Origin of the sequence: Agarivorans sp. JK6 (genome assembly GCF_045277145.1) — a bacterium.
GTDB lineage: Bacteria > Pseudomonadota > Gammaproteobacteria > Enterobacterales > Celerinatantimonadaceae > Agarivorans > Agarivorans albus.
This window is the reverse complement of record NZ_CP113525.1, coordinates 1298434-1355807: the sequence shown is the minus strand read 5'-3', so window position 1 is coordinate 1355807 and position 57374 is coordinate 1298434. Positions and strand designations below refer to the sequence as shown.

General features: G+C 45.0%; 58 protein-coding genes (2 of these 58 only partly in view). 25 read left to right on the top strand and 33 right to left on the bottom strand.

Annotated features, from left to right (window positions below; translation table 11 throughout):
- The 7 genes from OV592_RS06410 to OV592_RS06380 all read right to left on the bottom strand — a co-directional run.
- On the bottom strand, nt 1–307 hold the 5' portion of the coding sequence (locus tag OV592_RS06410) for a hypothetical protein (protein WP_406610818.1). The gene continues 761 nt to the left of window position 1, outside the view; the window shows 307 of its 1068 coding nt (coding positions 1–307); the start codon lies at nt 305–307; its stop codon lies beyond the left edge, outside the window.
- Nucleotides 308–431: 124 nt separating this feature from the next.
- A complete protein-coding gene (locus OV592_RS06405) occupies nt 432–848 on the bottom strand; it encodes a DUF3995 domain-containing protein (protein WP_406610817.1) in 417 nt (138 codons plus the stop codon).
- Between the two features lie 113 nt (nt 849–961).
- Entirely contained in the window at nt 962–1429 is a 468-nt protein-coding gene (locus tag OV592_RS06400) for a hypothetical protein (protein WP_406610816.1), read from the bottom strand.
- 123 nt (nt 1430–1552) lie between these two features.
- Nucleotides 1553–2038: a hypothetical protein gene (locus tag OV592_RS06395; RefSeq protein ID WP_406610815.1), complete on the bottom strand. Its 486-nt coding sequence runs from the start codon at nt 2036–2038 to the stop codon at nt 1553–1555.
- Between the two features lie 79 nt (nt 2039–2117).
- A complete protein-coding gene (locus OV592_RS06390; protein WP_406610814.1) occupies nt 2118–2666 on the bottom strand; it encodes a hypothetical protein in 549 nt (182 codons plus the stop codon).
- A 77-nt stretch (nt 2667–2743) separates the two neighbouring features.
- Nucleotides 2744–3577 (bottom strand): hypothetical protein, encoded by an 834-nt coding sequence (locus OV592_RS06385; protein WP_406610813.1) that lies wholly within the window; start codon nt 3575–3577, stop codon nt 2744–2746.
- Between the two features lie 357 nt (nt 3578–3934).
- Nucleotides 3935–4678, bottom strand: a complete 744-nt coding sequence (locus OV592_RS06380) for an abortive infection family protein (protein WP_406610812.1) — start codon at nt 4676–4678, stop codon at nt 3935–3937.
- A 248-nt stretch (nt 4679–4926) separates the two neighbouring features.
- Here OV592_RS06380 and OV592_RS06375 point away from each other — a divergent pair, with 248 nt between their 5' ends.
- Nucleotides 4927–5889, top strand: a complete 963-nt coding sequence (locus OV592_RS06375) for an integron integrase (protein ID WP_406610811.1) — start codon at nt 4927–4929, stop codon at nt 5887–5889.
- 2 nt (nt 5890–5891) lie between these two features.
- On the opposite strand, the gene OV592_RS06370 is transcribed toward OV592_RS06375, so the two are convergent.
- The 3 genes from OV592_RS06370 to OV592_RS06360 all read right to left on the bottom strand — a co-directional run bounded on the left by OV592_RS06370 (nt 5892) and on the right by OV592_RS06360 (nt 8153).
- Nucleotides 5892–6839 carry a pyridoxamine 5'-phosphate oxidase family protein gene (locus OV592_RS06370; protein WP_406610810.1) on the bottom strand — a complete coding sequence of 316 codons (948 nt, stop codon included), beginning with the start codon at nt 6837–6839 and terminating at the stop codon, nt 5892–5894.
- A 121-nt stretch (nt 6840–6960) separates the two neighbouring features.
- Nucleotides 6961–7434, bottom strand: coding sequence for a DUF1348 family protein (locus OV592_RS06365; protein ID WP_406610809.1), 474 nt, complete (start codon nt 7432–7434; stop codon nt 6961–6963).
- Nucleotides 7435–7541: 107 nt separating this feature from the next.
- Nucleotides 7542–8153 (bottom strand): glutathione S-transferase family protein, encoded by a 612-nt coding sequence (locus OV592_RS06360; protein WP_152781729.1) that lies wholly within the window; start codon nt 8151–8153, stop codon nt 7542–7544.
- A gap of 273 nt (nt 8154–8426) precedes the next feature.
- Here OV592_RS06360 and OV592_RS06355 point away from each other — a divergent pair, with 273 nt between their 5' ends.
- Nucleotides 8427–9011 (top strand): TetR/AcrR family transcriptional regulator, encoded by a 585-nt coding sequence (locus OV592_RS06355; protein ID WP_406610808.1) that lies wholly within the window; start codon nt 8427–8429, stop codon nt 9009–9011.
- On the opposite strand, the gene OV592_RS06350 is transcribed toward OV592_RS06355, so the two are convergent.
- Nucleotides 9012–10172, bottom strand: coding sequence for a PQQ-dependent sugar dehydrogenase (locus OV592_RS06350; protein ID WP_406610807.1), 1161 nt, complete (start codon nt 10170–10172; stop codon nt 9012–9014).
- A 114-nt stretch (nt 10173–10286) separates the two neighbouring features.
- Between OV592_RS06350 and OV592_RS06345 the strand changes: the two genes are divergently transcribed.
- On the top strand, nt 10287–10676 hold the full coding sequence (locus OV592_RS06345; protein ID WP_406610806.1) for a nuclear transport factor 2 family protein: 390 nt from the start codon (nt 10287–10289) through the stop codon (nt 10674–10676).
- Between the two features lie 52 nt (nt 10677–10728).
- Here the strand turns inward: OV592_RS06345 and OV592_RS06340 are convergent, their stop codons facing one another.
- Complete coding sequence (locus tag OV592_RS06340; protein ID WP_406610805.1) at nt 10729–12216, bottom strand: L-fucose/L-arabinose isomerase family protein; 1488 nt, start codon at nt 12214–12216, stop codon at nt 10729–10731.
- Nucleotides 12217–12562: 346 nt separating this feature from the next.
- On the opposite strand from OV592_RS06340, the gene OV592_RS06335 reads away from it, so the two are divergent.
- Nucleotides 12563–12994 carry a GNAT family N-acetyltransferase gene (locus tag OV592_RS06335; protein WP_406610804.1) on the top strand — a complete coding sequence of 144 codons (432 nt, stop codon included), beginning with the start codon at nt 12563–12565 and terminating at the stop codon, nt 12992–12994.
- A 123-nt stretch (nt 12995–13117) separates the two neighbouring features.
- Here OV592_RS06335 and OV592_RS06330 read toward each other — a convergent pair whose 3' ends face one another.
- The 4 genes from OV592_RS06330 to OV592_RS06315 all read right to left on the bottom strand — a co-directional run bounded on the left by OV592_RS06330 (nt 13118) and on the right by OV592_RS06315 (nt 16885).
- Complete coding sequence (locus OV592_RS06330; RefSeq protein WP_406610803.1) at nt 13118–14161, bottom strand: alcohol dehydrogenase family protein; 1044 nt, start codon at nt 14159–14161, stop codon at nt 13118–13120.
- Entirely contained in the window at nt 14161–14676 is a 516-nt protein-coding gene (locus tag OV592_RS06325; protein ID WP_406610802.1) for a TetR/AcrR family transcriptional regulator, read from the bottom strand. The genes OV592_RS06330 and OV592_RS06325 overlap by 1 nt, the downstream gene beginning before the upstream one ends.
- Before the next feature lie 301 nt (nt 14677–14977).
- The gene (locus tag OV592_RS06320; RefSeq protein ID WP_016402731.1) at nt 14978–15226 is read right to left on the bottom strand and encodes a DUF3297 family protein; all 249 of its coding nucleotides are present in this window, start codon (nt 15224–15226) and stop codon (nt 14978–14980) included.
- Between the two features lie 177 nt (nt 15227–15403).
- Nucleotides 15404–16885, bottom strand: a complete 1482-nt coding sequence (locus OV592_RS06315; RefSeq protein ID WP_406610801.1) for a ricin-type beta-trefoil lectin domain protein — start codon at nt 16883–16885, stop codon at nt 15404–15406.
- 332 nt (nt 16886–17217) lie between these two features.
- Here OV592_RS06315 and OV592_RS06310 point away from each other — a divergent pair, with 332 nt between their 5' ends.
- From OV592_RS06310 to OV592_RS06280, 7 genes are read left to right on the top strand one after another with little or no spacing between them, the layout of a single operon-like run.
- A complete protein-coding gene (locus OV592_RS06310; protein ID WP_406610800.1) occupies nt 17218–18444 on the top strand; it encodes an extracellular solute-binding protein in 1227 nt (408 codons plus the stop codon).
- A 54-nt stretch (nt 18445–18498) separates the two neighbouring features.
- Complete coding sequence (locus OV592_RS06305) at nt 18499–19368, top strand: carbohydrate ABC transporter permease (RefSeq protein WP_406610799.1); 870 nt, start codon at nt 18499–18501, stop codon at nt 19366–19368.
- The gene (locus OV592_RS06300; protein ID WP_406610798.1) at nt 19365–20177 is read left to right on the top strand and encodes a carbohydrate ABC transporter permease; all 813 of its coding nucleotides are present in this window, start codon (nt 19365–19367) and stop codon (nt 20175–20177) included. The genes OV592_RS06305 and OV592_RS06300 overlap by 4 nt, the downstream gene beginning before the upstream one ends.
- 11 nt (nt 20178–20188) lie before the next feature.
- Complete coding sequence (locus tag OV592_RS06295; RefSeq protein WP_406610797.1) at nt 20189–21229, top strand: ABC transporter ATP-binding protein; 1041 nt, start codon at nt 20189–20191, stop codon at nt 21227–21229.
- Entirely contained in the window at nt 21219–21992 is a 774-nt protein-coding gene (locus OV592_RS06290; protein WP_406610796.1) for an MBL fold metallo-hydrolase, read from the top strand. The genes OV592_RS06295 and OV592_RS06290 overlap by 11 nt, the downstream gene beginning before the upstream one ends.
- A complete protein-coding gene (locus OV592_RS06285; RefSeq protein ID WP_406610795.1) occupies nt 21982–22794 on the top strand; it encodes an inositol monophosphatase family protein in 813 nt (270 codons plus the stop codon). The genes OV592_RS06290 and OV592_RS06285 overlap by 11 nt, the downstream gene beginning before the upstream one ends.
- A 4-nt stretch (nt 22795–22798) precedes the next feature.
- Nucleotides 22799–23791 (top strand): substrate-binding domain-containing protein, encoded by a 993-nt coding sequence (locus OV592_RS06280; RefSeq protein ID WP_406610794.1) that lies wholly within the window; start codon nt 22799–22801, stop codon nt 23789–23791.
- A gap of 25 nt (nt 23792–23816) precedes the next feature.
- Here the strand turns inward: OV592_RS06280 and OV592_RS06275 are convergent, their stop codons facing one another.
- From OV592_RS06275 to OV592_RS06255, 5 genes are all read right to left on the bottom strand, one after another.
- Nucleotides 23817–23987: a hypothetical protein gene (locus OV592_RS06275; protein WP_406610793.1), complete on the bottom strand. Its 171-nt coding sequence runs from the start codon at nt 23985–23987 to the stop codon at nt 23817–23819.
- Between the two features lie 80 nt (nt 23988–24067).
- Nucleotides 24068–24382 (bottom strand): hypothetical protein, encoded by a 315-nt coding sequence (locus tag OV592_RS06270; protein ID WP_016402729.1) that lies wholly within the window; start codon nt 24380–24382, stop codon nt 24068–24070.
- Nucleotides 24383–24578: 196 nt separating this feature from the next.
- Nucleotides 24579–26078: a methyl-accepting chemotaxis protein gene (locus OV592_RS06265; RefSeq protein WP_406610792.1), complete on the bottom strand. Its 1500-nt coding sequence runs from the start codon at nt 26076–26078 to the stop codon at nt 24579–24581.
- On the bottom strand, nt 26075–26656 hold the full coding sequence (locus tag OV592_RS06260) for an SCO family protein (RefSeq protein WP_406610791.1): 582 nt from the start codon (nt 26654–26656) through the stop codon (nt 26075–26077). Before OV592_RS06260 ends, OV592_RS06265 begins: the two co-directional genes overlap by 4 nt.
- 165 nt (nt 26657–26821) lie before the next feature.
- The gene (locus OV592_RS06255; RefSeq protein ID WP_406610790.1) at nt 26822–27643 is read right to left on the bottom strand and encodes an NAD(P)H-binding protein; all 822 of its coding nucleotides are present in this window, start codon (nt 27641–27643) and stop codon (nt 26822–26824) included.
- 134 nt (nt 27644–27777) lie between these two features.
- Between OV592_RS06255 and OV592_RS06250 the strand changes: the two genes are divergently transcribed.
- The 7 genes from OV592_RS06250 to OV592_RS06220 all read left to right on the top strand — a co-directional run bounded on the left by OV592_RS06250 (nt 27778) and on the right by OV592_RS06220 (nt 34888).
- A complete protein-coding gene (locus OV592_RS06250) occupies nt 27778–28722 on the top strand; it encodes an AraC family transcriptional regulator (protein ID WP_406610789.1) in 945 nt (314 codons plus the stop codon).
- A 123-nt stretch (nt 28723–28845) separates the two neighbouring features.
- Nucleotides 28846–30087: a cytochrome-c peroxidase gene (locus tag OV592_RS06245; protein ID WP_406610788.1), complete on the top strand. Its 1242-nt coding sequence runs from the start codon at nt 28846–28848 to the stop codon at nt 30085–30087.
- 148 nt (nt 30088–30235) lie between these two features.
- Nucleotides 30236–30793, top strand: coding sequence for a VC2662 family protein (locus OV592_RS06240; RefSeq protein ID WP_406610787.1), 558 nt, complete (start codon nt 30236–30238; stop codon nt 30791–30793).
- A gap of 201 nt (nt 30794–30994) precedes the next feature.
- Nucleotides 30995–31522, top strand: a complete 528-nt coding sequence (locus tag OV592_RS06235) for a hypothetical protein (protein WP_406610786.1) — start codon at nt 30995–30997, stop codon at nt 31520–31522.
- A gap of 195 nt (nt 31523–31717) precedes the next feature.
- The gene (locus OV592_RS06230) at nt 31718–33529 is read left to right on the top strand and encodes an ABC transporter transmembrane domain-containing protein (protein WP_406610785.1); all 1812 of its coding nucleotides are present in this window, start codon (nt 31718–31720) and stop codon (nt 33527–33529) included.
- A 155-nt stretch (nt 33530–33684) separates the two neighbouring features.
- A complete protein-coding gene (locus tag OV592_RS06225) occupies nt 33685–34446 on the top strand; it encodes a hypothetical protein (RefSeq protein WP_406610784.1) in 762 nt (253 codons plus the stop codon).
- A gap of 121 nt (nt 34447–34567) precedes the next feature.
- Complete coding sequence (locus OV592_RS06220) at nt 34568–34888, top strand: hypothetical protein (protein ID WP_406610783.1); 321 nt, start codon at nt 34568–34570, stop codon at nt 34886–34888.
- Nucleotides 34889–34938: 50 nt separating this feature from the next.
- Here the strand turns inward: OV592_RS06220 and OV592_RS06215 are convergent, their stop codons facing one another.
- Genes OV592_RS06215 through OV592_RS06200 form a run of 4 tightly spaced genes read right to left on the bottom strand, consistent with a single transcriptional unit; the run spans nt 34939 to nt 40729 of the window.
- Complete coding sequence (locus OV592_RS06215; RefSeq protein ID WP_406610782.1) at nt 34939–37767, bottom strand: FAD-binding and (Fe-S)-binding domain-containing protein; 2829 nt, start codon at nt 37765–37767, stop codon at nt 34939–34941.
- Between the two features lie 54 nt (nt 37768–37821).
- Nucleotides 37822–38487, bottom strand: coding sequence for a lactate utilization protein C (locus tag OV592_RS06210; protein WP_406610781.1), 666 nt, complete (start codon nt 38485–38487; stop codon nt 37822–37824).
- Complete coding sequence (locus tag OV592_RS06205; protein WP_406610780.1) at nt 38487–39950, bottom strand: LutB/LldF family L-lactate oxidation iron-sulfur protein; 1464 nt, start codon at nt 39948–39950, stop codon at nt 38487–38489. Before OV592_RS06205 ends, OV592_RS06210 begins: the two co-directional genes overlap by 1 nt.
- Nucleotides 39947–40729, bottom strand: a complete 783-nt coding sequence (locus tag OV592_RS06200) for a (Fe-S)-binding protein (protein ID WP_406610779.1) — start codon at nt 40727–40729, stop codon at nt 39947–39949. The genes OV592_RS06205 and OV592_RS06200 overlap by 4 nt, the downstream gene beginning before the upstream one ends.
- A gap of 219 nt (nt 40730–40948) precedes the next feature.
- Between OV592_RS06200 and OV592_RS06195 the strand changes: the two genes are divergently transcribed.
- The 3 genes from OV592_RS06195 to OV592_RS06185 all read left to right on the top strand — a co-directional run bounded on the left by OV592_RS06195 (nt 40949) and on the right by OV592_RS06185 (nt 43570).
- Nucleotides 40949–41851, top strand: a complete 903-nt coding sequence (locus tag OV592_RS06195) for a LysR family transcriptional regulator (protein ID WP_406610778.1) — start codon at nt 40949–40951, stop codon at nt 41849–41851.
- An 88-nt stretch (nt 41852–41939) separates the two neighbouring features.
- Complete coding sequence (locus tag OV592_RS06190) at nt 41940–42632, top strand: hypothetical protein (protein WP_406610777.1); 693 nt, start codon at nt 41940–41942, stop codon at nt 42630–42632.
- A 125-nt stretch (nt 42633–42757) separates the two neighbouring features.
- Nucleotides 42758–43570: a M14 family metallocarboxypeptidase gene (locus OV592_RS06185; protein WP_406610776.1), complete on the top strand. Its 813-nt coding sequence runs from the start codon at nt 42758–42760 to the stop codon at nt 43568–43570.
- Nucleotides 43571–43581: 11 nt separating this feature from the next.
- On the opposite strand, the gene OV592_RS06180 is transcribed toward OV592_RS06185, so the two are convergent.
- Nucleotides 43582–46290 (bottom strand): bifunctional acetate--CoA ligase family protein/GNAT family N-acetyltransferase, encoded by a 2709-nt coding sequence (locus OV592_RS06180; protein WP_406610775.1) that lies wholly within the window; start codon nt 46288–46290, stop codon nt 43582–43584.
- A 322-nt stretch (nt 46291–46612) separates the two neighbouring features.
- On the opposite strand from OV592_RS06180, the gene OV592_RS06175 reads away from it, so the two are divergent.
- Nucleotides 46613–47017, top strand: a complete 405-nt coding sequence (locus OV592_RS06175; RefSeq protein ID WP_016402709.1) for a CBS domain-containing protein — start codon at nt 46613–46615, stop codon at nt 47015–47017.
- 70 nt (nt 47018–47087) lie between these two features.
- Here the strand turns inward: OV592_RS06175 and OV592_RS06170 are convergent, their stop codons facing one another.
- From OV592_RS06170 to pomA, 4 genes are all read right to left on the bottom strand, one after another.
- On the bottom strand, nt 47088–47591 hold the full coding sequence (locus tag OV592_RS06170) for a glycine cleavage system protein R (RefSeq protein WP_406610774.1): 504 nt from the start codon (nt 47589–47591) through the stop codon (nt 47088–47090).
- A gap of 198 nt (nt 47592–47789) precedes the next feature.
- Nucleotides 47790–49253: a tRNA uracil 4-sulfurtransferase ThiI gene (gene thiI / locus OV592_RS06165; RefSeq protein WP_406610773.1), complete on the bottom strand. Its 1464-nt coding sequence runs from the start codon at nt 49251–49253 to the stop codon at nt 47790–47792.
- 158 nt (nt 49254–49411) lie between these two features.
- A complete protein-coding gene (locus tag OV592_RS06160; protein ID WP_040307387.1) occupies nt 49412–50329 on the bottom strand; it encodes a flagellar motor protein MotB in 918 nt (305 codons plus the stop codon).
- A 10-nt stretch (nt 50330–50339) separates the two neighbouring features.
- Nucleotides 50340–51104, bottom strand: coding sequence for a flagellar motor protein PomA (pomA, locus tag OV592_RS06155; protein ID WP_221074381.1), 765 nt, complete (start codon nt 51102–51104; stop codon nt 50340–50342).
- A 223-nt stretch (nt 51105–51327) separates the two neighbouring features.
- Here pomA and OV592_RS06150 point away from each other — a divergent pair, with 223 nt between their 5' ends.
- The 3 genes from OV592_RS06150 to dxs are packed head-to-tail and all read left to right on the top strand — an operon-like array spanning nt 51328 to nt 54360.
- Nucleotides 51328–51573, top strand: a complete 246-nt coding sequence (locus tag OV592_RS06150; RefSeq protein WP_406610772.1) for an exodeoxyribonuclease VII small subunit — start codon at nt 51328–51330, stop codon at nt 51571–51573.
- The gene (ispA, locus tag OV592_RS06145) at nt 51570–52457 is read left to right on the top strand and encodes a (2E,6E)-farnesyl diphosphate synthase (RefSeq protein WP_406610771.1); all 888 of its coding nucleotides are present in this window, start codon (nt 51570–51572) and stop codon (nt 52455–52457) included. The genes OV592_RS06150 and ispA overlap by 4 nt, the downstream gene beginning before the upstream one ends.
- 34 nt (nt 52458–52491) lie before the next feature.
- The gene (gene dxs, locus OV592_RS06140) at nt 52492–54360 is read left to right on the top strand and encodes a 1-deoxy-D-xylulose-5-phosphate synthase (RefSeq protein WP_406610770.1); all 1869 of its coding nucleotides are present in this window, start codon (nt 52492–52494) and stop codon (nt 54358–54360) included.
- Between the two features lie 4 nt (nt 54361–54364).
- On the opposite strand, the gene OV592_RS06135 is transcribed toward dxs, so the two are convergent.
- The 3 genes from OV592_RS06135 to dppD form a co-directional block, all read right to left on the bottom strand.
- A complete protein-coding gene (locus OV592_RS06135) occupies nt 54365–55894 on the bottom strand; it encodes an ABC transporter substrate-binding protein (RefSeq protein ID WP_406610769.1) in 1530 nt (509 codons plus the stop codon).
- A gap of 98 nt (nt 55895–55992) precedes the next feature.
- Nucleotides 55993–57012, bottom strand: coding sequence for a peptide ABC transporter ATP-binding protein (locus tag OV592_RS06130; RefSeq protein ID WP_406611415.1), 1020 nt, complete (start codon nt 57010–57012; stop codon nt 55993–55995).
- Nucleotides 57013–57023: 11 nt separating this feature from the next.
- Nucleotides 57024–57374: the final stretch of a dipeptide ABC transporter ATP-binding protein gene (gene dppD / locus OV592_RS06125; RefSeq protein ID WP_016402699.1), read on the bottom strand. 630 nt of this gene lie beyond the right edge of the window; 351 of the gene's 981 nt are visible here — the last part of the coding sequence; its start codon lies off the right edge, out of view; it ends in the stop codon at nt 57024–57026.

The following is a 57374-nucleotide window of genomic DNA, read 5'->3' as shown; positions in this document are numbered from 1 at the left end:
ATTCTTCAATTGTCTTAGTAAGAATCTTATTTTCCGCTAGATTGGTATTAACGTATTTTTCCAATAACTTTCTGGAATCATTAAATTCGATAGCACTTATTTCTAATATTTCAGTCGCTTCGACAACCGCTTTATTGTGGCTATTTACATAAAGCTTAACAGCTGGCCAAGTGCCTGCCAGTATAGGAACAAAAACAAGCATGAAGTAAGTAGCTTTAGTTAATATTTGAAGTTCAGCAACACCCCGAACAAGCCTCCAGTTCAGTGTTCTTTTAAGAAATATTGAAAAGTTGAATAGTAAATCCATTTAATTGGAACTCTTTAGGTTAGATGAAAGTTATAACGCCCCGCTAAGGGGAAATTTATAGTTGGCTAAAATGTTGAACAGAGTGAAAACAGCCAACTGTAAATTTTCCCTCTTGAGCGACTTGTTATGTACCGTATACAGCCAATACTGCATATGATACCCCTAAAAACAAAATTAGCGGCGAAAAGTACTTTGTGTCTAGTTTTGCAAATGAACTGTTATAAACCTTTTTAAAAAAGCCTACATATTTAAAGTCGCCAATAGCTCTAACTACGAAGACAAATGCAATAAAATAGCCAAAGTATTTAACATTATCTTCGAATATCTCTAGTGGATTAATCAATTGTATAGCTAAAGCTGAAAGCCCAAGTAATAAGCAAGCAACCATAAAAATAATGTAACCACTTGGAACAAAGTCTTCTTTATTTTCTAAGCGTGGGCCAGCAGACTTTAGCCCATACTTCCCACCAAAAGCCCAATAAAAATGGAGAATAGAAACGAAAAGCATAATTAAACTGACAAGTATAGATAATGTAACCATAACTTCCCTCAGGTACATAACGCCGGCAGCAGCGGCCGCAGAACCTAGCGCGTAATTGCATAGCAATTTAAGTGACAGGTTTTGCGGTCCGTTGCCTGCCCTTGTTATGTGCATTAATTTAATTTTTCCAGATTTACAGGAAATGTATGGATATTTTCGCAATTTAAACAAATGAATATATGCTCTCCATTAAAATCACTCTCAATTCCTTTAAATCTGGCAAGCATTGATCCTTTGGCAGTATATTTAGGATCGTTACTTTCGTATTTAACTAAAACTGAACGATCTAAACCAACCGTTCCACTTAACGGAAACCGATGTTTTAAATCATCATTATCATAAATTTCTAAACTCCCCCGGATAGACTTTCCATATTGTTTTAAATCCATTATCTGTTTCTCACCTGGGTACCAAGGTTGAACATAATTAGAAGGAACATTCTCTCTTATCCTATAACGTCCTCCAATTTGCGGATAATTTTTTGATAGCAATAAATGCCACCAATTTGCCCACGTGTTTCTAGTCACATATACAATTAAAGTCGCAAATATCGACGCCCCAGCGCCTTGTAAAAATTCCATCAAATATTTCCATTCTCATTTATTTACACGATATAAAGCACATAACGCCACAATTACCGGCGAGCGCTGCAACGCAGCGTGAGTCCCTGCTGGCGTAGCCAGCAGCTTGGGTAGATTGTTTTGTTATGGCTTTTTATGTAAGCCGTAGGATGTATGTACATAATTCGGTTCTCCACGGCTCTGAATTAATTGAGTACCCACATGGTATTTTACATATTTATAAGGGTGCTCATCATTTGGATTACTAAAAATTGCGTAATACCAACGATTTTCTTTATATTTTTCGGGTTTGCCACAACTGGTTTCTGGGCGAATATATTTGATATATTTTTTCTTAGCGCTCCCCCAGCCATACGCCACCTCAAGTTCAGTGTGCGCATCGAAGGGATAACTAGACCGATGATAATCTATATAGAGATTTACTAGAGCCACATCCTTCGTATTAAATTCTTCGGCAAGCTTCTCTTCGTCGGTTTTTGGATAAATATACCTAAACTCCCCCTTTGCATTGGCTGGAGGAACAACAATTACTTCATCCTCATATTGAGGCGAGCAAGCCCACGCAGAAAAGGAGCAAAACATAGCTAATGTTAAAAATAGCTTCTTCATCTCGATTTAGCCATAACGCCTCAATAACCGGCGCAGCTTTTCTGCGTCCGGCGCCGTAGGCGCGTAGTTAATTGACTTGTTAGAGTGCAAATGCACGAGTAATCACGTTTTCATATTCTGTAGCGCTAAATTTAAAAGGGCCTATCCCGTGAATAGGTTCCGGTTCTTCGTACCCATTCTCGTATGCAAAGTCAATCCAGATATACTCATTGTCAGTTTTAGTGATTTTGCACCCGTAAGCACCACAACCTATATCAGCGCACTCTGGGCAAACATAAATTAGGTTTCGACCCGATTCAGTTTCAGGTGGTGCTTGTAGTAAAAGTTGTTTTAAGCTGTGATCATTCAAATTATCCCAGCCTCTTGCAAAACAGCCAAGGAAATCACCTCGCCCGCCCGCGTTTCTTACTATATCAGCTAAAAGTGATTGTCCATTTATCATGAAGTCAGAAGAATAACTTTCACGAGTATTATCACTTCCCTTTCTATGGAGGATATTCAAATCTAATTTCTTAGGGCTTATGTCAATTTCAATAGTTTCACCACACGCAGGGCATACGAAATACTCAATTTCATCAATAGTTGATGATTCTTTAATGAATTCGCAGCAACTTCTACACTTCATCATTGCACTCTAACGCCGCGCTCTGCGGAAATTTAGGAGCGCTAGCGAGTAAATTTTCCGCAGCAGCGCCTTGTTAAGTTTTATTCGTACCATGATGACGTATCAACATCCAACTCTTCTGCTTCAATTTTAAAGTCATCGGGGTTTCCAACATGTGATTTCATTTCAAGTGAGAATGGATAACTTTCATTCATAGTGCATAAGTCATCTTTTGGCCCGTATTCTTGGGTTACGTGCACTGTGCCTCTCGCTGTAACATAAATATATTCATGATCGATTTTTGTACATTCTATTTCTTCGACTTCTGAATAATCAACGAATACATGATTGGCAATAATAGATAGACTATCGGGTATAGCACCAACAGCAGTGGTTACCACGGAATCATGAACTTTCTCTTCGAGCGCATCAATAACTATACGCTCTAAATCAACTAGCTGACTTAACGAGTCACTTGCAATTTTTATAACTTGTCTAGCATCCTCAAAGAACTTTTTTGGGCATGCCGCAAAATACTTCTCTGTGATATGAGTATATTTATTGAAAAAGTGAAACTCGTCCAAGAACTCAGAGATACACTCATTCAAGTGCTCTAGTATATCCTCTCCGAGATACTCATCTGATATGTTTGTTTGACCGCAATATTTTAACTGCTGGCGCCTAGTAACTTCGTGCTTATCGCTTTCACGTACATACCAAGAGACTTTCTTTATTTTTTTTACGGGAGCCTTTCTCTTAAGTACATGAAGCACAAGCTCGCGCATTGAGAACGCAAAATTGTGAAATCTTAGAGGATTACCATGAGATGCATAGTTCCTTAGACTTGCAATGAAAAGCTTATGCTCAAATTCAGTCTCCAAAAGAGATTGAAATTCTTGCATAAAATCTAGGTTTTGTAGTTTCTTTAGCTTCATGACTTCCTGTTGAGCTTAAATTCGCGCAATCGCCCGTTAAGTTTGAACGCAAAGGACTTAGGGCAGGACCCTGGATACAGCCAGAATGATTAGTTTTCCCAAAGGGTCCGTAACTACATAAATGCCGATAGCAAAAGCTATCCATCCTACTATTATCAGGGCGGTCTCCAATGTGCAGAAACCTCGTAATTGCGTTGCTGTATTTTTCACTGTTTTTTGAATTTTATTTCTCATGATTCTTACCTCTCTTCTTCGCGCTAGGCGTGGTTGATTGGCTCGTATCCAGTGACCCTGCTCCGCGGACTATGCGTCCAGCCCTAAATCCTCTATGCTCAAAACATTAAATCCTCAGGTTCTTTACTGTCGGCTTTGCCATGTGCTGACCAAAAAAATTGCCATAGAGCCAGCAAGATTCACAGCAAGTTCTGCATGCCTCGGGGATGGCTTGGCGCTAACCTTCCCCTGCCCATGAGCATCACCAAGTCGATTCCTTAGCGTACCTAGCCCACTAACTATTGCCGAACAGCCTCCAAGTATTTGCTTAAAAACAGCTTCATTATGCTGATCAGGTGACAAGTTCAACTCTTTTGCTACCAACTTATATAGTTCGTGAATCTCGATTTTCTTGGAGTTATACGCAACTTTTTGAAGATCAAGAATATGCTTACATACAGTTTCTAGTAGAGTTCTAGCCGCTGTAATTGCACCATCTGGATCATCAACTCTACGATCTAAGGCTTTTTCCCAAGCGGCATGTACTCCTGCCTCATCAAAAGACTTCAAGGCTTCAGAAATTGAGGTATCTGCTGGTGCTTGATTCTTCCCTTCTAGCATATCTAGCAACGGTTGAAATTCGCTATAAATATAATCTCGACGCTGCTGATACTTTTCAAATTCATATTTGATGAATTGCCAAAACTGGTTAAGATCACGGTTAGTTCGGACAAACGAAGGCATAAGCTGTTTGAGCGCTGCCTTTTCCATGAGAATCTGGCGGAGTAATTGATAATCACCTGTGCTTGGCGTCTCTCCGGTAGCCCTCGCTATGAGAATATTCTGTAAACAGACCGCTCGCTCATAATCTGTTTCAAGTTCTTGCATTACATCCATAGTTGAATATTTCTCGATTTAGAAACTTAACAGTTTATTAATAGGAAAATTTCCTTGTTTAAACACGGAATTTTTCCTCTTATCATACATTTGATAAAAACAAGGTTATCACCTTTCCTAAGCTACATCAGCCACCTAGCTCGAAAAATAACAAAAACATCAGCATGAAAGTATGCAATCACTTGTAGAAAGTAGGAATCGCACCAATACTGTATAAAAAAACAGCACAAGGGATTGCTATGAGCTCGCCTTACCTCAGCTACATAGAAGAAAAAATGCGAACCAAACGTTTTAGGGAGTCCACTATTCGCAGCTACCGACAGTGGATAAAACGCTTTATTTTATTTAATCACAAAAAACACCCTAGCGACTTACACAATCATGAAGTTGAGCAATTCCTCAGCCACTTAGCCAATCAACGAAACTTGGCTCCGCAAAGCCAAGCAGTGGCACTAAACGCTTTAGTTTTTCTTTATAACGAGGTTGTTAATAAGCCTTTATCACTGCAGTTAGACTTTCGCCACAGCAAGCGCCAAGCCAAACTGCCTGTTGTACTTACTCGTCAAGAGGTTACCGCATTAATAGATGCGCTCTCCCCACCACATGAATTAATGGCACAGCTAATGTACGGTAGCGGCCTGCGAAAAACCGAAATGTTACGTTTACGCATTAAAGATATTGATTTTGACTATTTCGGTATTGAAGTATGGGACGCCAAAGGGGGGAAGCACAGGCGTGTGACACTGGCAAAGTCACTGGTTACGGCAATACAAAAGCAAATTACTGTTGCCTATCAGTACTATCAGAGTGACAAGCTAAAAAATGAATATGCCGGCGTATATTTACCTTATGCTCTTGCTAAGAAGTACCCAGCTGCCCCACACGACTTTGCTTGGCATTATTTGTTTCCTTCGCACTCGTTAAGTAAAGATCCCAACGATGGCTGCATTCGCCGCCATCATCTAGATCCAAGCGGTATTCAAAAAGCCCTTAAGGCTGCCAGAACAAAAACGCATATTGGTAAACCCATCACTTGCCATACCTTGCGCCACTCTTTTGCTACGCATTTATTGCAACGAGGTACAGATATTCGCACCATTCAAGCGCAGTTAGGTCACAGTGATATTAGAACCACTCAGATTTATACCCATGTACTTAATATGGGTGCCGATGGCGTGGCTAGCCCACTAGACATGGTTTAAGGCTAATTATGCAAAGCCGGTGAAAACTCTACATCTGAATGTTGTACTAAGGTAGGCGTGCTTAAACTTAAGCATTGCTCAATGCTGACTTGCACAAAACGTTGAGCGCCCGGATAAGGTTTTACCTGCGACAGATCCCAAATGATAGATGCCTTACCTTTAATCCAGAAACTACAGCCGGTTTCAAAGTCTGGTATGTACAAACCCACTCTTGGGTCGGCCACTATGTTGCCTAGGGTGTTGAATAAATTGTTACCCGAAAAATCGGGGAACACCAAGCTTGGCATTTTACTGGTTTTGCCCTTAAGCACATCAATAAAACCCGGCTTACCGCCGCGGTGAGAGATATCGACTCCATCGCTGTCTTCACTATTTAGCGCGGCAGCTCTAGAGGCAATAAAAAAGGTATCGCAATGCCTTAATACCTGCTCAAGCACTACATCATTTGCTGCCAGCTCGAGAACGTCTGCCGCCTTGGGTACAAAAGCATGGTTAAACACACTTGGCTTTAACTCGCGCTTTTGAATGTACTTGGGACAATTGCCAAAGCTTTGCTGTACCTCAAAACGCAGCGCTTGCTCATTTGAGTATGCAAGCAAACCATTTACGCGGTTACGCCTACGGGTAGTAAACTCCAAGCCCAACAAGCCTATGCTGTCGCCCACCGACAACTGAGCAACTTGTGCGTATTCGATTAGCGCTCTGGCCTCGATAGACAAGGTGGTTGCATTGGGCGAGCTAACAAAACCTTGCTCGCCCAAAATAGGCGTAGCCCAGGGGTGCCCTTGATTGTCTAGCACGCCGGCATACAATAAAGCTTGTTGGCTAAAAAACTCACGGTGCTGCTCGGGCATATAGTTTCGAATGGCTTTATCACCAATGGTTTTAGCGATATCGGCCACTCCAACCTGTTGCTGTACGCTTAACTCACCTTTGTGAAAAACAGCCATAAACTCTCCCTCTCAAGCTTTGGGCTTTAGCTACCACAGCCAAAGCCCCCTTTGCAACACCACCAACTCACCCGATAACCAACATCATTACACCGGAGCAATACACTTCGCCCCTGCTTTGTTATAAACCCAAGTCACTCAAGCTTGGGTGGTCGTCTGGCCTGCGCCCTTGCGGCCAATGAAACAGCCGTTCTTCTTCGCTTATTGCTAGGTCATTAATGCTGGCATGACGACTTTGCATTAAGCCATTTTCATCAAACTCCCAGTTTTCGTTGCCGTAAGCGCGATACCATTGGCCAGCTTTGTCTTGCCATTCGTAGGCAAATCGCACCGCAATACGATTACCGCTATAGGCCCATAATTCTTTAATCAAACGGTAAGCTTGTTCTTTTTCCCACTTTTCGCTTAAAAACTGTTGAATTTTCTCGCGGCCCTTAATAAAGCTATCGCGGTTTCGCCACTGGCTATCTTTGGTATAGGCTAAAGCCACTTTTTCTGGATTGCGTGAATTCCAACCATCTTCAGCCATGCGCACTTTTAGTGCAGCTGTGTCGGCATTAAACGGCGGTAATGGAATGCGTTGCTCTATGGTCATACTGTTTTCCTGTGTTTGAGTCGTAATTCATTGAATGCGTTCTGTTTAAGCAATTTTTAGGCTAGCTCGGCGTTTGCATCGCTAAACGCCGAGCTATTTGCGTTAACTTAAACGGCTTCTTTTAAGGGTGTTTTTTGCATTGCAACAAATCCATCAAGCGCTTCTACATTCGCTAACCAGCGCAAAATATTTGGGTATGCATCTAACTCAACCTTGCCTTCTGGTGCATGAGCGATGTAGGAGTAACATGCTACGTCGGCAATACTGGCTCGCTCTCCCACCATCCACGCTTTGCCTTCAAGCAAATCATCAATAATCGACAGCATTTGGTGGCTGGCTTCAATTACTGCCTCTTGATCAAACTTGGCGCCAAACACAGTAATTAAACGAGCGCGAGCTGGCCCTTCGGCGAGGTTGCGCGCAGCTAGCGCTAACCATTGTTGAATTTGCGCTTGTTGTTCGCTGTTTTTCGGGTTCCAGCTCGGCGCATAGGTGTTGGCAAGATGAATGATAATGGCGATGGAATCTCGAATCACCAGGCCATCATCGTCCAGCACCGGTACTTGAGTAAAAGGGTTAATCGAGCGGAAAGCGTCTTGTTTGTGCTCTCCTTGCGCTAAGTTAACTGGAATTTTTTGATACTGCAGTTTTAGCAAAGCCAGCATCAATCTCACTCGATGGGCGTGACCAGATAACTCGAAATCGTAAAGCTTTAACATAACCTTATCCTTAGTTGATTGAACATTCTTGGCTCAAAACCTGATGACTTTGCCTTTGCAAAGTAAACAAGTCTGTCTACTTGCCATTTAAATTAGGAGACAGGTCTGTCTATGTCAATAAAAATATCACCCCAAGAGCAGCTAAAAACTTGGATAGCCAGCTAATAATTTGTTTTAAAAAGAGAATTTAAATTTGAAAAATTTGTGAGCCAGAGAGTTTGCCGAATCAGGAGACAGAGCGGTATACTTAACACGAAGCAATCAGGAAACATTATGGCCAGTACTAAACGCGATTTACTTATCGACACCGCCCAAGGGCTGTTTTACCAACACGGTTTTAGAGCTACGGGTATTGATACCATTTTGGCCGAATCTGGCGTGGCAAAAAAAACCTTGTATAACCATTTTAAGTCGAAAGAAGATCTTATCGTTGCTTGCCTATATCGGCGTGATCAGCAGCTGTTAGCGCTTTTAGAAAACAGCATTGAACAGCTTGCTCCCCAGCAACAGTGCCAACCACAGTTTGCCCGCATCATGGCCTTTTTTGATGCCCTTGATAGTTGGATTAACTCAGATAACTTTTTTGGCTGCATGTTTATTAATGCCTCTGCCGAATACCACCAAGCGGATAATCCGGTACATATTGCCTGCACCGAACACAAAAATTTGGTGATTAAACTTATCGAAAAGCAGTTATGTGAGTTAGCACTTACCCAACCTTTAGAGACTGCCAAACAGCTCGCTATTTTAGCCGACGGCGCGATAGTAGGCGCTCACACCACTAACGATTCGGCATCAGCAAAACACGCTAAAGCAGTGGCTGAAGTACTGTTAAACAGCTATGCCGAAGCGGCATAGCTATAGCGCAGGGCTAAGCTTGTAGATATTGCCGCTATCACCACTAAAATAGATGTTTCCTTGGCTATCGCTAAGTAGTGCGCGCACTCGTTCATTCAAGTCTTCAAGTAAACGCTCTTCGCCAACGGGCATACCGTTTTCATCCATAATGATGCGGTTAATATGCTGTAGCTTTAATGCACCGCTTAGTAAGTCACCTTGCCAAGCCGGAAAAGCAGCACCGGAGTAAAGCATTAATGAGCCAGGCGCAATAGAAGGAACGTACACTTTTAAGGGTGAATTTATGCCTTCTTTTATTTCTGCTTCGCCTACCTTTAGCGGCCCCCAATATTCTTTGCCATGAGAGGTAATCGGCCAACCATAGTTAGCGGCTGCTTCAATTAGATTAAGCTCATCACCACCACGCGGGCCGTGCTCTATAGCCCATAGGCGCTGGTGCTTTGTATCATAAGCGAGACCTTGAGGATTACGGTGACCGTAACTATATATAGCGTCGGCTACTTTATTATTAGCTACAAAAGGGTTGTTGCTTGGCAGACTACCATCAAGGTTTAGTCGAATAATGCTGGCCGCATGGTTAGCAGTATTCTGGCCATTGTCACGCTCTCCCCTATCACCAACAGAGAAATACAGATAAGAGTCATCGAACGCAATTCGACTGCCGTAATGGCGATTAGTAGAACCCGCAGAGTCGGTAACGAGTACATCTTGCCAGTTACTCATCATCACTTGGCCAAATTCATTTTGCTTAATTTGCGCTTTAGCTAGGGTTGTTACGCCGCTGCCATTAAGTGGCTTACTGTAGGTAAAATAGAAGCTTCCATCGGGTCCACGTACAACATCTAATAATCCACCTTGACCCTGCGCCCAAATTGCCGGTAAACCTGCAATGCTCTTCCAGGCTTTCTTCCCTTGTTTAGCTTGAGTAAGGTTAACACTTACTAACTCACCATGGCGCAAAGTAACAACCAATGTATCGGCATTAAGCCAAGCCATGCCCCAAGGCACTCCTGGCAGTTGAGTGAGAGCCTCTATGTGTAAGTTGTAATCTTGGCTTGGATGCAGAGTAGGCTTGCTGTAAGCAAATGAAGAAATGGTAAGACCGAACATTAAACAAGCTAAGCCAATTGAACGATAAACAACAGTAACTAATTTACACATTTACTTCCCCTTTCCACTTTAGCAATTCTCGCAGAGTAACTTGACTATAAGTAAGTTTGAAGAGATAAGGTAGTTAAGTTATTAACAGGTTTAATTTTAATACCAAGGATGACAATGCTTAACCCCGTTTGGCTCAAACAAATATTCGCGACATTAGAAAGCGACCACCCTCAGCAGTTTTTTGAACATGTGAGTGATTCAGTCATCTGGGAAGTAACCGGCTCCCATCCACTTGCTGGCATCTATCATTCGAAACAGGCGTTTATCAACGGGACAATCGCTAAGTTAAATGAGGTACTTAATGCTCCTTTAAAGCTTAAATACTTATCGAGTATTTGTGGTGAAAATAGCGCGGCGGTGGAACTAATTGCTAGTTCAACCACCAAGGCAGGCGAGCCGTTTAACAACCGCTATTGCTGGGTATGCGAGTTTGAAGATAAGCAAATCGTTAAAGTTCGAGCCTATTTAGATTCAGCATTAGTGGCTAATACCATCAAGCAATAAAAAACCGACTTTAGTCGGTTTTTTATTGCTACATTATTCGCGCTTCATGCGTTTACAAAAACACACTTGGGATTTCGTTTGGATAGCGCTCTTGAGCTGGCTGGTTGTAATCGATGTCAGACACGCCCAATAAGTTAAGCACTTGGTACAGCGTTTTAGCTACATGACCAAAAGCGATACCAGCGTGGTGCGGATAGCGTTTCTCAACCAATACATGGCGATAAAAACGCTGCATTTCAGGAATGCCAAAGGCGGCGATTGCACCAAACGATTGCGGATCGATATCTAAGATATCACCTTGAGCCACATAAGCACGAAGCTTGGTATCGGCGGTGGATTGCAAACGAAATAGGGTTACTTCACCCGGTTTAATTTGCCCTTCCAAGGTGCCACGAGTGATATCAGGTTCTTTGCCCGGCTCCATTAAGCTATGCATAATTTTTTGAAAACGAAGTTGCGAATTTTTCATGCAGCTGGGTGCGGTGTTACCACAGTGAAAGCCCATGAATAAATCTTTAGCAGTGTAGTTACCCATTACCGCAGCGTTAGCCTCAACCATGTCTTGTGGCACAGTGTTGTTAATGTCTAACAAAGTGGCTGGGTGGTTAGTGGCACAGGTGATCATGTACTCAGACAAGGCACCATAAATATCCACTTCACAAGCAACCGGAATACCGCGCTGTGCTAAACGTGCATTTACGTAACATGGCACAAAACCAAAGAACTTCTCAAACGACGGCCAGCACTTATTGGCAAACACCCCAAAAGTAGACGCGCCCATATTAGCCGCATGAAAATCTAGCAAGGCAGCTTCATACTGAGCAAGCTTTGGTAACAAATCTGGGTATGGGTTGTTATCACCAAGTTCTGCTTCCATTTCGGCAACAATTTTAGGAATGTCGGCATGGCCTTCGGCAGCTTGATAGATATCCAGTAAATCAAGCTCACTGTTTTCCATGATCTCTACGCCAAGATCAAACAAGGCTTTAATAGGCGCATTACAAGCCACAAAATCTTGTGGACGCGGGCCAAACGAGAAAATCTTTAGCCCTTGCAAACCCAAAATTGTGCGAGAAACCGGTACAAAATCGCCAATCATTTTGGCTACTTCACATGGCGTGCCAACTGGGTATTCTGGAATATGCACAGCCAAGTTACGCAAACCAGCACTGTAAGAGGCATTTAATACGCCGCAGTATGCATCGCCGCGTGCATCTTTAAGCCCCGCAGTGGCTTCTTCGGCGGCAGCTACAAACATGGTTGGGCCAGCAAATCGCTGCGCCATAATGCTTAGTGGTCCTTCTGGGCCAAAGTTGCCTAAGTAAATAACCAGTGAATTAATGCCTGTTTGCTCGGCTTCAGCTAAGGCGTTCACTACGTCGTTTTCATTTTCGATAATGGTTTGTAGCTCAACTACTTCAATGTCTTTTTCAGTGCACGCTGCAGCCACTGCTTTGCGGCGCTGTTCAGACAATGAAAGTGGGAAACAATCGCGGCTAACCGCAACAATACCTAATTTTACTTGTGGGATATTTATCATCACTCGCTCCACGGGTGTTTGGTCTTTGACCTTGGTTTTAGCTTTTGTTTTATAGTTGCCCTAGTGTGAATGAGAGCGGTGCAGTAGATGAATTGATACGGATCAACAAAGGTTTCGCTTGCGAAATAACGAAATACTCATATTAAAAAGCGTTAGTGAGGAAAGTGGTTTACGACATACCAGCAACAAATTTGTTAAGGCCAATTACGACGCCTAGCCACCTAAAAAATAAGCCTAACCCAAAGACGATACTTATCTCTAATAGCAGTTTATTTGCTAATATTGGCGGGTAAAAAGTACGGTTATTTTAGCCGTCCAAATTGATTCAAGTACTCTGAGAAAAATAATGATTGTAGAAAATGTGCGTGCTGAAGATTACCCAGAAATGCTTAGTCTTTGGGAAGACTCGGTGAGAGTAACTCACGACTTTATTACAGAAGATGATATTGAGTTCTTTAAACCTATCATCCTTGAGCAGGCTTTTCCTGCTGTAGCCCTGCGCTGCGTTAAAAATGCCAACGGTGCTATTATTGGCTTTATTGGCGCGAACGATGAAAAAATAGAAATGCTGTTTATTGCCAACTCTGCACGTGAGCAAGGCATTGGTAAACTGTTGCTGCAATATGCTATCGACACCTTAAACTGCACTAAAGTAGATGTGAATGAGCAAAACCCAGCTGCGGTAGGTTTCTATCAACACATGGGATTTAAGCTTGTATCTCGCTCTCCGCTTGATGACATGGGAAAGCCTTTCCCCATTTTGCACTTAAGCCTTTAACTCATTAACTCAGAAGCTAGTAACGCTCTGCAGATCCGAAAAGCCCCGAAGCAACTTTCCTTCAGGGCTTTTTAATTAAGCGCTTTGTTTAATAGAAAAACAAGATGTGTAGCGCGTAGCTTGCTACATCGTTAGCACAATTTTACCTAAGAATTTTTTCTCTAAGAAGGTGGTTTGCGCAGCCACTATCTCTTTTAATGGATAGGTATGCGCAACTAGCGGCGCGATATCTTCCCGCTCGATGTGAGTAATTAAATTACCAAAAACCTCCGGCTCTATCACCGTACAACCAAAGAAACTTAAGTCTTTTAAGTACAAGGTGCGAACGTCTAATTCCACCATGGCTCCGCCAATCGCGCCCGATACTGCGTAGCGGCCTTTTGGCCTTAGAACCTCAAGCAACTGAGGAAATAAACTACCGGCAACTAGGTCAATGACTACGTCGACACTGTTCGCGGACATCACATCGCTAAGCTTGTCACTGCGCAGTACCACTTCATCAACGCCAAGTTCTTCAATCATTTGCTGCTTGCTTGGGCTAGTGAGCGCAAGCACATACGCGCCACGAGCTTTAGCCAATTGAATGGCCGCCGAGCCAACACCGCCGGAAGCTCCAGTAATTAATACCTTGTCACCCTGTTTAACCTTAGCGCGGGTCAGTAAGTTTTCTGCGGTAGAGTAAGAGCAAGGAAAAGACGCGAGCTCTGCATCACTATATTTACTGGTTATTTTGTAGGCATGGCTAGCCGCCACTTTAGTGTATTCGGCAAAGCCGCCATCACACTCCGAGCCAAAGTACCATGCTTGCTCTAGCGCTTTGCCATTCACCTCCGTTAAACAAGGCTCAATAAGTACCCGCTCTCCTACTCTACTCGGATCAACCTGCTCACCTACCGCCACAATGTAGCCACAAACATCGGCACCTTGAATACGCGGAAACTGCAAAGCCTCACTCGACCAAGAGGCGTCATCGGCCTTGTCACTTTTAGAATACCAACCAATGCGGGTATTAATATCGGTGTTGTTTACCCCGGCGGCCGCTACTTTAATTAATACATCACGCCCGCCAATAACCGGCATTGCTACATCGCTGCGATAGCTCAGTTTATCGGTATCTCCGTGACCGGTCATATGCACGGCACACATTACTTTTGGAAGAGTTGTCATTACGAATTACCTAAAAGTTGTTCTAAAGTGAGTTGAGCAGCTTCAAAGCTGGGAGCACCAATTACCGGCCAAGCAGCGCTTACGCCCTCGTGCAGCAAAAAGATCTGCATGGCTAGCGCTTCATCGCCACAGCGCGTTTCAAACAGGGCTAACAAATCTTGCTTATGTTGCTTTACCGCCTCGCTAATCAAGCTGTTATCGGGGTATGCTGCCAATGCGCTCATCGACATGCACCCGCTGGGTGCTTGAGATTGCATCCACTGTTCTAGTTGCCTAAATATTGCTAACAGATTGTCTTTTCGCGAGTGTGTTTGCTCAGCTGAAAGCAGCTCAATATAACGAGCATGTCTATGCTGCAAAGCGCCAATTACCATCGATTCTTTAGAAGGGTAATAACGGTATAAGGTTCGCAAGCTTACCCCAGAGGCTTTTTGCAACTTAGCCACACTAGGCTCAGTAAACCCATAGTCACTAAATGCCCGCTCAAGTTGTTCGGCAATTTGTTGTTCAAGCATTGATGCTCTCAAGTAGAGTGTTCATTCTACCAGCAATGGTAGAATAAACACTCTACCTAGGTCAACTGATCGTTCGCAAAGCAATGACAAAAGAGCAATTAAAGCGTAACAATCACGGTTCTAAACATTAAAAAATCACATAAAAACAAGTAATTGAGAAGAAACACGGAAGTGAAATAAAGCACTAAAAAGCTTAAAAATGAGCTGCAACTTAGGGTTTGATTTTAAGAAGGTAAATGCTGGTTAAGTAGGAAATATAAGCCACAGTGCTAGTTACGCTGTGGCTTGAGGCAACAAAGGCTTATTTATAAAACGCTTCCACTTCGCCTTTAAGTTTAATGAGCATTGGCTGGCCAAAACGGTCTTTAGCTTTAGGTGAAGGGATTTTTACCCAACCTTCGCTAATGCAGTATTCTTCAACATCGGTGCGCTCTTTGCCATTAAGTTTAATGCCAATATCGTGCTCAAAACACTCGGCAACATGGAAAGGGCTGCGAGGGTTGCCCGCAAGATGATCTGGCAAAGCAGGTTTAGCGTTATTTTCGCTCATGTTAACTACCTGAAATACGTAAAAAGTGCGTCATTGTAGACAATGCCAGCGCTAGACTCAATAAATGCCACAAGCTAACGCGCAGAGTAGTCACTTACTTAACAACTGCCTATCCTAATTGGCCCTGGCAGCCTTTAATCCAACACGTCTGCCCTTTAACTTGCTAAGCAAATACCACTAGTGAGTTGTTTGCCAACGGCTTACTGGGCGTAACTCAAACCGTGTATTGGCATTGTAGCTATTACACGAATAAAGATGATACTGGGTGAGTAAACCACCGTTGTTGGTATCCATGCAAAAGCCATTACCACCGTTGCCGCCATTGCTACTATGTTTGTTGGTAAAGCTGCCATTTTGTTTAAGTAACCAACGCTCGCTGTCGCCACCATCACAAGTCCACAAGTGTAACTTGGCGCCATTTCTTGCACGTCCGCCGTCAACGTCTACGCAGTAACTGGCATTTCCTTTAGGCCGTAACTGTGACTCGGCCGTATAAACGAACTGCTGGCTAGCGGTGTTACGGCAGGTTTCGTTCACCAAGGCTGCACCTTTGCGATAACTTCCGTCTTTAACCGCTAAACAGCGTTGTGACTGAGCGTTATAAAGCTGAAAAAAACCAGGAATAGATCGTCTAACACCCACTAGAGGAATGCTATTGTTCCAAGTTGTGTGCTGCTGCGGAGTATTTTTCTCTCGATTGATAAACTGAACCCCATGCGCCACTGCGGCGTAGTTGTATTCAAAACTATAGGGTGCGGCTGGCGAGGTGCCCCACAAATGCATCATTTGTTTGTTATTTGCTACCTCGTTAGCTACCTCTTGGTAATGCTTGGTTTGAGCCATGTTGTTACAAATAAAACGTTGCGAATCATCACGAGAAATTCCGCTCAAACTACCACCTACTTTTACATGGTCAACGGTGCTGCCTTCGGGGCACATAAAACTTGCAGGGTAAACGCCGCGATTATTCCACAGCCAATCCCAGCCAGAGCGAAAGTTTTGATTTTTGCTACCAATTTTTCCGCCAGTTAACACCACTACAATTTTGCCACGCATATCTTTAATGAGTGGCCACCCATAGGCTTTGCTTAATGCTCTAACATTTTTGGCAGGCGAATTAGCAAGACTAGAATTAGCTTGCCTAGCCTTAGGCACTAGGTAGTTTTGTAAGTAATTAGAAAAGCGATATTGGTAAGATCCAAGATGGTTAGACATCCATTCATCTAACAATGCTACTTCGTCATGGTTCCAGGCGTTGGCAGGATCCCAGCTCACCTTCATGTCCACTAAAACAACTACCGGAAAGTTAGGGTTATTTCTATCAATCCATTGCTTTATATCGTTAAAACAATCACCTAGGCGGGTATTACTGCCGCCAGAACAATTGCGTTTACCTGGGCTACTAGAGTGAGAAACATAAGGGCCTAGAGCCTCATTTTCCCACTGCCCTCGATCGATGACATCCAGCTCTACCGCACCGAAACCGTAGTTCAACCAATCAGTTAACTGATTGCTGTAGTCTTGAGTATTGTGCTGTTGCATGTAGTAAATATCATTAAAGCGATCTCGATTAGGATCGATTTGCGTCACTGAGGGCGCCGCCGCTAATAACCAAGAGCTGCTCAGCAAAAGCGCTAAACCAGTAATAGATTTAATCATGTGTTCATCCTTGCACTCGCGTTCAAAAAAGGAACACTAAATTACCTCTCAGATCATGACTGTTCGGTGAAGGCTAACCGAAACTTTTTTTACCAATCGATGATGTTTTTCTTACCAAGCATATAAAAACAGCGTGTACCGCCCAGCAAATAAGATATAGCAAGGCTCATAGCCCTCAACATTTCCTCATGCTTTAATCTAGAAAAACCAAGCCAGACCATAAGTTTCACATTGCTGTCATGCAATTGACATTTTCGCTGACTAATTTGGATAGCGAAAAATGAACGCGCGTGCAATCACACTATTTATTTTCAAAGGACGAGGAATACAGCATGTTTCAACGCTTACTTGTGGCTACAGCCCTAGCCAGTGCCACCTTTTGCGGTGCCGCTACAGAATTAGTTATTGCCGGTCGCGATAGTAGTTATGGGCAGGCCATGCAACACATTGTGGATGAATATCAAAAAGCCCACCCTAACACCAATATCAAACTGGTTAAGCGCCCAAGCAAAGGTTTATACGAAAGCATTAGTTTGTCGATGCGCGAAAAAACCGGCAACTACGATGTGATTTTGATGGACGATACCTGGGCTCCAGAGTTCTTATCAAACAATTGGCTTACCGCTTTACCTAAAGAAGTTGAAGATAAAGACTTTATTCAAGCGCCCTTTGATATTGGCCGCTACCCTAACGCAAACAGCGCAGCGTACGCCATGCCTATGGTAGGCAATGTAGCTATGTTTGCCTGGAACAAAGCGGTATTTGATGCCAACAACATTGAGAAACCAAGCTCGTGGTCAGAAGTATTAGCCGCAGCAAAAAAAATAAACGCCAACAGCGCCAAAGATACTAACGGCATTGTATTTAGAGGGGTGAAAGGCAACCCAATTGTAACTGGCTTTTTACCTATTTTATGGGGATACGGCGCTGATGTAGTAGACGCTAACGGCCAAGCCAGCTTGAATACTCCTGAAGCCAAACAAGCTCTAACTGCCTTTTTAGCCATGAAACAATATGCACCACGTGGGGTTGACGTATACAACGCCGATGAGGTGCGCGACTCGCTACAAAAAGGCAGCGCCGCCATGGCAATTGAAGTATGGCCAGCATGGGTGCCTAATTTAGATAACCCAGAAATGTCTAATGTGGTGGGCGATATGGAAATTATGGCCCCACCAGCAGAAGTAGGTGCACCGGCTCCTATGTTAGGAATTTGGCAACTGGCAATCCCAGCTGACGCCGAAAACAAAACCGAAGCGGCAGCGTTCTTAAAATTTGCCACCAGCCCAGCAATTCAAAAAACCTTGGCGCTAGATTATGGCATTCCACCTACACGCGAAAGTATCTACAACGATGCTGAGGTTGTAAGCAAGTACCGTTGGTACCCGCAACAAGCTAAAGCACTAACTACCGGCAAGGCTCGCCCACGTATTCATAACTGGGCAGAAGTAGAAAGCATCCTAGGTGACTTTTTACAAATGACCATGTTAGGCCAAATGACGCCAGAGCAAGCTTTAGAGCAAGCTCAACGCCGCATTAGCCGTGTCATTAAAGTGTAAAACCCATCCATGATGTTTGGCTCTACCTTAGTAGAGCCAAGTTGGAGTGATTGAATGTTATTTGAGAATCGTAAACAGCTGACCGCACTGTTATTGCCATCCCTAACAATACTGGGGCTGTTGGCTGTTTACCCTATTGGCTCGGTAATGATTAACGCCTTTGGCAGCGTAGATTATCTAAGCAAACAATATCAGTTTGTTGGCTTAGCTAACTTTGTAGAATTGTTTGAAGATTTCTTTTTCATCGCCGCCATGAAAAACACCCTAGTTTTTACGCTTGTAGCTTCTTCTGCTCAGGTACTACTTGGTTTATGGCTGGCGCTGCTATTTAACCAAAAGTTCTCTGGCCGCCGCTTTGCTCTGCCCATTATCATTTACCCGATGATGATTTCTACGCTGGTATGTTCATCAATCTGGCGTTCCTGGTATCACTACGATTTTGGTCTTTTAAACAGAGCACTTGTAGCCATTGGCTTGCCAGCCCAAGAGTGGTTATTTAACCCTGATTTAGCGCTGTACGCCATAGCGCTAGTAGACACCTGGCAATGGACCCCCATGGCCTTTTTAATCATATTGGCAGGCTTGCAATCTATCCCCAAAGACATTGGCGAAGCAGCGATGGTAGACGGTGCTAAAGGCTGGCGTGCCTTTACCTTTATCACACTACCGCTGATTCAAAAGCAGCTAATGTTGGCGTTTTTATTGCGCTCTATCGACGCTTTCAAACTCTTCGATAAAGTATATGTCATGACGGGAGGAGGCCCAGGCAACGCCACCGAAACCCTTTCGATGTTTGTTTATAAATATGGTTTTCGTTTCTTTAACTTAGGTATGGCCAGTGCGGCAGCATTAGTCATGCTAGCCATCTCGTTATTAATGACCTTGTTTTACGCCCGCCGAGTAATGAAGGGAGGCAAACAATGAGCCGCTATTTACACCGTTTTTTTGTTTGGTCTGCGGTAGCTCTATTTATTCTGCCCATTGTTTGGATGTTTAGCACTGCCTTTAAATCGCCTGGCGAGATCTTCCATGCTGGAGCTAACTTAATTCCACAGCAAATCAGTCTTGCTTCTTTTCAAGCACTACTAAATGGAGAGCTGCCAATACTGGTGGCCAATACAGTATTCATTGCGCTTTCTGCCACCATGGTGTCGCTGTGCATTGCCTTTTTTGCAGCCTACGCGCTAGTACGTTATCGATTCCCCGCAAAGTTAGACAACCTATTTTTGCTGGCGGTGTTAGTAGTAAAAATGATGCCACCAATTGTAGTTGCAGTGCCGCTTTACTCTTTAATGAATACCCTTGGGCTACTAAATAGTCAGTTAGGTTTGGTATTGGCTTATCAGGTTTATACCCTGCCATTTTGTATTTGGATGTTGCTGAGCTTTATTCGCGACATTCCCCTAGAAATTGAAGAAGCAGCCGCAATGGACGGAGCTCACCTACTCAAACGTTTAGCCTTTGTGGTATTTCCCCTATGCGCACCCGGATTAGTTGCTACGGCTATTTTTGCCATGATTTTAGGCTGGAACGAGTTTCTCTTCTCGTTACTGTTTATTCATACCCCCGACAAATTCACCATCCCTTTGTTTATCTCAAACTTTATGACCGAAGACGGAACCGCTTGGGGAGAACTAATGGCCATAGGCATTGTATCGTCGTTACCCATGCTGGCACTAGCAGGCTACATGCAGCGCTATTTGTTACGCGGTTTTTCCATGGGATTGAAATAGGACATCTACAAATGAAAACTCTAGAAATAAAACAAGTTGCTAAAGCCTATAACGGCCACACGGTTATCCCAGAGATAAACTTAAGCATTAATGATGGTGAATTTGTGGTGTTTGTTGGCCCCTCGGGCTGCGGAAAATCTACCCTGCTGCGCATGATTGCCGGCTTAGAGTCGATCACTAAAGGCAGCATTGCCCTTAATGGCAAAACCCTAAATGGCGTGCATCCATCCGCCAGAGAAGTGGCCATGGTGTTTCAATCCTATGCACTTTATCCACACTTGTCGGTAGAAAAAAACATGGCTTTTCCATTGCGTATGGCAGGCGTAAGCAAAAGTAAAACCAAGCAGTTGGTAAACGAAACTGCCGAAAAACTGCAACTAACGCCGCTGCTAAAACGCTTGCCGGGGGCATTATCTGGTGGGCAACGCCAGCGGGTGGCAATTGGTCGCGCCATTGTGCGTGAGCCAGCTTTGTTTTTGTTTGATGAACCCTTGTCTAACTTAGATGCCAAACTTCGCAGCGAAATGCGGGTTTATTTAAAGCAGCTGCATCAGCAACTAAAAACCACCATGATTTATGTTACTCACGATCAAGTAGAAGCGATGACTCTCGCCGATAAAATAGTGGTGCTTAACCAAGGTGAGATTGCCCAAATTGGCGCACCAGAAACACTCTATAACCAACCGGCGAATAAATTTGTCGCAGCTTTTATTGGCTCACCGGTGATGAACTTTATTCCACAAGATGCGTTTAGCTCGCTGCTTAATCACATTAGCTTGCCTAGTAATACTCAATCGGTAGGTCTAAGGCCAAACCAAGTAACAGTGGATAAACTGCACCCCGATTGCCATATGACAATTTCGGTTGTTGAACCATTAGGCCACGCTCGGCTTTATTACGGCGAGCTAGCAGGTAGCCAGTTTGTAGTGGAAAGCAGCGAACTCTATAACTGTGGCCAACTGCTGCCACTAAAACTAAGCGATTCAACACTGCACTTTTTTGATCACAATGAGCAACGTATTAACGCACTAGAGGTATCGAATGCCGCATAAGTTTAGTGCCGAAGTGATTGGCTGTGGAGACGCTTACGACGGCCAGCATACCAATGCTAGTTTGTTACTCAAACAAGACTGTTTTAGTTTGCTAATAGACTGTGGACCGTCGGTACCCAAAGCGCTATTTGCCAAGCAGATAACGCCTGAACTAATTGACGCAGTGTATATAACCCATAGTCACCCAGATCACTGCTTGGGCTTAACCAGTTTAATAAATTGGATGGATGCTCAAGGCCGCAAAAAGCCCATTTACATCATTGCCCAGCAAGCCCAATGGGCAGTGCTAAAACCTTTAATTGAATTTGCTTATTGGCCGCAAACGCAGTTGGGTTTTCAAGTTATTTGGCAAGACAGCGCAACCACATCAACCATTGGTCATTGGAGCATAAAAACTGCCGCGACTCGCCACGCAGTCAGCAATTTGAGTTTGCAACTAAGTAATACCGACCAACACCGCTTGTTTTATTCTGGCGATGGCCTGTTATCTGAGCAAGGCGAACAACTAGCGGCTCAATCAGACTGGGTGTTTTTGGAATGTGAAACCTTAGAACACCACTCTAGCCATGGCTCTTGGCAAGATATTAAAGGTTTATCTCGTAAAGCAAATAGCCTGTGGCGGCTTTATCACATAGACCCAAGCGTACGAGCTAGGTTAGCCAAATTAGTCCAAACAACCGCAAACATCCGTTTGGCCGAAGAGGGAACAGTGTTATGCAGCATCGAGCATCCAACAAATCAAGGAACTAGCCATGTCGCCTAACTCACTAGACCGAATACTAGCCAGCGCCTTACCCATAGCAAAACACGCCGGTGAATTAGCTATAGATTGGTTTAAGCGACGCGACGCATTACTTATAACCAGCAAAGGCCACCAAGACTGGGTAAGCCAAGCTGATCAAGAGGTAGAATGCTACCTTCGCCAAGCCTTGCTTAACGCTTTTCCCCAGCATCAATTTTTAGGTGAAGAAAATGGTGGCCGCTACCAGCCCCCTTGTTGGGTGGTTGACCCCATCGACGGCACGACCAACTTTCTTTATGGCCAAGCCGACTTCGTAGTTAGCCTAGCCTTCGCCGATGGACAAGGGCCTGCTTTAGGCATTATTGTCGCCCCTGCCCTGCAGCGACTACTTTACGCAGTGCGTGGCAAAGGTGCATTTGAAATAGTGGATGGAAAAGCTAAGGCACTAAAGCCGCGGGCAGCGGCCAAAGAACAATTGGTGGTTGGCTTAAATCTTAACTATCAATCAGGCATTCCCCAGCAATATATGGCGCATAGCCAAGCACTAATTAATGCAGGCCACCAAGTTAGGGTAAATGGTTCAGCCGCTTGGGGCTTAACTCAAGTTGCCACTGGCGAGTTAGATGCCTGCTACATGGGGGAAGTAAATGTCTGGGATGCCATGGCTGCCCAAATTATCTGCCAAGAAGCCAAGCTAAGCACCGCTCCTCATCTTATTGAACAGCTGCATGGACCTGTTTGGGCCTGGCCTAAAGATGCTGCGATTAGCGATTTACTAAGTATCGACAATCACAAGGAGCAAGCTCATCAATCAGTTAAATAAAAAAGTGACCGCATCTGATGTTGCCGCCCATTTGGGCCTATCACGTTCCGCGGTATCACGCGCTTTTACCGAAGGGGCCAGCATCAATCCAGCTAAGCGGGAAAAGATTTTGGCCGCAGCCGAAGAACTAGGTTACCAGCCTAACTTTTTGGCCCGTACCTTAAGCACCCCAGCAACCCGTTCACGCTCCCATTTAGTTGCGATTTTGATAAGCGATTTCTCCAACCCTTTTCAATCGTTTCTATTTGAGGAGCTTTCCACTACCTTGCAGCTTAATGGCAAACAACCCATGCTGTTAAATGTGAAACAAGCAGAAGACCTAGACGCCGCAATTTTACGTCTGTCAGGCTACCAAGTAGACGCCGTTATTGCGGTAATGGGCTCCCTACCAGCCGAAAGCTTTGCGCAATGCCAAAAGCTCTCTTTACCATTAATTACACTAGGCCGAGCCGACCAACGAGGTCTTATTCCTTCGGTACAAACCGACAACGTAGAGGCTGGTCGATTAGCTGCCCAGCACTTATTAGCCCAAGGCTTAAACAAACTTGGTTTTGTGGCTGGGCGTAGCGACGGACAGGCCTCGATTGAACGTTACCAAGGCTTTTGTGAAATCCTCAGCCAACGAGGTGCAACGCCACCTATTCGTTTAGATGCAGGGCGCTATGGCTACAGTGCAGGTTTTGAGTTAGGCGTACGCTCTATAGACACACTACGAGAATTAGAAGGTATTTTCTGCGCCTCTGATGCGCTGGCAATGGGCTTAATCGACAGTTGCCGTGAAGTAAGTAAAGTTGCGATTCCAGAAATGCTGCGAGTGGTAGGTTGTGACGATGTACCACAGGCTTCTTGGCAAGGTTACCAGCTAAGCTCAATTGCTCAGCCGGTGCCAGAAATAGCCCAACAGGTTATGCAGCTATTGGAGAAAATGTGGCAGAAAGACGGAGATATCCCAATAATGACGAGGTTGGCGCCAAGCTTAAAAGTACGTAGAACCTAGCCATAAGGTAAAATGGGTCTTTGCGCTATTCCATGCTCTGCTGAGAAAACGCAGCGGAGTTACCTAATGATGCTTTGGGCGCAAAAAAATCGCAGGCTTGACGATCAGCCATGGTTGGCTGTTCCCATGCTCCGCAAAGATCTTTTTGGTTTTCACGTGTTCGGGTAAATTGCCTGCATTGTCCGCACTTGTTCATACTCTATTCCTTGAGGTTAAAACACCCCAAGAGGCTAAGTAATAAAGCGTTATAAGCTTTTGATATAAATCAATATACCCTTACTCAAGCAAGAGCGATTTAAGCGCCTTGCGAATAAGTGTGTCGGTTATTTCGCTACTCACTACACGTGCAGCTAACAAACCCAGAACACCGGCTAAGGCTAAGATCCAAATGGTTAAACCAAAGAGTAAATAGCTGCCACCAAGCAATAGCAACAATAAACCTAAACGCACTAAATGAGTAATCAGCGGAAATACTGGTAAAGGACTGGAAGCGTTAATCTGCTCACAAGCCTGCTCTAACAAGTCAAACTGCTTATCTCTTTCTAGATGAGCAATTTCTTCGAAATAATCTATGTAAGGTTTAACGTCCATGTTTACTCTAGCGATAGGGGTATAGAACCTATCTTACAATAAACGACTAGGTTTATCGTCGCCTACGATTAATGATTAAAAAGCAGTGTAGATGGTTGCACTTGAGTAAATTGTTTTACCAGCCTGTTGGTATCCAATCGCAGCCCCAACCAAGGCAAACAAGGCAAAGGACTAAGCTTTGCCCCCTGCCATAAAATCACTTCTGAGTTTGATACAAGGCAACTCGCTGCTCCAGCGAAAGCATGGTATTAGCGACTTTTTCTGCGGTATCGGCAAGCAACTGGCTTTGCTCAATTAACACGGTGTTTTTGTCTCTTATCTCATTAATACTTTGTTCTATCTGATTACAAGCATCGGTTTGCTCGGTGGTGCTATTAGCTATTTGGGTATTCACATCGCGCATATCACTTACGCTCTGATTAATCTGAGAAAGGGTACTACCACCAGACTCAATTTTGGCTTTAGACTCATCGGAATACACCAGCCCTTTTTGCATTGAATCCACCACCTGCGAAGCGTTGGTTTGCAAGGTATCGATGATTTGATTAACCTCGCCAGTCGATTGCTGGGTTCTGGCTGCCAATGCCCGCACTTCATCAGCCACTACCGCAAAACCGCGCCCTAACTCGCCTGCACGGGCGGCTTCAATGGCTGCATTTAAGGCCAGCAAATTAGTTTGTTCCGATATCGCTTTAATCACTTCAATAACCGCATTAATTCCCTGCACATTTTCATTAAGTTGGCTGGTATAAACTTCTGAATCACTAAGCAAGCTATTTAATGTTTGCGTAGCAGCTACCGATTCATCTACATCTTTTGAGCCAGACTGAATTTGCGTCTCTACAGATTCCGCCGCATTTGCCGCATTGCTGGCATTATCAGACACGTTACGCGCCGAATGAGATAACTGCACAGAGGCGCTAGCGACAGAATCACTTTGCTGCATTTGCTGCATAACAATTTCTTTGGTTTCGCTACTTTGCTGGTTTAGCCCACTCACTAAATCATTTATATCCACAATAGATTGTTTTAAGTCGCTAAACAGCTCATTGAATTCGGTTATTAAAGTATTGAATGCAATCACCGTGGGGTGCTCAGTATTGCTGGTAACAGTAGCGGTAAGGTCTTTATTTTCGGCCAACTTATCGACGGCCAAAATAACCGAATTCGATACCTTCGCATCCTTAGCCATGTTGATCGCGTAAAAAATCAGTACCCCGCTTTCTACCACCACAAAAGCTGCGTGAACAAAAGCCGTTCCCCATGAACAACCGGTGCTATATAAAATCACTGGTATACCGCCTAAGCTCGCATCATTTAGCTGTAAAGCAGTAAACACCAAGTGATGCACTGCAATTAATCCCGCTGCAGCCACCACCGGTAACCAATCTTTGTAGATCAATACAAACGCCAAGGCGGCAAAGATATGAAAATGCATTTCTAATCGACCCAATTGGGCCTGAATCATTACCATGGAGTACACCATCAGCAACATGGCATTTATGCAAGAAGACAAGCGAGTTCCGCGCATATAGGTGTAGTTAAGCAAGGCAACAATAGAGATGAGCACCGACATGGTTATCGCAAAAGAATGGCTTGCGTAACCAATAGGTACCAGCAGCCCTACTACCGGTAAATGAGCCAACAGAATATACAGCACCTGCTTGTCGGCTAGCTGTGCGGAGTTAGAAATCATAATAAATCACCTTGTTGCAATAACTTAAAATCGGTAACTACTTGGCTAATATCAAGGTTTTGCTGGGTATACACCAAGCTCACTTCACCTAAAGGATTAAGCAGGTACAAGTATGCTGAGTGATCAACAACTTGCTGGTCGAAACTGGTTGAGACGTAACCTGGAAAGCGTTGTGAGACCTCGATAGATTGCTGAAAATCAGCAACCTGACGAAACTCCACCTTGTTTAACATCGCAGAGCTAAAGGCCTGTTGAGGGGCAGACATCACCAAATCAATATACAAAAACTGGGCGCCCTGTAATGCCGCATCATCGGCTAAGGCTGCTAGATTGAGTAACTGGCGAGGGCACGCCTGACTACACCCCTGGAAGCCCAAAAACAAATAGGTATATTTGCCTTGGTAATCATTCAGCTCACCTTGCTGATTTAGCAAAATATTGTAAGCCTGAGCTTGGCTAAGTTGCCCATAAAAATCGCCAGTTTGGGAAACTGGTTTTACAAATGGCAACGCAAAAGCAAACATAGCTGGGCAAACAAACAGTAAAAGTGCCCTAAATTTAACGAGATACTTGTTCATCATTTCAGCTTAGTTGCAGCCAGACTAGTGACCCAGTTATCAGTAAGCAAGTTTTTGAACTGTCTCTCATTTTTTAGCAAGGCAATAGTCATGCGAATAAAGACCATAGAGAAAAGAAAAAGCGAATGCCCAGCACTCGCTTGTTAATGGAGACGTTGATTTAAACTATAGCTGCCAAGCACCTGCTGCATGAGCTTCTGCTGCATAGCTAGAGAATGATTTAGGTTTGCGCCCCAAAGCTTGCTCTACCCCCTTGCATAAATGGCTATTTCGACCATCCATTACCGACCCGAATAACTCCTTCATTAGCCATAGCATCTCTGCTGGCATGCCTTGGTTTTTTAGCGCTTCAACAAACTGGCTTACGCTAATTTCGATAAACTCAATGGGCTTATTTTGCGCTTGAGCAACTTGCGTCACGCAGTCGCGCAGGGTTAATAATTCGGGGCCAGTTACTTCAAACAAAGTATTTGCTAAAGCAGGTTTAGTTAAACAAGCTACTGCCACTTCGGCAATGTCGTCTACATCAACAAAAGGTTCGAGCACGTCTGCGGCGGGTAAAGCTACTTGCCCTGCTAAAACAGACTCTATTAGAAAGCCCTCGCTAAAGTTTTGCGAAAACCAACTGGCTCGCACTACATTCCACTTTAAACCGCTATTAATGAGTTGCTGCTCTGCCTGCTCGGCGCCTTGCTCACCTCTGCCCGATAGCAACACTAGGTGTTTTATGCCGGCTTTTTTAGCCTGTACGATAAACTCCGCAATATGTTGTTTGGCGGCGGGAACCGCCAGATCGGGTTGGTAAGTTACGTAAGCAGACTCACACCCCTGCATTGCCTCTAGCCAAGTATCTGGTTTGAGCCAATCAAAAGCTGGAGAGCTTGAGCGGGAAACACCGCGAGTACTTATGCCTTTAGCTTGCAGTAGTGATTCTACGCGGTGTCCGGTTTTACCTTTTGCGCCAATAATTAAGGTGGTTGCTGTCATCTTGTGCTCCTAAATACTTGTTGAAGACCTAGTGTGTTAATCACCTATTTAGTATTTGATAAAGCAACTGGATGTTTAATGCCCTTAAAGCTACAATTTTTAACTATTCGTCCAAATTAGCGAGATTAAGGGCTATGTCCATCAATCCGGTATTTTTTCCTACTGCTAACGACCCTTTGGGAGAAACGCTGCATCAACTGCGGGTAGATGGCGGTTTATATTGTCGCTCGGTGTTGCGCGGGGACTGGTCTATCTCTATGCCGCTTTTGCCAGGCAAGTTGATGTTTCACATAGTGACTAAAGGCCAGTGCTGGTTGTGTATTAACAATCAAGCTCCGCAACAACTAAAACAAGGCAGTTTGGTATTAATACCGCATACTCTTGGTCATACCCTAACGAGCAATCCTCAACTAAGCCCCACACCACTGTTTGAGTCTGGAGTAAAACGCCTAAGTGAGAGATACGAAACCTTAGAAATTAACCAAAGCGGCGAGTTAACAGAGGTAACCTGTGGTGTGCTCGGCTTCGACCAGCTGGCGGCGCAACAACTCATTCAGCAATTGCCACCAGTATTAAGCCTGCACCAAAGTGAGTTAGAACACCCGCAATGGCTTACCAGTACCCTTGACCTTATTACCGCTGAAGCGCAGCAACTTAAGCCTGGCGGGGAAACCATCATTACCCACTTGGCCGATATTCTGGTGATACAACTCATTCGCCATTGGCTTGAACAAGCGCCACAGGCCAGTGAAGGTTGGTTGGGAGCATTACGCGATAAACAAATAGGCATCGCCTTACGGGCGATTCACCACCAGCCAGAAAAAAGCTGGACAGTGACAAGCCTAGCTCAAGAATGTGGGATGTCGCGCTCGGGGTTTTCTGCCCGCTTTAGCCAACTCATTGGCAACAGCGTTAAAAACTACCTCACTCAATGGCGAATGAACCTCGCTCATCAGCGTTTACAGCAACAGCATGTTCCTTTAATTGAACTGGCCGAAGAGCTCGGCTATAACTCTGAAGCGGCATTTTCTCGGGCGTTTAAGCGGGTAATTGGTGTCTCTCCCGGTAAAGTGCTTTAACTAAGTTAGGGTTTGTTGACTCTAGTATTACGTCACACTATCGCCAGAGATTAGGCAGGTTTACACATCTTTACACTGCAGCTGTTAGTTTAAAAAAAGGAATTTTTAAGGTACACGTCAGTGATGATAAAACAGTTTACAACTCAACTTGGTTTGGTGCTTTTGCTCAGTGCTTGTGGTGGCGGAGGTGAAACAAGCTCAAGTGGTGACAATACAGAAGTTGTCCCTCCTATCACCGAGCCAGAATCAGCGCTAAACTTACCCGAAGCGCATTTTAATTACGCCAATATTGCCCTGCCCACTCACTACACTGAAAACAACTTTCCGGCGCAATCTCAGTTTCAACATGCCGCCATCGAGTTTGACAATACACCAGTAGACAACCCCGTTACCGATGCTGGCGCCACCTTAGGCCGAGTACTGTTCTACGATAAAAAGCTAAGTGCCAACGGCACCACAGCCTGCGCATCTTGTCACTTAGCGGAACATGGCTTCTCAGACCCGCGAGTGCAAAGCATTGGTTTTGATGGCGAACTAACCCGCCGTCATTCAATGAGTATTGTTAACGCGCGTTTTTACTTTAGTGGCACGTTCTTTTGGGACGAGCGAGCAGCAACTTTAGAAGAACAAGTGCTTATGCCATTTCAAGATCCGATAGAAATGGGGCTGATCCTCGCAGAACTAGAAGAAATAGTCTCCAACCAAACTTACTACCCTGCACTGTTTAACGATGCCTTTGGTGATGAGAGCATTTCCAGTGACCGCATTGCTAAAGCCTTAGCCCAATTTGTAAGAAGTATGGTAAGTACTACTGCCAAATACGATGTAGCCAGAAGTGAGGTGCTATCACCACGTGTTGATTTCCCGGGTTTTAGCGCCCAAGAAAACCTGGGTAAAGATCTCTTCTTGTTACCAAGAGAAAATGAAAATGGCGATAGTGCCAATTGCGCGGGTTGCCATGTTAGCGAAGCATTTGTAGGCCCAATACCCAATGGCCCAGTACTTAGAACTACCGCCACGGTAAATGGACTAGATGCGATATCCACTGATGATCTAGGCATTGCAGAAACAACCGACAATAGCAACGACAGCGGAAAATTTAAAGCGCCTTCACTGCGAAACATCGCTATTCGTCCGCCCTATATGCACGACGGCCGTTTTGCCAACTTAGAGCAAGTGATAGATCATTACAGCAACGGTATTCAACTACACCCAAACCTAAGAGCACCACTGTTAGACTCAAATGGCCAAGCCTTCCAATTCAACTTTAATGAAGAGGAGAAGCAAGCTCTCATCGCCTTCTTAAACACCCTTACCGACCATGAGATGTTGGCCGATGAAAAATACAGTGACCCTTTTAATTAGGCACTAAATGTTTACATGGTGCGCATTGTTGATATACGCATATTGGTATTCCCTTTAGCGAAAGCTAATGTATACTGCGCGCCCAAATTAACCCTTCACTCAGCTGGCAAACTATAAGCCTGTCAGCCAGAGTACTTGGAGCTCTACCTTGAAAAAGATTATTTCTGCTTTAACCTTAAGCGCCTTAATGTCTGCGCCTGCGTTGGCTAGCTCGCCAGTGATGTTCTCTAGCTTAAACGGCTACAATGCGCCAGATTCAGACGCTGTTGGTGGCGTACGTTTATCGGTACTTCATGGCCAAGTAGATGAAGTAAAAGGTGTAGATTTTTCGGTATTAGGCATGTCTGAAACCAAACGCACTACTGGTGTTAACTTTGGTTTATTCTTTGGTGGCGCAAAGGTAACCGAAGAAATGAAAGGAGCCTCTTTAGGCTTGTTTAACTGGAACACTGGTTCAACTACTGGGGTAAACCTAGCAGCAGTAAACATTACCAATGACGTAAACGGCTTAAACTGGAGTGCGGTAAACGTATCTGAGGGTTACACCAATGCCGATATTGGCGTAGCTAGCATTTCAGAAAAATCTAACTTCCAGTTAGGTATTTTCAACATGACCAAAGAAATTGACGGCGTACAAATTGGTCTACTTAATTGTGCCGACAACGGCTTCTTTAAGTGTTTTCCAATAGTTAACTTCGCTAAATAAACCCCGTGAAGCTTAATAGCCAAGGTTAATCCAAGGCCAGCCTATTTACTGGCCTTTCTATTTCCGCAAACCTCGCATCACATAATCCAATAATATTCTGTATTACTTGTATTTCAATCAGTAACATACACGCTTATGTAAATTAGAAATAAACCCCACTTGCCTAAGCACTAAGCGCCTTAGGCTCGGATAACGGCTAGCATGTACTTACACTTAGGGATTAAGAAACGGAACGCCAAACGGATTGGCTACAGCCGAGATTACTGTAATTACTGTGAGAAACCGGTGATTGCCGAGCTGTGGCGTTATCGTGCTTGGTTAGGTTTGTTTTGGATCCCCATTTTACCGTTAAACAAAAGGCAGCATTGGCTTTGTAGCGAATGTAATAATCAAACCGATAGCCGCTACACCAATGGTTTAGTCTCAAAAGTGGTGATTTTGTTATTTTCGCTGATCGTAACCGGCTTACTATTTGACCTAGAAGCACCGCAATATAGTGACTATATTTGGTGGCTGCGTGGCTTAAGCTTTACCATCAACATCTTATGCTTTGTTTGGTTGCTTAAACACAAAAAGCGCCCTAGCCACAAACAACGGCGAGCCAAGCTAGCACCGCTTAAAGATGCCCATTGCCACTTTTGCCAAAGCCCTTTGTACATTGGTTTAGAAACCCGCTGTGATGCCTGCCAACTAAAGGTTTACAAAACAATTAAAGACGCCACAAAGTAAAGAGCCAAGCGCCCCTAATAAACCTGCTTAACAAGGCTTACAAAGTGACAATTGCTACACACTTCAAAGACTAAGCTTTGCTATTCTAAGCACTTGAAGTCATCGTTATATGAGCAGCACTATCAAGCTTATATTGGGCTTAATTACGCAGTACAAAATAGTTAGCGAAACGCTGGCTACAACAAAGGCTCAGCAATGCAAACGCAAACAAACAACCATGCGCACAACGCCAATCCAAGCTCAGCGCAGCCACGAAAAAAAGCTAAAAACCTACGCATTTTATTTGAGTTAATTGCTTTTATTCGCCCCTATAAAGCGAAAGTAGCGGCTGCATTGCTAGCACTGATTTTTACTGCGTCACTCACCCTCTCGGTGGGCTACGGGGTGCGCATTTTAATTGATGAAGGTTTCGCCCAGCAGTCGCAACAAGAGCTGGCTAATGCCATTCAATTTATTCTTATGGTCACCCTGCTCATTTCTATTGGCACCTTTTTTCGTTTTTACTTAGTGTCTTCGGTGGGAGAGCGAGTAAGTGCCGACATAAGGCTAGTCGTGTTTAACCACGTAATTACGCTGCATCCAAGTTACTTTGAAACCAACGGCAGCGGCGACATTATGTCGCGTATCACCACCGACACCACCTTACTGCAAAGCATTATTGGCTCGTCATTTTCTATGGCTATGCGCAGTGCCTTAATGTGTGTGGGCGCAATAATCATGCTGTTTGCCACCAATATAAAGCTCACCCTTATTGTATTAGCCTCGGTGCCCTTTATCCTGGTTCCTATCCTGATTTACGGCCGACGTGTTAGAGCGCTCTCACGCCAAAGCCAAGACTCAATGGCCGATGTAGGCAGCTACGCAGGCGAAGCCATTGAGCAAATAAAAACGGTACAGAGTTACAGTAACGAAGCCCAAGAAAGCGCGCTGTTTTCAACAGAAGTAGAAAAGGCCTTTGAAGTAGGCAGACAGCGAGTTAAACAACGTGCCATCTTAATCTCTGGCGTCATCGTGATTGTATTTAGTGCCATTGCCGGCATGTTGTGGGTAGGCGGAAGCGATGTAATAAACGGCGTGATGTCGGCCGGCGATTTAGCCGCCTTTGTGTTTTATGCTATTATGGTTGCCTCTTCCTTAGCGACCATTTCAGAAGTATTAGGCGAATTACAACGCGCCGCGGGTGCCACCGAACGCTTAATCGAAATTCTGCAAGTAAAAAGCCACATTACCGCACCTAGCCAAGACCTTGCCTCAGCAAACGAGTTAAGCGCCGAAGTGGCCTTTAAAGATGTCACATTTCACTACCCTTCTAAGCCCGATATTGCAGCAACAGAGCAACTCACATTAAAGGCAGATAAAGGCAAAGTACTGGCACTAGTTGGGCCATCGGGAGCTGGTAAAACCACTCTGTTCGAATTGCTGCAACGCTTTTACGACCCGCAAATAGGCGAGGTAAGTTTAGGTGGCGTAAACATTCGCCAACTAGAACCTGCAGCGCTGCGCCAACACATGGCTCTAGTGCCACAACACCCTGCCCTGTTTAGCAGCGATGTATTCCACAACATTAGGTATGGCAATCCCGAAGCCAGCAACGAACAAGTAATAGAGGCAGCAAAAAAAGCCCACGCCCATGAATTTATTAGCCAATTACCACAAGGCTATAACAGCTTTTTGGGCGAGCGAGGCGTGCGATTATCTGGCGGACAACGCCAGCGCATTGCTATCGCCAGAGCCATATTAAAGAACCCGAGGATATTGTTACTGGACGAAGCCACCAGCGCCCTGGACAGCGAAAGCGAACACCACGTTCAACAAGCCCTGCAAGAGTTAATGAATAAGCGAACTACCTTAATTATTGCTCATCGCCTCTCAACCATTCAGCACGCCGACAAAATCGCAGTAATGGACCAAGGCCGCCTAATTGATGTTGGCGATCACCTATCTTTGCTGCAAAGCTGCCCGCTATATCAACGCTTAGTAGAGTTGCAGTTTAAGCATCATCGGTAGAAGCCTGAGAAGGCAACTTCCAGAACTTAACTTTAACAAGGCTATTTCTGTAACTAGCCTGATCAATCAGTAAGCACCAAGACTTAATTGACAATAACATCAAATAAAGGCATGTTTGTTTTTTGACAGATTGCAGGAATGAATAAGCGTATTTTATGGATAAAAAATTCACCCAAGATGTTACCAATAATCATCAACTTGTTTACGTCTTAGAAAGTAATCAAGTTAAAGAATTTTATGAACAAGCAATCAAGAATCAGATGGTATCAGGGACTCGCACAGCTGCAGGGCTAACCGCTACAGGTAATGATATAGTTACGCTTACAAAGCTAATTAGAGATCTTGGCTTCTCAGGTAAAGTTTATGAAAAAATAGTGAACGGAAAAACCTACATTATTTTTAAAGGCAGACCTGGTCAACGGCATATCTTTACCGCTGCTAGATATTTATCAACAAACACAAAAGTGGTTGACATGGCTGTCGGTAAAGCAGCTATTAAATCCTCTGCTAGAGCCGGGGCAAGACTAACATTCATTTTGACCGTACCTATTATTATTTTAGAACACCTACTAAAAGACCAATTTCTATTAAGTGAATTAGTTGCAGACTTAGCGGTTTCATTAGTCAAAGTTGGTATTTCGGCAATTGTGGGTGCAATCGGGGCTACTGCTGTTGGCACTGTAACGACTTTAGCTGCTGCTCCGTTAGCAATTGCCATTTTTGTAGGTTTACTTGTTGGCTGGGGACTTGATAAGTTAGATAGCAAATATGGAGTTACTCAAAAGCTAGCGGCTTTGTTACAAGAAATTGAAGACAAAACTCTGGGTGAAGTGAATAGGTCGATGTGGAAGCTCGAGAAAATATTACGTTGGCAAATTCTAAATAATCAACCGGTTGGTAAGGGAATTTTTTATTAATACACTCATGAAAAATACAAGAGCACTAAAAAGAAGCTTAGCTTTGTTGTTCGCTGCGTTGGCTTCTTTCAATATAAATACTGTTATAGCGGCTAACTCTAGCGAGGTACATATTGGTTGCATGTTAATCAATGAAGCTTTTATTGATGGAGAACCCGCGGTTATACCTATACCAACCATAAGCTTATTAGCCAAAGCTGCGGGTGACTCTCAGTCAATTCTGCGTAACAAAGCGCTAAGCATCGAGATTAAAACTGCAGGGATATTAGAAACCAGCTTAAACAAGCCATTTGTAAGCCAGTTCCTTGCAGAAATAAATCACCAAGGCTTAATCACCACTGTTAAAAGTGCGCCAAGAAACAAAACAGATGATGATTTTTCGATTCATTTAAATCTAAGAAACGCTAAAGGAGAGCTTACTTTAGAGTGTTTAAGCCAATAAAAGTAAAAGCGAATAAGCCTCAACTTATTCGCTTACTAACACTCGTCTCTCTACAAACTCACTTCATCTACCAAATACAATATCGATTGATACACCACACCGCTGTGTTGTGATAAGCCTATTTCGCAGGTTCGGCTGTTGCTGTAGCCGCGGCTGCAACCTTCTGGTACTTGCGCTTTTAGTGGGGCTAGCGCGGCTTGATTTAACTCGGGAGTGGTAAAGCCTTTGTCGCCTGCCCAGCCGCAGCAATAGATATGCTCAGGCAATATCGCTTGCTTAGCACAGCGCTTAGCAATGCTTAACAAGGGGTCGTGCATGTCCATTCGCCGTGAACTACAAGTTAGGTGCAGCATAACCGGTTCATCAAGTTGGGCAATTTCTAACTTGTCTAGCGCGTGTTGGTGAATAAAACCGATCGGTTCGTGAATATCCAGATCACGCTCAAACTGTTCTTTACTGCGTTTAGCACAAGGGCTAGTGTCCATAAGTACTGGCCAACGGCCATGTTCACTTAACTGCCATATCGCGTCTTCTAATTGCTGTGATTTACTGCTAGCAAGATCAAACATGCCTTTACTGTGATAAGGCATGCCGCAACATAGCTCGTCACCATTACTGGGAATAAGCACTTCGTAGCCAGCTTTTTCTAGCACACTGCAAGTCACTTCCAGTAAGGGGCGTGGGTCGATAGCATCGGTGGGCGGTGCCATAGTGCGCGAGGCACAAGACGGAATATACACCACCTTTTGTTTATGAAAGCGTGCTTGAGGTGGTTGATACTTGGCCCGACGCGGAAAACTAGGGTTCCAAGTAGGCACTTTACCCGCCGATACCTTAGTAATGCCTTTGCTAATGGCACCTAGGGCTTTGTCGCCCAGTATTTTATGGCCAAGCTCTGCCGTGCCTAAACCCAAGCGTGTCATTGTAGCTACACTAGAAAAATGCTCCGCTGTCCAGCGAGCGATATTTTGATGTTTGGCATAGTGTTTTTCGCGCAGTTTACGCACTAAATCGCCGGTGTTAATGCCAACAGGACAACGGTCAGCACACAAACCTACTGCAGCACAGGTATCGACGCCTTGGTACTTAAAGTCTTTTTCTAGCTCAGCCAAACGCAACGGCTTATCGCCAGTTCGGCGTAATTCGCTTAATTCTCGGTATAAAACGATGCGTTGCCGCGGGCTTAAACTTAGGCTGCGCGAGGGACAAACCGGTTCACAAAAGCCGCATTCAATACATTTATCCACTAAGTCATCGGCGGCTGGCATCGGTTTTAAGTTTGCTAAGTGGGCTTGGCTATCATCATTAAGAATAACACCGGGGTTAAGCAAACCTTGTGGGTCAAACAATTGCTTAATTTGTTGCATGAGCGCAATGCCCTCGGCGCCCCACTCTAGCTCAACAAAGGGCGCCATGTTGCGGCCAGTGCCATGCTCGGCTTTTAGCGAGCCTTGATATTTAACCGCCACCAGCTGGCTGACTTCATCCATAAAGCGGCCATACCGCGCAACTTCATCCGGGTCTTCGAAGCCTTGTGTGAATACAAAATGCAGGTTACCAGCTAGCGCGTGGCCAAAAATAATCGCTTCGTGATAACCGTGTTTGGTGAACAATGCTTGCAGCTCGTTCACGCCATTGGCTAGGCGCTCTACAGGAAAAGCCACATCTTCGATAATTACCGTTGTGCCGGTTTCTCGCACGGCGCCCACAGCAGGAAACATGCCTTTACGAATGGCCCACAAGGCAGCCGTTTCTGAAGATTTAGTGGTAAACGCAACCTCACCGATGCGGGGGAAATCAAGCAAACTGTCCATCACTTGTTGGCATAATTGGCTTAATTCATCGGCTTGGCTACCACGCGTTTCCACTAGTAAAGCACAGGCTTGATTATCTAGGTCGGCGATAAACTTGGGCATACCCGCTTGGTTAGCCACTGATGCTAGCGCGCGGCCATCCATTAACTCCACTGCAGCAACCGCTTGCTTGGCGAGTACTTCTACTGCTTTACAGGCCACATCACTATTTTCAAACACCAACAACGTTGAGGCTTTATGTGGATGCTCCACTACTGTGTTGTAGGTAAGCTCGGCGATAAAGGCCAAGGTACCCTCTGAGCCAATCATCAAGTGCTGCAAAATATCGAAGGGGTCGGTAAAGTCCACCAGCGCGTTTAAGCTATAACCCGTGGTGTTTTTTAGTCGATATTTATGGCAAATTTTGTCGGCTAAAGCGGTATTTTGTTGGGTGGTTTGAGCCAACTCGCTCAGCTGTTCTAACAAGCTAGCATGGCTTTGCTTAAAGGCCGCTACACTTTGTGGGTCACCGGTATTAAGCACCGTTCCGTCGGTAAGTACCAAAGTAATTGATGCCATAGTGTGATAAGAGTTTTGAGCGGTGCCGCAACACATGCCCGAGGCATTATTGGCCGCAATGCCGCCAATTTTACAGGCGTTAATCGAGGCCGGATCAGGGCCAATTTTTCGCTGAAAAGGCGCTAAATAACGGTTGGCATCGGCGCCTATCACCCCTGGTTGCAGGCTAATTTTGTTGCCGTTATCTAATATTTGATGAGAGCGCCAATCATCACTAAGAAGAATAAGCACTGAATCACTGATCGCTTGCCCCGACAAACTGGTGCCTGCAGCACGAAAAGTATAAGGCAGCTGCAAATTAGCACAGCTGGCCATTACTAGTTGCAGTTGCTCTAAGGTGTTAACTTTAACCACCAGCTGCGGAATTAGGCGGTAAAAACTAGCGTCGGTTCCATAAGCTAAAGTTTGCGCTTCACTGGTCATTAGCTGCTCGGGAGCAAGCGTAAGTGACAAGTGCTCAAACAATTGTTGGTAAGGTCCGTCTAACTCGTTATGTGTTTGAGGCATATTTTTGGCTGCTCCACTGCTTCTGCTTGGTGTTAAAAATTGGTTTAATCTCGGCTACTCGCCACTTATCACAATCACAATTAGCTGGCTGGGGCCGTGTGCACCATAAGCTAAGGTTTGCTGAATATCGGCGGTTTTAGACGGCCCCGATATCAGCACTACGTTAGTTGGCAATCCTTTATGCCAATGTTGCTCGCTGATTAATTGGCTAAGATTATCGACAATTTGGCTGGCTTTAATCACGGCCACATGACACGGCGCAATCAGCGATAAACTACGGGGCTCATCGGCACTGGGTTTAAGCACTAAAGTGCCGGTATCGGCAATACCGGCGGCACAGCCAGTCAAAGTGACATCGGTACTATCAAACAAGGCAGTTTTAAGCTGCTCAAAAGGCTGCAAAAAGTGGTTTAGTTGTAAGTGTTCTGCAAGCGCTAAACTAAAAGCTTTGCTCCATTCGCCGTCTTCCCCACATAGCGCAGTTTGCCATTGGTGCTGTTGCTGTAACTCCGGCAAACAAACTGATAATTGCTTGGAATTTTCTAGAATAATTACATCAGCATGGGCGGCCATTAAGCTTTGTTCAAAACGGGCTAAAGCCTGCTCTGGTGAAGAAGCCTGCCAGGCATTAGCACTGGTTTGGTTTGTCGGTGCTAAGGCCGAAACTGCAGCCAAGCGCTGCATAATGTTTTGCTTGGCATTTGAGTTACTCACCGCCATTAGCGTGCTCCTCCAGTTGCTGAACGAGTTACCGACTTGCTAGCACGGCGCTTCATTGTTTGGTGAAAGGTTTGGCTGGCTAACTCAGGTTTATTACGACAACGCGTCCACTCTCCCGTTGGTATAGGCAAATACTTGGCAAGCTTTACACCAACAGCCATAGCCCAATTGTAGATACTAGGATGAGTACTCAACCAAGCCCACATCCGCCACGCGGTGTGCTCTGCCCAACTAGCGGCGCTCGCTTGCCCTTTCAGACTTGGAGTCTGCTCGGCAGCAGGCAGCTTTGCATCATGACGCAAACGCTGCAATAAACTAGGAATAGGGATCTTAACCGGACACACTTCTTCACAGGCGCCACACAAGCTTGAGGCGGTTACCAAGTCACTGGTTTGCCCTAAGCCCTGTAAATGGGGCGAAATTATTTTCCCAATAGGGCCTGGGTAAGTGGTGCCGTAGGCATGGCCACCAACACGGGTATAAACTGGACAATGGTTCATACAGGCACCACAGCGAATACATTGCAGGGTTTTACGCAAGGCTTCGTCGGCGTAGGCTTGTGAGCGACCATTATCGAGCAATACCAAATGTACTTCGCTTGGCCCGTCTCGCTCTGGCGCACGTCGCGGACCAGAGATCATATTGAAGTAAGTGGTAATATGCTGGCCAGTCGCCGAGCGAGTTAAAATGCTAAATAGTGGTGGCACATCACTTAAAAACTCCACCACCTTCTCAATACCAGTAACCGCAATATGTACTGGTGGCACGGTAGTGGTCATACGGCCATTACCTTCATTTTCAACCAAACATAAGGTGCCGGTTTCTGCCACCGCAAAGTTCACCCCAGATATGCCCACTTCTGCTTGCTTAAACTTGGTGCGCAAGGCTTCGCGGCCGGTTTGGATTAACTTGTCTACCGATAAGGTGTAATCGAAGTCTTTAATATGTTGCTGAAATAAATCGGCTACTTGCTGCTTATTTTTATGAATGGCCGGCATGATAATGTGAGAGGGCGTTTCTTTGGCCAGCTGCACAATGTATTCACCCATATCGCTTTCTACACATTCAATGCCTAGGCCTTCTAGATGTTGGTTAAGCTCGATTTCCTCGGTCACCATGGATTTGCCTTTAACGACCTTAGTAGCGCCATGGCTTTGAATTAACTCGGCAATTAACTGTTGAGCTTGTTTGGCATCCTCGGCCCAATGCACTTGTATGCCATTGGCTTGGCAGTTTTTCTCTAACTGCTCTAGTAGCTGCGGTAACTTGCTTAAACAGCGTTGGCGAATGTTCTCGGCGTGTTCACGCAATTGTGCGAGCTCTTGCGGGTCGCTAAACGCGTCTTTGCGCTTTTGTTGCAAATAATCCATGGCGCCGCGAAAGTTGCTGCGTAAGGTTTGATTGGCTAAGGCATCGCTAGCTTGTTGTTTAAACTGGCTCGCTTGGTAATGCTGTACACTCATGCTTTAGCTTCCTTGGTACGTAGCCATAAAAAGCTCGCGAGGTGCTGGCCGTTAAAGCGACTGGCTTCTCCTCGATAGGCCAAATGTCCATTAATGTTAGCTAAGCAGCCCCAATCGGCACTCACTAAATAACTGGCACCAGAGCCTTGCAAATGCTTGGCTTTGTCTTCCACCATGGCTTGACTTATCTCGCTATGGCGCAGTGAGAAGCTGCCGCCAAAACCACAACATTCGCTTTCGTATTCGGCTTTTTTAAGTTCTACTTTATCTAGCTGAGATAGCAAAGCTTGCGAGCTGGCATGGATCCCCAACTCTCTTCGCCCGCTGCATGAGGTGTGTAACACAACCGAGGTTAAGGGCCCTTGGTCGTGTAATTTTGCCCGGCAAATATGGGCTAAAAATTCGCTAAACTCAAAAACCCGTTCAGCAAATGCTTCCGCTTGGTCGGCGTAAATATCATCATTAGCAAATAAGTGGGGATAGTGTTTAAACATCATTCCGGCACAAGAACCCGACATCACGACTATTGGATAATCTTCCGGAAATAGCCCCATTTGGCTTAAGGCAACGGTTTTTGCTTGTTCTTGGTAGCCAGAGGTATAGGCAGGTTGGCCACAGCAGCTTTGTTTTTCTACCCAAATAACCTCTACCCCTTCTCGTTCAATTAGTTCTATGGCGGCAATGCCTCCATCGGGATCAAGCAGGTCTAGCAAGCAAGTTGCGTAAAAATACACCTTACTGGGTTTGCTGGGGTATATCCTTAATCCCGTTTCACTCATCCCTTTCCCTTACTAATAAACAACCAGCTATAAAACAAGGTTTAGCATTTCAGCTTTGATTTTAGTTAATCCTGCTCCGGCGGAAATCAGACCTTAGTGCAACTAAACCGTGAAGTACCAAGCAAGCCTTAGCTAAAACCACACTTTTAATTAACATTTACTTTACACCTTGGTGATTTATCCATATATAGAAACAAAGAAATTAATTATTTCCAAAAAATGCCAAATGTAGATGATTTGATTTTATTTGCCGACGTGGTTGAGCAAGGCTCGTTCTCTCGGGTTGCAGAACAGCGTGAGTTAACCAATTCGGTAGTGAGCAAGCGCGTGGCTCGTTTAGAACAACAACTGGCGGTACAACTGCTCTATCGCACTACCCGTAAACTCACGCTCACCGAGGCTGGCCAAGCACTATATAGACAAGCCAAACACATTGCGCTTAGTGCACAAGAAGCCTTTGCCGAAGTAGGCGAATATGGCGAAAGCCTAAGCGGCAAGATCCGCATTAGTGTGCCAACTATCTCGGGGGAACTGCTGCTTGCCGAAGCCTTAGCAGCATTTAGCGAACAACACCCAGAAATTAGCATTGAGATGTCGATGGATAATCGCTTTGTAGACTTGCTAGAAGATGGATTTGATTTGGTGATTCGCACCGGTAGCTTGCCTGACTCATCGTTAATTGCCAGGCATATTATCGACTCGCATTGGGTGGTGGTAGCCAGCCCAGCTTACTTAAAAAAGCATGGCACTCCTAAAGCCCCAGATGAGCTTAAACAACATCGCTGCCTAAGTTATAGCTATCAGGAAGGTGGCGCGGAAGATTGGTTGTTTAAAGTGAATGAGACCACTCAAGCCATTCGCATTAACAGTGGCTTTAGCACCAACAACGCACGAGCATTACGCAAAACCGCGTTAGCTGGGCATGGTTTAATTTATGTGCCACGCTGTTTGGTGTACCAAGATTTAGCCAAACAAGACTTACACGAAGTACTAACAGGGCAAGCCGCAAAGGTGTTAGGCATTTACGCCATGTATCCTTTTACCCGCCAGCAACCTAAAAAAATCAAATTGCTGATTGAACATATTCGGCAGCACTACCTAGCCATTTCGGAGTATTTTTAGGCTCTCAACACAAAATGACTAAATTATGAGCAGCGTTACTAAAATGCCCTCTATACTTTGCTTAAGCCAATAAAACGCTTGAGTAATAATGCCAACTCGATTGTTAATACTAAGCTTTTTGTTCACGCCTTTTTTCATTAATGCAGCGGCATTGATGAAAGTAGCCGTGCTCGACTACGACCTAGACTCCGGCGAAGATGAGCCAGGTTTAGATTATTTAGTAGAAGCCGCCGCGCAAATAGATATTGAGCTGGAACTTATCCCTCTGCCGGAAGCGCGCGCCCACCGCTTAGTGCAAAATGGTGAGTTAGACGGCGAGGCTTTCCCCTACGAAATTCCTACTCGTGATTCCAGCCACATGATAAAAATAGATGTGCCCATCGAGAGCTCATCATTATGGATTTGGGTTCCGCACGACCAAAACTGCGTGAATGACCCAAACCAGCTAAGTAACTTTAAACCGGTAGGTTTAAATGGAATACCCTACTTTGATATCTTTTATCAATTGTCAGAAATGGGGTTTGAGAAAGTAGCTACCCCACACATAATGGTGGAGATGCTTCGCCGCGGCCGCGCAGATTACTTCCCAGCAACCAAACGCTCCATAGAGTTCTTACTTGATGAAACCGAGCAGGCGCTAATTAAACCTTGCTTTAATGAGCCCTTCATTACCATAACCAGCTACTTTTACTTGAATGAAAAACATCACGCTATTGCCGATTTGTTTCAACAAGAACTCGCCGAAGTAGTAAGCCTTCACCCCGACGATGACGACGATTAAACACTTAAGCTAAAGCGCTAATTCCTTTTAGAAAAACAAGTAAATACCGCGCAAGACTAGAGCCTAAGCAAAAGTACTGGTAGTGTTCGTTTAAGCAATCACTTAACCATGCAGGAGCTTAGGTTTTGAGCCGTTCTTCATTCCAACAGTTTCATTGGCAGTCTCAGCAGTTTGGCTGTGCCAGCAATGACATCGATAGATTCTATTCATTACTTCATGAACAAATGCAGCGTTTAGGCATGCAACAGCAAACACTTGGTAAAATTGAAAGCTACCCTGTTGATTTATATAGCTCTGCGGCGCCCAAGCAACATTTACCTAATATTCTTATTAGCGCGGGCTTTCATGGAGAAGAAGCAGCTGGACCATGGGGAATGCTAAAGTTTCTTAGCCAGCTTAACGATGATGTATTTCTATCTGTAAACCTAAGCTTATTGCCGCTAGTGAACCCTACTGGATTTAAAGCCGGACATCGCTTTAATCAATATGGCGAAAACCCCAATCGCGGTTTTGGAGTAGCCGATGGCACTGCGCTTGAAACTGAAGAAAGCTCTAAAGAAGGCAAGCTGCTTATTAAGCAACAAGCGCTGCTAAAGGCATTAAGCAGTGACGGCATACTGACCTGTCATGAAGATGTATTACAGCACCACTGCTATGTGTATTCTTTTGAGCCAGAGCAAGACGCAGGGCCTTTTAGCCTAGGTTTGCGAGATAGTTTGGCGCAGTACTTTAAGGTGGCTGAAGACAACAGCATTGACGGTTGCCCACTGGACAATGGTTTGATTCACAACCATTACGACAGTTCCTTTGAATCTTGCTTAGTACGCATTGGCGCTAAACGCGGCGCGTGCAGCGAAACCCCTGCACTAGAAGACTTTGACCAGCGCATTAATGCTAACTGCGCTGTGATGCAACAATTTGTTAGTGCAAACCAATAACTAATAAGCTGCTAACTAGGGTCTGCTGGGGGATTGTTTTGTAGCTCAAGCTGCATTTCAATTACCCCATCTTCCAATTCAAACTTCACTTTAAAACCAAGGTGTTTGGCTAAACCCGCCATGCCGCGGTTTTGGATCATGGTCATGCCACTTAAGGTTTGGGTGCCCATTTGTTGATAGTAGCGAATCATCTTTTGCAGCAAGTGTTTACCTAAACCTTGGCCTTGCAAGTCGCTTCTCACCACCATTGCAAACTCGGCATCTAAGTTGTCGGGGTCGATGCTGGCGCGCACTACCCCTAGTATCATCCGGTCGTCTTCGGCTTGCTCATCTACCGCAATAAAGGCCATTTCTCGGGCGTAATCAATTTGAGTGAGCAAAGCCATTTCTTCATGGGTCATTTGCCCACGTGCGCCAAAGTAACGCTTGTAGCGATCTTCTTCGGTAAGTGATGAATCGAAAGCTAAGTGGTTAGGCTCGTCTTCTGGCAAAATCGGGCGAAGCAATACCTTTGTGCCACTTTTAGTCTGGCAATATTCTTCCAGCTCTTTGGGATAAGGGCGAATAGCAAGGCGCTGGCTTGAACGCTGATCGGATTTTTGCAAACGCATATTCACGTCAAGCAAGGTTATGTTATCGCCAGCAGCCAGCACCGGATTAAGATCTAAGCGAGCAATCTCTGGGCAATCGATAATCAAGTTTGATAGCCGAGTTAACATGCTGCAGAGCGCCTGCATTTTCAATCCGTTAGGCAAGCGCCTGTCTCGTATTTTTTCAGCTTTAAGTGCCGAAATAACTAAATAACGCGCCAAACTCATATTGAGTGGCGGAAGCGCCACCGCTGCATCTTGGGTTTCGTCCCACTCGGAGCCACCTTCGCCCAAGAAAATAGCAGGGCCAAATACTGGGTCATTAATTACTGCCACACGCAGCTCTTGTGCGCCAGCAGTTAAGGCCATTCGTTGCAGGATCATGCCTTCAACCTTGGCTTGTGGATAGGCTTGCTTGACCCGGTCGAGCATCGATTCTGCGGCTATTTCTAGCTCATGCTGGTTATTAATATTTAAGCTCACCCCATGCACATCAGATTTGTGCAGTATATCGGGCGACTGAATTTTTAAGGCTACCGGGTAGCCAATGGTGTCGGCGCAACTAATGGCTTCTTCAACATTGTGCACAAACCAAGTGTCAATGGTTTGCAAGCCATAGGCATGCAACAAGGGCTTGGCATCATGAGTTTCCAGCACAAAAATATCTTTAGCAATGGCTTGCTGGAGCAACTGTTTAGCACCTTGATCAACTAAGGTTTTGTCGGTAGTGCTGGGGGTTTCTGACAACAACTTTTGGTTACGGCGAAACTCAACCATATGCATGAATGCTCCCACAGCCCCTTCGGGGGTGCGGTAGGTAGGAATGCCTGCTTTAGTGAAGGCCAACCGACCAGAATAGGCGGTTTCTTCCCCCATCCAATTGGTAAGTATATTGAGGCGACGCGCCTTGCTATCTTGCTTAATCACATTAATTAAGGCATCGGCGGTGGACTCTGCCCCCGCCAGCGCCGAAGGTGCATGCATTAACAGCAATGCATCTGCTTCGCCTGAGCTTGCAACAATATCTAAAGCTTTGGCATAGCGACTTGGGTCGGCGTCGCCAACAATATCTAAGGGATTCTGCCCCGACCATGCGCTGGGTAGCACCTCAGACAACTTAGCCAAAGTATCCTCTGAGAACTCAGCCAGCTTCCCCCCGCGCTCCATCAAGGCATCAACCGCCAGCACTGCTGGCCCGCCGCCGTTACTCAAAATGGCCAAACGCTCACCTTGTAAAGGATTGGCGTAAGTCAGCGTTTCTACCGCAGCAAACAGTTCATGTAGATCTTTTACTCGTAACATACCAGCACGCTTAAATGCCGCGTCGTAAACCGCGTCGTTACCCACTAATCCACCGGTATGCAAGGCTGCCGCTTGCGCGCCTAGGCGGCTGCGGCCGGACTTAATCACCAATATGGCTTTGTTGCGTGAGGCTGCTCGAGCCGCCGACATAAAGCGCTGAGTATCCTTCACCGAATCGATGTACAGCATAATCACTTGGGTTTTGGCATCTCTGGCTAAGAAGTCGAGTAGTTCGCCAAAGTCGATATCTAAGGCATCTCCCAAAGAAATAAACGATGAGAAACCAATGCCCTTATTATTTGCCCAATCGAGCACGGTTGTGCACACAGCAGCAGATTGCGACACAAAGGCTATCTTGCCAGGCTGGCTATTGGCGTGAGCGAATGAGGCATTTAATCCAATATTAGGTAGCATTAAACCCAAGCTGTTTGGCCCTAAAATACGCATGCCGTAACGCTGGCCAAAGGCCAGAACTTGTTCGGCAATGGTTTGCTCTTGGCCGTCTAATTTAATATCTAAACCGCCGGCTGTAATAATCGCGGCTTTGCAGCCAAACTGGCCAAGCTTTTCCACAACCTCTGGCAAACGGCTAGCGTTTACACAAACAATGGCGAGGTCTGGGCGCTGAGGGAGCTTCTCTATACTGGGATAAGCCAGTACACCTAACACCGCTTTATATTTAGGGCTCACCGGCATAACGGGACCATTAAAGCCGGCGCTCATTAGGTTTTTCATTACCACATTGCCAGGTCGTGAGGCACGATTAGATGCACCAATAACCGCGATAGACTTTGGCGAAAACAAATCATGCAGCTTGCGTTGACTCATTAGCGGGATCTCTTTGGCTGAACTTAAGCAATTATGCTCAAGTGTAACGTGTATCGACTAAGACTAAAGTATTCATTGTTCACACAATTTACATCGCTAGACCAAGGTAGTAGTAAGCGTGAGCTGAATAATAGAGTAACTAGAGACCTTATAATCTAATTACCCACAAAAAATACGACTATTGAGCAACATTACAACTACAATTAATTCAAAGTCACCTTGGTTTTTTTAAGTTGCACCAGTTTTTTATACAAACAACTGGACAAAAAGCATTTTTTTTATTCATATCTTAAAGAAACCCTGCAATTTTAAGGAAGAAAGCATGCCGTTAACCTCTATTCGAGCAATTGACTACATGACCAAAAACCCGGTTACGGTTACCCCTTCAAACTCACTATTTGAAGCCATTGATATCATGATTACCGCCAAGGTTTCTGGCGCAACCGTCATCAACGAGCGACGTGAAGTAGTTGGTGTTATTTCTGAAATTGACTGCTTACAGGCCATTTTAAAAGGCACTTATCATGGAGAGATTGGTGGTTCAGTCGCTGATTACATGAGTGAAGAAGTAGATATTATTGGCACCGACATGGATATTCTTGCTGTTGCAGAAAAGTTGATTAAAGAGAAACGTCGTAGAATGCCAGTGGTGCAAAATGGCAAATTTATTGGTCAATACAGTATTCGAAGTATTCTTAATGCAGTAAAAGAGTTTAATCTTAAATAACGAGTTTACTGTCTTTACTCACTAAAAAGGGCAGTTAAACTGCCCTTTTTTGCTTTTGGTAACATACCGATTAGTGAACTTGATTAACCACCATCTGAGATTGCAAACCTTCTATCTCGGCAATAATTCCAGCAGTGTTTTCACTGTCTGGCACCATGAGATCAAGCTCGGCGGTAAATACACTCCCCCCAGCTTCAGGTACACTCATTCTATGGCATTCAAGCTTGTTAACATTAACGCCATGCCCGACTAGCAAACGCGTAATATCGTTAATTAGGCCGGGGCGATCTTCTGCATCAATGACCAAACTTAATGATTCACTTTGAGATAAGTGGGCGGGTTTGCAGGCGTTAATGCTTAGGTGTAAATCATCTACAGCTAGCAAGGCTTGCTGCAAGGCCTGAGTATTTTTTTGCGGAACCTGCACTTTGAAGATACAAGCCACTTGACCATCTAAATTGACAACCCTACTACTTAACCACTTTCCTTGATGAGAGTGGGTAATATCGGCCAAGCGATTTAGTGTACCTGGCTTATCTTCACCGGTGGCAGTAACTAAAAATAGATCGCTCATACATCTACCCCTTTATGCTAAAACCTAGTTTAAGTTTATACCACCCAGCGGCAAAGGGTGTGACAAGACGCAGGATTTGAGCGGGTCATTAGTAAAAGCTTGTAAAAATGCTAAGTGGGCAGAAAAATGCCTATTTTTTAATGAGTTTGCTTGGAACATCCAATAAAAAAGCCGACTTTCGTCGGCTCTATTTCATGCTTATTTATTGCTATAAACACCGACATTTTTAAAGCCAGCATCTTGCAAATACAAAGCCTGTAATTTGCTCATGACGCCACGGTCACAATACAGCATGTAATGCTTAGATTGGTCTAAATCGCCAAACTGAGTGGCTAACTTAAAGAATGGGATATGCTTTACTTCCACTTCTTCTAAGCTAAAAGGCTGTTGCTCTTGTTCTTCTATGGAGCGAATATCTAAAACAACCGCTTCTTTATCTTGTGCTAGCTCTTCTTCACTAAGCACTTCGGTCACTTGCTCGTCGGCTTCTTTGGTCACATCACGAATATCGGTTATGCGACACTCTTCTACTACCTTATCCAAAATCGCAAAGTCGAAGTTTTCTTCTTCGGCCAGTAGCTTAGACTCAACCGCTTTTACCGTTGGCTTGTTAGAAATAACACCACAGTACTCTGGCATGGTTTCAGCAAAATCGTTGGTACCAATATGCTTAGCCGTATCAATAATATCTTGTTTATCGGTGGCAATTAGCGGTCGAAGAATCAAGGTTTCTGACACTCGGTCAATCATGCTTAAGTTAACCAAGGTTTGGCTAGATACTTGGCCAACAGCTTCTCCAGTGACCAGTGCTGGAATATCTAAATGCTGAGCCACTTTAGACGCTGCTCGCACCATCATACGTTTGAGTACTACGCCCATTTGGCCGTTGTCTACTTTTTCAAGTATCTCGTTCACCACTGGATCAAAGTCTACCGCAACAAACTTAACCCGATGCGACGAACCGAAGCGCTTCCAGAGGTGATGTGCAACCTGCTTAACGCCTAGCTCATGAGCGCGACCACCTAAATTAAAGAAACAGTAGTGTACTTTTGCGCCACGCTTGATGAGCTGATAGCTCGACACGCCCGAGTCAAAACCGCCAGAAATAAGCGACAATACACTTTCTTGTGTTGCGATCGGGAAACCGCCTAAACCTGGGTGTTTATCTTGCACCAAATACATTACGTCATCGGCAATCTCGATTTTCACCGTAACATCAGGATTTTTTAAACGCACCCCATTGCTCTCGCAATGTTGGTTTAAACCACCACCAACATACCGCTCTACTTCAATAGATGAGAAATCGTGTTTGCCACTGCGCTTAACCCGCACACAAAAGGTTTTGTCTTTTAAACGATCTTTCCAAGCGTCAAAAGTTAACTCATAAATATTGTGTAAATCGGTGTAGCTATGTTGTTTCACTTCCAAGAAGTGAACGATACCCGGCGTAGAAGAAAGCGCTTGAATTACCGCTTCGCGGTTATCTTCGCTGTCGTTACGCGAAGTAACAACCATGCGGTCCCAATCTAAACGCACTCGAATAGTTTCATCTATTGGACTAATCACATTGCGAATATTGCTTTGAAGAATTTTACTGAAGCGCTTACGAACCGGCTTACTCTTCATGGCAATTTCTGGAAATAGTTTAACGATGAACTTCATAACTCAAGGGCCTTGATAAATTTGGGCGCGAATTATACCGCGAGTTAAGGCAGCGAGCCAATATTGTTTAGTTTAGCTCGCCTTGGTAGGAATTTTGGGGAAAGTATAAGTTGAGAAAGTACAAAACTCGCTTAGCTCAGCTAAGCGAGTTGGCTGGTTTACTCTTCTCCAGAAACGGCTATCTCACCAGATTGAGAAGCCTTACCTTGCATAATACCGATTTCTACGCGGCGGTTACGGCGGCGGTTCTCGATAGTATTATTTTTCATTAAGGGTTGAGTATCCGCTAATCCGCTCACGATTAAGCGCTCTTCGGCAAAACCACGCACTTTAATGAGCTCATGAGCCACCGACACAGCACGCTGGCTAGATAAATCCCAGTTTGAGCGGTACAACTCTGACTCTGCTTGCTGATTATCGGTATGGCCAGACACGGTGACAATACCAGGAATGTCTTTAATCACCTCACCCACACGGCGAATAACCGGGCGAAACTTAGGTTGTAAAAAAGCAGATCCTGAAGGGAAAGCGCCCTTCTCTCGCACCCGAATAATAATTTGCTGGCCAAGCGATTCCACCTCAATGGCGCCATCTTCAATTTGGTCACGCAACTGCTGAGCGATTCGTTTAGCCGTTTCATTTTGTTGGGCTTGGGTTTCGGACTGGCTTTGTGAAGACTGAGCTTGGGTTGCTGAAGCTCGGCCACCGGTTTGCTGGCCAGCAGCTTTTTGCTGACCACCGGCATCAGCTTCTTCACCATCATGAAACTCAAGCTTGGCCTGAGTCATATCAATGGTTTGCTGCATGATGGTTTCGATAGGTGTTGGCTCAGGGCGGCCCGGCCTAAACTCTTGCGCAATTACCGAGGTTCCTTTTGGAATGTCTTTTACTTCCAGTAGATTTTGCACACCAAAAGCATACTTCATTGAACCGGCAATTTGCTTAAACTTTAGTACGTCCATTTCCGAGAAGGCCAACAGCAATACAAAGAAGCACATCAACAGAGACATGAGATCGGCGAAGGTGCCCATCCATGCGGGCAGTCCTTCGGGGGGGCACTTGCAAGGTTCTTCCATACTGCGCTACCTACTCGTCTGTTGTGCCTAGTGAGCGCTTGCCTTCTGGCAAGTAGTTTTTCAAAACCCCCTCAATCACTCGCGGGTTCTGGCCATCTTGAATACCCAATACAGCATCCAAAATCAAACTACGGTTAAGCTTTTCTTCACCCGCACGCAATAGCAGTTTTTCGCTAATAGGAATGGCCACCATGTTGGCAAGAATGGCTCCATACAAAGTCGTTAACAAGGCTACCGCCATAGCAGGACCAATGGATTTAGGGTCATCCATGTTAGATAACATAGCTACCAGGCCAATCAGGGTACCAATCATTCCCATGGCTGGTGCTACATCACCTAAGGCTTTAAAAATACCGGCTCCAAATTCATGGCGCTCCGAGGTAAGCAAGATATCCTTTTCCATGGTGGCGCGCACGACGTCGGCATCATGGCCATCCACCAGCATATCGATACCTTTTTGCATAAAGGGGTTGGTGATCTCGGCTTCTTCTAGCGCCAAAAAGCCGCCTTTACGGGCTGCGTCAGCCATTTCTACAGAGCGCTCGATAAGATCGTCGGGCTTGTCAGCTTTAAACATAAAAGCCTTAGCCGCAATTTTAATCGCTCCCAAAAACTGACCTAGGTTGTATTTCATCAATACAACAAACAAGGAGCCACAAAAAACAATTAGTACCGAGGGAATGTCGATAAAAATCTCAATTCCGCCACCCATCACCATCGCCATAACAACAAAGGCGAAGGCGCCGATAATCCCAATCAGCGTTGCTAAATCCACTGCTTTTTCCTTTTAACCTGTAGCCTAGAGATTCTAATTAAACTAATACTAGTCTACTCGCAAAACAGAATCGAAGGTAATTTTGTGTTCTCATTTCAATATCTTGACCTACCAAGCTCTTCTATATTTATCGGCCAATATTAAAATACTTGAGTCGCAAGTTTGACCTACCCATACGGCTAAGGTAACTTTGCGCCAGAATACGCTTGATAGAGGCTCTAGCATGGTTGCAAAAAAACCAGAAAAGATGAAGTTTGAAGAAACCTTAAATGAACTTGAAGACATTGTTCAGCAGCTTGAACAAGGTGAGCTAAGCCTAGAAGATTCTCTTAAGCAATTTGAACGCGGCATCAGTTTAGCCAATGCTGGCCAAACTAAGTTGCAACAGGCTCAACAGCAAGTTGAGATACTTCGCCAAGGGCCAAATGGCGATTCACTAGAACCTTTAGTGCAGGAGCCTTCTGAGTGAATTCTAGTTTAGCTAGCACCATTGCTGACTACCAATCCCAAATAAACACCCATTTAGACAGTGTTTTAGCCAATCAAGTTGTTAATGACCCAAAGCTACTGGCAGCCATGCGTCACGGCCTACTGCTAGGCGGTAAGCGAGTGCGCCCTCTGTTAGTTTATTTGGTTGGGCAATTAAACGATGCGCCCAAAGACATACTTAATGCTGCAGCGGCGGCTGTAGAGTGCATTCACGCCTATTCATTGATTCATGATGATTTACCAGCCATGGATGATGATGAACTGCGCCGTGGCCAACCTACTTGTCATATTGCTTATGATGAAGCCACAGCAATACTAGCGGGAGACGCCTTACAAAGCCTCGCCTTTAGCTTAATTGCTGAAGCACCAGCCAGCGATGCCCAAAAGGTGGCAATGCTTAAAATACTAAGCCAAGCGGCTGGTTATAACGGTATGTGTGGTGGTCAGGCACTAGATATTGCGGCAACCAACCAACAGGTTAGCCTAGAGCAGCTAGAAAGAGTGCACCAACACAAAACGGGTGCCATTATCAAAGCAGCGGTAATGTTAGGCGCAGTTTGTGGCAAGATTGAACAAGCAAATGAGCAGCAGGCTTTAGCTCGTTATGCAGATGCGTTAGGCTTAGCCTTTCAAGTTCGTGATGACATTTTAGATATAATTAGTGATACCGACACTTTAGGTAAACCACAGGGCTCAGATCAGGCCCTAAATAAGAGCACTTACCCAAGTTTACTGGGCCTTGAAGGCGCCGTAGAAAAAGCTGAAAACCTAGGTAAAGAAGCGCTTCAAGCCTTAGAGAGTTTGCCTTACAATAGTGAGTTGCTAGCCTTATTAGCTGATTATGTCGTACATCGAAACAACTAGTCGTCAACAATAAGAATAATGATAAGCATTTTATATGACACTGAATATTAAAGATTACCCTACACTTGCTCTGGCTGACTTGCCTCCGCAACTTCGCCAGCTTGAGCAACAACAGCTACCTGAGCTGTGTGATGAACTTCGCCAATACCTTCTTAACAGTGTCAGCCAATCGAGTGGCCATTTAGCATCAGGTTTAGGTGCTGTTGAGCTAACGGTAGCCTTGCATTACGTATATAACACCCCGTTCGATAAACTGGTTTGGGACGTAGGCCACCAAGCTTATCCGCACAAAATTTTAACTGGTCGCCGTGAAAAAATGTCGACCATTCGCCAATTTAAAGGCTTGCACCCTTTCCCATGGCGCGGCGAAAGTGAATACGATGTACTCAGCGTAGGCCATTCAAGCACTTCTATTGGTGCCGCCTTAGGTATGGCTATTGCGGCTGAAAAAGAACAGCAAGGCCGTAAAGTGGTTGCTGTAATTGGTGATGGCGCAATGACCGCAGGCATGGCTTTTGAAGCACTAAACCATGCTGGTGCTATTCATAACGACATGTTAGTGATTCTTAATGACAACGAGATGTCGATTTCTGAGAACGTTGGCGCACTGAATAATTCTTTAGCCAATATTCTTTCTGGCTCTTTGTACTCGTCGCTACGTGAAGGCGGCAAAAAAGTACTGAGTGGTATGCCGCCGATTAAAGAGCTCGCTCGCAGAGCGGAAGAACACCTTAAAGGCATGGTAGTGCCGGGTACTTTGTTTGAAGAATTTGGTTTTAATTACATTGGCCCAATTGATGGCCATGATGTGAAAGGCTTGGTGCGCACCTTAAGCAATATGCGCGACTTAAAAGGCCCGCAAATTCTGCATGTAATGACCAAAAAAGGTAAAGGTTACCTACCCGCAGAGCAAGATCCAATTGGTTATCACGGGGTGCCTAAATTTGACCCTAGCCAAGACAACTTGCCTAAAAGCAAAGGCGCAGCCCCTACATTTTCTAAAGTTTTTGGTGACTGGTTATGCGACATGGCAGCCAAAGATAAAAAGCTGATGGGAATTACACCTGCCATGCGTGAAGGTTCAGGCATGGTGCGCTTTTCTAAAGAGTTTCCAGAACAATACTTTGATGTGGCCATTGCCGAGCAGCATGCTGTAACCTTTGCTGCAGGCTTAGCAATTGCCGGTTACCAACCGGTTGTTGCGATTTACAGTACCTTTTTACAGCGCGCCTATGATCAACTAATTCACGATGTAGCAATTCAAAATTTACCGGTTTTGTTTGCCATTGACCGTGCTGGCATTGTTGGAGCCGATGGCCCAACTCACCAAGGTGCTTTTGATTTAAGCTACCTACGCACCGTGCCTAACTTAGTGATTATGGCACCAGCTAACGAAGATGAATGTAGGCAGATGCTCTACACCGGCCACTTGCACCAAGGCCCAGCAGCGGTGCGCTACCCGCGTGGTGGTGCCGATAATACACCGGTAAATAGCGAAATGACCGCTATGGAAATTGGTAAAGCTCGGGTCATTAGAGAAGGCAAGAAAATCGCCATTCTTAACTTTGGTAGTTTACTGTGCAAAGCCGCTCCAGTGGCAGAGCAACTAGATGCAACCTTGGTTGATATGCGCTTTGTTAAGCCCTTAGACGAAGCGTGCATTAAAGCCTTGCTTGCCGAGCATGATGTGCTAGTGACAGTGGAAGAAAATGCAATACAAGGCGGCGCAGGCTCTGCAGTAAACGAGTTCTTATTTGCTCAGCAACTTAACCAAGTAAAAGTGCTAAACATTGGCTTACCCGACAATTTTGTTGAGCAAGGTAGCCAAGAACAAATTTATGACTTACTCGGTTTAGATAGCAAAGGCATTCAACAGAAAATTGAACGCTTCTGCCAAGCTTAAGCGATTAATCGAGCACCTGTAGCTGCTCAAACAATGGGAATGGACTAGCCCGATTCATATTCTTTATATCAATCCGCTGGTTCAAGGCCCAAATTTTTCGCTGCCAGTATAAGGGAACAAATACTGCTTCCTGATAGATTTGCTGCTCTAAGTACTGAATAATTTTAGCGCGTTTCTCCTCATCTAACTCTTGCTCACCGGCCAGAATAAGTTGGCTAATTTTATCGTTTTGATAGGCTTTACAAGGTCCACCCTCATCGGTAATCGGTTCTCCCTCACTGAGAAACATCGCCCGCGCAATAGACAACACATTGCCCGCATCTCCCTGCCTACGTGTTAACACTAAGTCACTTGAACAACTATCCACTGCCAACTGGTAGTCTTGATCACTTAACCATTGCGGCTGCAAAGAAATATTCACCCGATCCAACATCGATACCAACTGAGAAACCACTTTAGATTGATCTCCAAATAATGACTCCGGTACAGCCATGGTTAGTTTAAAGCCTTTTTCATAACCCGCTTGCTGTAACAATTGATGTGCCAACAACAAGTTATAACGTGGCAACAGCTCGGCATTGTAACCGGCTTGCCCTGGTATGCTTAGCTGAGTAGAAGCCAAAGCATAAGGCCCTAACACCTCGGCCAAGCGAATATTATCGATGGCTAAATTTAGCGCTTGGCGGACTCTACGATTATCTAAGGCTGGGTTACGCTGGTTTAATTCAATAGCTAACCACTTTAACCCTTCGGTTTGAATCACCGACAATTGCTTATCTTTATTGAGTAGCTCTACGTAGGTCTCTGGCACGTGATCTACGATATCAACATCGCGAGAAAACAAACTAGCCATGCGCATTTCGGCTTGTTTAATCGGCACCACTTTAATCCGTTGTACATTGCTACGATTAGTACGCCAGTAGCTTGAATGAATTTCAAATTCGGTAACAATGCCCGGCACATAACGGCTCACTTTAAAAGGGCCTGTACCCGATACAGCAAAAGATGAATTGGTGTTTTCTTCAGCGGTGTAAAACTGCTTATCTGCCGGAAAAATAAAACTTAAACGTTGAATCAACTCAGAAAAAGGCCGATAAGTACGAACTTCAAATTGCAGGGTATTAAGCGCCTTTAAGCTCTTAATAGGTGCAAACAACGCATGTAAATGAGCTTGCTGAGAAAGTTGTTGGAAGGTCCACTCTACGTCTTCGGCTGTGAGTGGATTACCAGAGTGAAACACTACGCCACTGCGTAATTCAAACTGAATCTGTGTGGGAGAAATAATTTTCCACTTGGTGATTAAACGTGGCGCAATACGCCCTTGTTGATCGAGTAAAAATAAGGGGTCGAACAACAAGTGATTTATAAAGTTACTATTGGCATCCAGTTCATCAACAAGTTGCTGTGGCTCGGCGTGAAAAGCGGTTCCCCAAACCAGAGTATTGGCCTTAGCTTGTTGCCAAGCGCCAAGGCTTACAAGCAACAACAAAGTAATAGGCAGGGATTTGATTTTCAACTTTGCTAACAACGCCAACGTCTTGAACCTTAAAACGATTAATGCTGCTAACTTACACGTGATGACGCAATAAAAAAAGCGGGACAAGCCCGCTTTTTGATTGGATAGCGTGCAAGTTAAGCGATTCGCCCTTCTTCTCGAGCAAAACACGCAACTTGCGCATTAGCTTCGCTTACCAAACTTGGCTGCTCTTTATTGCATCGCTCATTGGCATAACGACAACGTGCGTGGAAAGCACAACCTTTAGGTGGGTTAAGTGGCGAAGGCAGTTCACCTTCTAGCTTAATTTTCTCGCGGCGATGGCTAGGATCTAAGCGTGGCGTACTTGATAACAGCGCTTGAGTATAAGGGTGCTTAGGATTAGCAAACAGCTCCTCACAAGAAGCATATTCTACCGCCTTGCCTAAATACATCACCATCACTTCATCTGCAATGTGCTCTACAACCGATAAATCATGCGAAATGAAGATATAGCTTAAGCCCATTTCATCTTGCAAATCCATCATCAGGTTTAGCACCTGCGCCTGCACAGACACGTCTAGCGCCGATACGGGCTCATCGGCTACCACAACCTTAGGGTCAAGCATTAAACCGCGTGCAATAGCGATACGTTGACGCTGACCACCAGAGAACATGTGTGGGTAACGATCGTAATGCTCAGGGCGTAAGCCCACTTTGGCTAACATAGCTAAAGCTTTTTGCTTTCGCTCAGCCTTGCTCATATCGCTGTTAATCACCAAAGGTTCTTCGAGAATGGTCCCTACTTTTTTGCGCGGATTCAGCGAACCATAAGGGTTTTGGAAGATGATTTGGATTTTTTGACGCAAGGCTTTTGCGGCATCCTTACCCAAGCTAAGAATATCTTTGCCATCAAAGCAAAGCTCACCTGCAGTGGGCGTTTCAATCATGGTTAGAACCCGAGCTAAGGTCGACTTACCGCAACCTGACTCACCAACCACTGCCAACGTTTTACCCTTCTCTAACTTAAAGCTCACACCATCTAAGGCTTTAACAGTCGCGTCTGGTTTAAACATACCGGCTTTTACGTGGTAATGCTTCTTAACCCCGTTTACCGCCAATACCGATTCTAGGGTAGTTTCTTCTACTGGAGCAGCATCTAAAGCCGCTGCTTTCATAATGCTATCACTCATGCGCTTGGTCTCCCGCTTTCATCCAGTGGTGTAAAGCATCGCACTTGACGCATTCCTTCTCCCTGCATTGCAGGCTGTTCGTTTTGACAACGCTCGGTGGCATAAGGGCAACGCGGGTTTAACAAGCAACCGATTGGTCGGTCAAACGCACCGGGCACCACACCAGGTAGTGCGTCTAAACGCTCTTTACCTGCCGATGATTCAGGCAGTGAACGGAGCAAGGCTTGGGTATAAGGATGTTTCGGCGTTGAGAAAATCTCTTCAGCTGGTCCGGTTTCTACCACTTGTCCTGCATACATCACAATCACTCGGTGAGCAGACTCAGCCACTAGTGCTAAGTCGTGAGT

Excerpts from the sequence above, each read along its gene's own strand:
- OV592_RS06405 (WP_406610817.1), bottom strand. The coding sequence starts at position 848 with ATGGTTACATTATCTATACTTGTCAGTTTAATTATGCTTTTCGTTTCT.
- OV592_RS06400 (WP_406610816.1), bottom strand. The coding sequence starts at position 1,429 with ATGGAATTTTTACAAGGCGCTGGGGCGTCGATATTTGCGACTTTAATT.
- OV592_RS06395 (WP_406610815.1), bottom strand. The coding sequence starts at position 2,038 with ATGAAGAAGCTATTTTTAACATTAGCTATGTTTTGCTCCTTTTCTGCG.
- OV592_RS06390 (WP_406610814.1), bottom strand. The coding sequence starts at position 2,666 with ATGATGAAGTGTAGAAGTTGCTGCGAATTCATTAAAGAATCATCAACT.
- OV592_RS06385 (WP_406610813.1), bottom strand. The coding sequence starts at position 3,577 with ATGAAGCTAAAGAAACTACAAAACCTAGATTTTATGCAAGAATTTCAA.
- OV592_RS06380 (WP_406610812.1), bottom strand. The coding sequence starts at position 4,678 with ATGCAAGAACTTGAAACAGATTATGAGCGAGCGGTCTGTTTACAGAAT.
- OV592_RS06375 (WP_406610811.1), top strand. The coding sequence starts at position 4,927 with ATGAGCTCGCCTTACCTCAGCTACATAGAAGAAAAAATGCGAACCAAA.
- OV592_RS06370 (WP_406610810.1), bottom strand. The coding sequence starts at position 6,839 with ATGGCTGTTTTTCACAAAGGTGAGTTAAGCGTACAGCAACAGGTTGGA.
- OV592_RS06365 (WP_406610809.1), bottom strand. The coding sequence starts at position 7,434 with ATGACCATAGAGCAACGCATTCCATTACCGCCGTTTAATGCCGACACA.
- OV592_RS06360 (WP_152781729.1), bottom strand. The coding sequence starts at position 8,153 with ATGTTAAAGCTTTACGATTTCGAGTTATCTGGTCACGCCCATCGAGTG.
- OV592_RS06355 (WP_406610808.1), top strand. The coding sequence starts at position 8,427 with ATGGCCAGTACTAAACGCGATTTACTTATCGACACCGCCCAAGGGCTG.
- OV592_RS06350 (WP_406610807.1), bottom strand. The coding sequence starts at position 10,172 with ATGTGTAAATTAGTTACTGTTGTTTATCGTTCAATTGGCTTAGCTTGT.
- OV592_RS06345 (WP_406610806.1), top strand. The coding sequence starts at position 10,287 with ATGCTTAACCCCGTTTGGCTCAAACAAATATTCGCGACATTAGAAAGC.
- OV592_RS06340 (WP_406610805.1), bottom strand. The coding sequence starts at position 12,216 with ATGATAAATATCCCACAAGTAAAATTAGGTATTGTTGCGGTTAGCCGC.
- OV592_RS06335 (WP_406610804.1), top strand. The coding sequence starts at position 12,563 with ATGATTGTAGAAAATGTGCGTGCTGAAGATTACCCAGAAATGCTTAGT.
- OV592_RS06330 (WP_406610803.1), bottom strand. The coding sequence starts at position 14,161 with ATGACAACTCTTCCAAAAGTAATGTGTGCCGTGCATATGACCGGTCAC.
- OV592_RS06325 (WP_406610802.1), bottom strand. The coding sequence starts at position 14,676 with ATGCTTGAACAACAAATTGCCGAACAACTTGAGCGGGCATTTAGTGAC.
- OV592_RS06320 (WP_016402731.1), bottom strand. The coding sequence starts at position 15,226 with ATGAGCGAAAATAACGCTAAACCTGCTTTGCCAGATCATCTTGCGGGC.
- OV592_RS06315 (WP_406610801.1), bottom strand. The coding sequence starts at position 16,885 with ATGATTAAATCTATTACTGGTTTAGCGCTTTTGCTGAGCAGCTCTTGG.
- OV592_RS06310 (WP_406610800.1), top strand. The coding sequence starts at position 17,218 with ATGTTTCAACGCTTACTTGTGGCTACAGCCCTAGCCAGTGCCACCTTT.
- OV592_RS06305 (WP_406610799.1), top strand. The coding sequence starts at position 18,499 with ATGTTATTTGAGAATCGTAAACAGCTGACCGCACTGTTATTGCCATCC.
- OV592_RS06300 (WP_406610798.1), top strand. The coding sequence starts at position 19,365 with ATGAGCCGCTATTTACACCGTTTTTTTGTTTGGTCTGCGGTAGCTCTA.
- OV592_RS06295 (WP_406610797.1), top strand. The coding sequence starts at position 20,189 with ATGAAAACTCTAGAAATAAAACAAGTTGCTAAAGCCTATAACGGCCAC.
- OV592_RS06290 (WP_406610796.1), top strand. The coding sequence starts at position 21,219 with ATGCCGCATAAGTTTAGTGCCGAAGTGATTGGCTGTGGAGACGCTTAC.
- OV592_RS06285 (WP_406610795.1), top strand. The coding sequence starts at position 21,982 with ATGTCGCCTAACTCACTAGACCGAATACTAGCCAGCGCCTTACCCATA.
- OV592_RS06275 (WP_406610793.1), bottom strand. The coding sequence starts at position 23,987 with ATGAACAAGTGCGGACAATGCAGGCAATTTACCCGAACACGTGAAAAC.
- OV592_RS06270 (WP_016402729.1), bottom strand. The coding sequence starts at position 24,382 with ATGGACGTTAAACCTTACATAGATTATTTCGAAGAAATTGCTCATCTA.
- OV592_RS06265 (WP_406610792.1), bottom strand. The coding sequence starts at position 26,078 with ATGATTTCTAACTCCGCACAGCTAGCCGACAAGCAGGTGCTGTATATT.
- OV592_RS06260 (WP_406610791.1), bottom strand. The coding sequence starts at position 26,656 with ATGAACAAGTATCTCGTTAAATTTAGGGCACTTTTACTGTTTGTTTGC.
- OV592_RS06255 (WP_406610790.1), bottom strand. The coding sequence starts at position 27,643 with ATGACAGCAACCACCTTAATTATTGGCGCAAAAGGTAAAACCGGACAC.
- OV592_RS06250 (WP_406610789.1), top strand. The coding sequence starts at position 27,778 with ATGTCCATCAATCCGGTATTTTTTCCTACTGCTAACGACCCTTTGGGA.
- OV592_RS06245 (WP_406610788.1), top strand. The coding sequence starts at position 28,846 with ATGATAAAACAGTTTACAACTCAACTTGGTTTGGTGCTTTTGCTCAGT.
- OV592_RS06235 (WP_406610786.1), top strand. The coding sequence starts at position 30,995 with ATGTACTTACACTTAGGGATTAAGAAACGGAACGCCAAACGGATTGGC.
- OV592_RS06230 (WP_406610785.1), top strand. The coding sequence starts at position 31,718 with ATGCAAACGCAAACAAACAACCATGCGCACAACGCCAATCCAAGCTCA.
- OV592_RS06225 (WP_406610784.1), top strand. The coding sequence starts at position 33,685 with ATGGATAAAAAATTCACCCAAGATGTTACCAATAATCATCAACTTGTT.
- OV592_RS06220 (WP_406610783.1), top strand. The coding sequence starts at position 34,568 with ATGTTAATCAATGAAGCTTTTATTGATGGAGAACCCGCGGTTATACCT.
- OV592_RS06215 (WP_406610782.1), bottom strand. The coding sequence starts at position 37,767 with ATGCCTCAAACACATAACGAGTTAGACGGACCTTACCAACAATTGTTT.
- OV592_RS06210 (WP_406610781.1), bottom strand. The coding sequence starts at position 38,487 with ATGGCGGTGAGTAACTCAAATGCCAAGCAAAACATTATGCAGCGCTTG.
- OV592_RS06205 (WP_406610780.1), bottom strand. The coding sequence starts at position 39,950 with ATGAGTGTACAGCATTACCAAGCGAGCCAGTTTAAACAACAAGCTAGC.
- OV592_RS06200 (WP_406610779.1), bottom strand. The coding sequence starts at position 40,729 with ATGAGTGAAACGGGATTAAGGATATACCCCAGCAAACCCAGTAAGGTG.
- OV592_RS06195 (WP_406610778.1), top strand. The coding sequence starts at position 40,949 with ATGCCAAATGTAGATGATTTGATTTTATTTGCCGACGTGGTTGAGCAA.
- OV592_RS06190 (WP_406610777.1), top strand. The coding sequence starts at position 41,940 with ATGCCAACTCGATTGTTAATACTAAGCTTTTTGTTCACGCCTTTTTTC.
- OV592_RS06180 (WP_406610775.1), bottom strand. The coding sequence starts at position 46,290 with ATGAGTCAACGCAAGCTGCATGATTTGTTTTCGCCAAAGTCTATCGCG.
- OV592_RS06175 (WP_016402709.1), top strand. The coding sequence starts at position 46,613 with ATGCCGTTAACCTCTATTCGAGCAATTGACTACATGACCAAAAACCCG.
- OV592_RS06170 (WP_406610774.1), bottom strand. The coding sequence starts at position 47,591 with ATGAGCGATCTATTTTTAGTTACTGCCACCGGTGAAGATAAGCCAGGT.
- thiI (WP_406610773.1), bottom strand. The coding sequence starts at position 49,253 with ATGAAGTTCATCGTTAAACTATTTCCAGAAATTGCCATGAAGAGTAAG.
- OV592_RS06160 (WP_040307387.1), bottom strand. The coding sequence starts at position 50,329 with ATGGAAGAACCTTGCAAGTGCCCCCCCGAAGGACTGCCCGCATGGATG.
- OV592_RS06150 (WP_406610772.1), top strand. The coding sequence starts at position 51,328 with ATGGTTGCAAAAAAACCAGAAAAGATGAAGTTTGAAGAAACCTTAAAT.
- dxs (WP_406610770.1), top strand. The coding sequence starts at position 52,492 with ATGACACTGAATATTAAAGATTACCCTACACTTGCTCTGGCTGACTTG.
- OV592_RS06130 (WP_406611415.1), bottom strand. The coding sequence starts at position 57,012 with ATGAAAGCAGCGGCTTTAGATGCTGCTCCAGTAGAAGAAACTACCCTA.